Origin of the sequence: Emticicia sp. TH156 (assembly GCF_002855535.1) — a bacterium.
Taxonomy (GTDB): domain Bacteria; phylum Bacteroidota; class Bacteroidia; order Cytophagales; family Spirosomataceae; genus Emticicia; species Emticicia fluvialis.
On record NZ_PKRS01000002.1, the window covers coordinates 1 to 57671 of the forward strand.

Annotated in this window: 55 protein-coding genes (1 of these 55 running past the window's edge); 29 read left to right on the forward strand and 26 right to left on the reverse strand. The window is 41.6% G+C overall.

The window, feature by feature from the left end; translation table 11 throughout:
- Positions 1-131 precede the first annotated feature (131 nt).
- Complete coding sequence (locus tag C0V77_RS03965) at positions 132-1391, reverse strand: RNA polymerase sigma factor (protein WP_229236191.1); 1260 nt, start codon at positions 1389-1391, stop codon at positions 132-134.
- Positions 1392-1393: 2 nt separating this feature from the next.
- Positions 1394-1747 (reverse strand): YciI family protein, encoded by a 354-nt coding sequence (locus C0V77_RS03970; protein ID WP_101725049.1) that lies wholly within the window; start codon positions 1745-1747, stop codon positions 1394-1396.
- 196 nt (positions 1748-1943) lie between these two features.
- Between C0V77_RS03970 and C0V77_RS03975 the strand changes: the two genes are divergently transcribed.
- The gene (locus C0V77_RS03975) at positions 1944-3206 is read left to right on the forward strand and encodes an asparagine synthetase B (protein WP_101725476.1); all 1263 of its coding nucleotides are present in this window, start codon (positions 1944-1946) and stop codon (positions 3204-3206) included.
- A gap of 54 nt (positions 3207-3260) precedes the next feature.
- On the opposite strand, the gene C0V77_RS03980 is transcribed toward C0V77_RS03975, so the two are convergent.
- The 3 genes from C0V77_RS03980 to C0V77_RS03990 all read right to left on the reverse strand — a co-directional run bounded on the left by C0V77_RS03980 (position 3261) and on the right by C0V77_RS03990 (position 4804).
- Positions 3261-3455, reverse strand: coding sequence for a hypothetical protein (locus C0V77_RS03980; RefSeq protein ID WP_101725050.1), 195 nt, complete (start codon positions 3453-3455; stop codon positions 3261-3263).
- A gap of 17 nt (positions 3456-3472) precedes the next feature.
- Positions 3473-4066: a DUF4142 domain-containing protein gene (locus C0V77_RS03985; protein WP_101725051.1), complete on the reverse strand. Its 594-nt coding sequence runs from the start codon at positions 4064-4066 to the stop codon at positions 3473-3475.
- Between the two features lie 378 nt (positions 4067-4444).
- Positions 4445-4804, reverse strand: coding sequence for a LytTR family DNA-binding domain-containing protein (locus C0V77_RS03990; RefSeq protein ID WP_158237879.1), 360 nt, complete (start codon positions 4802-4804; stop codon positions 4445-4447).
- Between the two features lie 332 nt (positions 4805-5136).
- Between C0V77_RS03990 and C0V77_RS03995 the strand changes: the two genes are divergently transcribed.
- Together C0V77_RS03995 and C0V77_RS04000 are read left to right on the forward strand one after the other, a co-directional pair.
- Positions 5137-5436, forward strand: a complete 300-nt coding sequence (locus C0V77_RS03995; protein WP_101725053.1) for a GNAT family N-acetyltransferase — start codon at positions 5137-5139, stop codon at positions 5434-5436.
- A 5-nt stretch (positions 5437-5441) separates the two neighbouring features.
- Positions 5442-6005: a DinB family protein gene (locus tag C0V77_RS04000; RefSeq protein ID WP_101725054.1), complete on the forward strand. Its 564-nt coding sequence runs from the start codon at positions 5442-5444 to the stop codon at positions 6003-6005.
- 232 nt (positions 6006-6237) lie between these two features.
- Here C0V77_RS04000 and C0V77_RS04005 read toward each other — a convergent pair whose 3' ends face one another.
- On the reverse strand, positions 6238-7692 hold the full coding sequence (locus tag C0V77_RS04005) for a hypothetical protein (RefSeq protein WP_101725055.1): 1455 nt from the start codon (positions 7690-7692) through the stop codon (positions 6238-6240).
- 292 nt (positions 7693-7984) lie between these two features.
- The gene (locus tag C0V77_RS04010) at positions 7985-9064 is read right to left on the reverse strand and encodes an aldose epimerase family protein (protein WP_229236192.1); all 1080 of its coding nucleotides are present in this window, start codon (positions 9062-9064) and stop codon (positions 7985-7987) included.
- A gap of 301 nt (positions 9065-9365) precedes the next feature.
- Here C0V77_RS04010 and C0V77_RS04015 point away from each other — a divergent pair, with 301 nt between their 5' ends.
- Positions 9366-11357 carry a M1 family metallopeptidase gene (locus C0V77_RS04015; protein WP_101725057.1) on the forward strand — a complete coding sequence of 664 codons (1992 nt, stop codon included), beginning with the start codon at positions 9366-9368 and terminating at the stop codon, positions 11355-11357.
- A gap of 12 nt (positions 11358-11369) precedes the next feature.
- Here C0V77_RS04015 and folB read toward each other — a convergent pair whose 3' ends face one another.
- From folB to C0V77_RS04030, 3 genes are all read right to left on the reverse strand, one after another.
- Positions 11370-11750, reverse strand: a complete 381-nt coding sequence (gene folB / locus C0V77_RS04020) for a dihydroneopterin aldolase (RefSeq protein ID WP_101725058.1) — start codon at positions 11748-11750, stop codon at positions 11370-11372.
- Positions 11751-11816: 66 nt separating this feature from the next.
- Positions 11817-13175 (reverse strand): DivIVA domain-containing protein, encoded by a 1359-nt coding sequence (locus C0V77_RS04025; RefSeq protein ID WP_101725059.1) that lies wholly within the window; start codon positions 13173-13175, stop codon positions 11817-11819.
- Between the two features lie 177 nt (positions 13176-13352).
- Positions 13353-14264: a WD40 repeat domain-containing protein gene (locus tag C0V77_RS04030; RefSeq protein WP_101725060.1), complete on the reverse strand. Its 912-nt coding sequence runs from the start codon at positions 14262-14264 to the stop codon at positions 13353-13355.
- Positions 14265-14367: 103 nt separating this feature from the next.
- On the opposite strand from C0V77_RS04030, the gene C0V77_RS04035 reads away from it, so the two are divergent.
- Positions 14368-14877: a phosphoheptose isomerase gene (locus tag C0V77_RS04035; protein WP_101725061.1), complete on the forward strand. Its 510-nt coding sequence runs from the start codon at positions 14368-14370 to the stop codon at positions 14875-14877.
- A 46-nt stretch (positions 14878-14923) separates the two neighbouring features.
- Here the strand turns inward: C0V77_RS04035 and C0V77_RS04040 are convergent, their stop codons facing one another.
- Positions 14924-16111, reverse strand: a complete 1188-nt coding sequence (locus C0V77_RS04040; RefSeq protein WP_101725477.1) for a class I SAM-dependent rRNA methyltransferase — start codon at positions 16109-16111, stop codon at positions 14924-14926.
- A 147-nt stretch (positions 16112-16258) separates the two neighbouring features.
- On the opposite strand from C0V77_RS04040, the gene C0V77_RS04045 reads away from it, so the two are divergent.
- Complete coding sequence (locus tag C0V77_RS04045) at positions 16259-17242, forward strand: sugar phosphate isomerase/epimerase (RefSeq protein ID WP_101725062.1); 984 nt, start codon at positions 16259-16261, stop codon at positions 17240-17242.
- An 80-nt stretch (positions 17243-17322) separates the two neighbouring features.
- Here C0V77_RS04045 and C0V77_RS04050 read toward each other — a convergent pair whose 3' ends face one another.
- The 3 genes from C0V77_RS04050 to C0V77_RS23345 all read right to left on the reverse strand — a co-directional run bounded on the left by C0V77_RS04050 (position 17323) and on the right by C0V77_RS23345 (position 18688).
- Positions 17323-18138 (reverse strand): purine-nucleoside phosphorylase, encoded by an 816-nt coding sequence (locus C0V77_RS04050; protein ID WP_101725063.1) that lies wholly within the window; start codon positions 18136-18138, stop codon positions 17323-17325.
- A gap of 95 nt (positions 18139-18233) precedes the next feature.
- Positions 18234-18473 (reverse strand): 50S ribosomal protein L28, encoded by a 240-nt coding sequence (gene rpmB, locus C0V77_RS04055; RefSeq protein WP_101725064.1) that lies wholly within the window; start codon positions 18471-18473, stop codon positions 18234-18236.
- An 86-nt stretch (positions 18474-18559) separates the two neighbouring features.
- Positions 18560-18688 carry a DUF5522 domain-containing protein gene (locus C0V77_RS23345; RefSeq protein WP_255408940.1) on the reverse strand — a complete coding sequence of 43 codons (129 nt, stop codon included), beginning with the start codon at positions 18686-18688 and terminating at the stop codon, positions 18560-18562.
- A 100-nt stretch (positions 18689-18788) separates the two neighbouring features.
- On the opposite strand from C0V77_RS23345, the gene C0V77_RS04060 reads away from it, so the two are divergent.
- Positions 18789-19232, forward strand: coding sequence for a GNAT family N-acetyltransferase (locus C0V77_RS04060; RefSeq protein ID WP_101725065.1), 444 nt, complete (start codon positions 18789-18791; stop codon positions 19230-19232).
- Here the strand turns inward: C0V77_RS04060 and C0V77_RS04065 are convergent.
- Complete coding sequence (locus C0V77_RS04065; protein WP_101725066.1) at positions 19224-19727, reverse strand: hypothetical protein; 504 nt, start codon at positions 19725-19727, stop codon at positions 19224-19226. The genes C0V77_RS04060 and C0V77_RS04065 overlap by 9 nt on opposite strands.
- Positions 19728-19840: 113 nt before the next feature.
- Complete coding sequence (locus C0V77_RS04070; RefSeq protein ID WP_101725067.1) at positions 19841-20416, reverse strand: RNA polymerase sigma factor; 576 nt, start codon at positions 20414-20416, stop codon at positions 19841-19843.
- A 138-nt stretch (positions 20417-20554) separates the two neighbouring features.
- On the opposite strand from C0V77_RS04070, the gene C0V77_RS04075 reads away from it, so the two are divergent.
- Complete coding sequence (locus tag C0V77_RS04075; protein WP_101725068.1) at positions 20555-20908, forward strand: DUF6249 domain-containing protein; 354 nt, start codon at positions 20555-20557, stop codon at positions 20906-20908.
- Positions 20909-20924: 16 nt separating this feature from the next.
- Here C0V77_RS04075 and C0V77_RS04080 read toward each other — a convergent pair whose 3' ends face one another.
- The gene (locus tag C0V77_RS04080; RefSeq protein WP_101725069.1) at positions 20925-21956 is read right to left on the reverse strand and encodes an oxidoreductase; all 1032 of its coding nucleotides are present in this window, start codon (positions 21954-21956) and stop codon (positions 20925-20927) included.
- Positions 21957-21994: 38 nt separating this feature from the next.
- On the opposite strand from C0V77_RS04080, the gene C0V77_RS04085 reads away from it, so the two are divergent.
- Positions 21995-23344, forward strand: a complete 1350-nt coding sequence (locus tag C0V77_RS04085) for a BatD family protein (RefSeq protein WP_158237881.1) — start codon at positions 21995-21997, stop codon at positions 23342-23344.
- 1 nt (position 23345) lies between these two features.
- Here C0V77_RS04085 and C0V77_RS04090 read toward each other — a convergent pair whose 3' ends face one another.
- The 5 genes from C0V77_RS04090 to C0V77_RS04110 form a co-directional block, all read right to left on the reverse strand.
- Positions 23346-24995, reverse strand: a complete 1650-nt coding sequence (locus C0V77_RS04090; RefSeq protein ID WP_101725071.1) for an amidase — start codon at positions 24993-24995, stop codon at positions 23346-23348.
- Between the two features lie 138 nt (positions 24996-25133).
- The gene (locus C0V77_RS04095) at positions 25134-27467 is read right to left on the reverse strand and encodes a ChbG/HpnK family deacetylase (protein WP_158237882.1); all 2334 of its coding nucleotides are present in this window, start codon (positions 27465-27467) and stop codon (positions 25134-25136) included.
- A gap of 173 nt (positions 27468-27640) precedes the next feature.
- Positions 27641-28927: an NAD(P)/FAD-dependent oxidoreductase gene (locus C0V77_RS04100; RefSeq protein ID WP_101725073.1), complete on the reverse strand. Its 1287-nt coding sequence runs from the start codon at positions 28925-28927 to the stop codon at positions 27641-27643.
- 147 nt (positions 28928-29074) lie between these two features.
- Entirely contained in the window at positions 29075-29569 is a 495-nt protein-coding gene (locus C0V77_RS04105; protein ID WP_409012781.1) for a DinB family protein, read from the reverse strand.
- A gap of 135 nt (positions 29570-29704) precedes the next feature.
- Positions 29705-30268, reverse strand: coding sequence for a YceI family protein (locus tag C0V77_RS04110; protein ID WP_101725075.1), 564 nt, complete (start codon positions 30266-30268; stop codon positions 29705-29707).
- A gap of 503 nt (positions 30269-30771) precedes the next feature.
- Between C0V77_RS04110 and iolB the strand changes: the two genes are divergently transcribed.
- The 9 genes from iolB to C0V77_RS04155 all read left to right on the forward strand — a co-directional run bounded on the left by iolB (position 30772) and on the right by C0V77_RS04155 (position 41826).
- Positions 30772-31638 (forward strand): 5-deoxy-glucuronate isomerase, encoded by an 867-nt coding sequence (gene iolB / locus C0V77_RS04115; protein ID WP_229236193.1) that lies wholly within the window; start codon positions 30772-30774, stop codon positions 31636-31638.
- Positions 31639-31649: 11 nt separating this feature from the next.
- Positions 31650-32669 carry a 5-dehydro-2-deoxygluconokinase gene (iolC, locus tag C0V77_RS04120; protein WP_101725076.1) on the forward strand — a complete coding sequence of 340 codons (1020 nt, stop codon included), beginning with the start codon at positions 31650-31652 and terminating at the stop codon, positions 32667-32669.
- Between the two features lie 27 nt (positions 32670-32696).
- Entirely contained in the window at positions 32697-34163 is a 1467-nt protein-coding gene (locus C0V77_RS04125) for a CoA-acylating methylmalonate-semialdehyde dehydrogenase (RefSeq protein ID WP_101725077.1), read from the forward strand.
- A 49-nt stretch (positions 34164-34212) separates the two neighbouring features.
- Positions 34213-35241: an inositol 2-dehydrogenase gene (iolG, locus tag C0V77_RS04130; RefSeq protein ID WP_101725078.1), complete on the forward strand. Its 1029-nt coding sequence runs from the start codon at positions 34213-34215 to the stop codon at positions 35239-35241.
- Positions 35242-35294: 53 nt separating this feature from the next.
- On the forward strand, positions 35295-36905 hold the full coding sequence (locus C0V77_RS04135) for a sodium/sugar symporter (RefSeq protein ID WP_101725079.1): 1611 nt from the start codon (positions 35295-35297) through the stop codon (positions 36903-36905).
- A 59-nt stretch (positions 36906-36964) separates the two neighbouring features.
- The gene (locus tag C0V77_RS04140) at positions 36965-37909 is read left to right on the forward strand and encodes a class II fructose-bisphosphate aldolase (RefSeq protein ID WP_101725080.1); all 945 of its coding nucleotides are present in this window, start codon (positions 36965-36967) and stop codon (positions 37907-37909) included.
- A gap of 62 nt (positions 37910-37971) precedes the next feature.
- On the forward strand, positions 37972-39843 hold the full coding sequence (gene iolD / locus C0V77_RS04145; protein WP_101725081.1) for a 3D-(3,5/4)-trihydroxycyclohexane-1,2-dione acylhydrolase (decyclizing): 1872 nt from the start codon (positions 37972-37974) through the stop codon (positions 39841-39843).
- Between the two features lie 43 nt (positions 39844-39886).
- Positions 39887-40786, forward strand: coding sequence for a myo-inosose-2 dehydratase (gene iolE / locus C0V77_RS04150; RefSeq protein ID WP_101725082.1), 900 nt, complete (start codon positions 39887-39889; stop codon positions 40784-40786).
- Positions 40783-41826 (forward strand): LacI family DNA-binding transcriptional regulator, encoded by a 1044-nt coding sequence (locus C0V77_RS04155; protein WP_101725083.1) that lies wholly within the window; start codon positions 40783-40785, stop codon positions 41824-41826. The genes iolE and C0V77_RS04155 overlap by 4 nt, the downstream gene beginning before the upstream one ends.
- Before the next feature lie 9 nt (positions 41827-41835).
- Here the strand turns inward: C0V77_RS04155 and C0V77_RS04160 are convergent, their stop codons facing one another.
- Positions 41836-42693 carry a dienelactone hydrolase family protein gene (locus C0V77_RS04160; RefSeq protein WP_101725084.1) on the reverse strand — a complete coding sequence of 286 codons (858 nt, stop codon included), beginning with the start codon at positions 42691-42693 and terminating at the stop codon, positions 41836-41838.
- Positions 42694-43249: 556 nt separating this feature from the next.
- Between C0V77_RS04160 and C0V77_RS04165 the strand changes: the two genes are divergently transcribed.
- On the forward strand, positions 43250-44296 hold the full coding sequence (locus C0V77_RS04165; RefSeq protein ID WP_101725085.1) for a sensor histidine kinase: 1047 nt from the start codon (positions 43250-43252) through the stop codon (positions 44294-44296).
- Complete coding sequence (locus C0V77_RS04170) at positions 44296-45039, forward strand: LytTR family DNA-binding domain-containing protein (RefSeq protein ID WP_101725086.1); 744 nt, start codon at positions 44296-44298, stop codon at positions 45037-45039. The genes C0V77_RS04165 and C0V77_RS04170 overlap by 1 nt, the downstream gene beginning before the upstream one ends.
- On the opposite strand, the gene C0V77_RS04175 is transcribed toward C0V77_RS04170, so the two are convergent.
- Together C0V77_RS04175 and C0V77_RS04180 are read right to left on the reverse strand one after the other, a co-directional pair.
- Positions 45036-45980: a glycerophosphodiester phosphodiesterase family protein gene (locus C0V77_RS04175; RefSeq protein WP_101725087.1), complete on the reverse strand. Its 945-nt coding sequence runs from the start codon at positions 45978-45980 to the stop codon at positions 45036-45038. The two genes, C0V77_RS04170 and C0V77_RS04175, sit on opposite strands and share 4 nt — an antisense overlap.
- Positions 45981-45997: 17 nt before the next feature.
- Positions 45998-46510 (reverse strand): hypothetical protein, encoded by a 513-nt coding sequence (locus C0V77_RS04180; RefSeq protein WP_101725088.1) that lies wholly within the window; start codon positions 46508-46510, stop codon positions 45998-46000.
- A 165-nt stretch (positions 46511-46675) separates the two neighbouring features.
- Here C0V77_RS04180 and C0V77_RS04185 point away from each other — a divergent pair, with 165 nt between their 5' ends.
- The 5 genes from C0V77_RS04185 (at position 46676) to C0V77_RS04205 (ending at position 51869) form a co-directional block, all read left to right on the forward strand.
- On the forward strand, positions 46676-47188 hold the full coding sequence (locus C0V77_RS04185) for a hypothetical protein (protein ID WP_143706000.1): 513 nt from the start codon (positions 46676-46678) through the stop codon (positions 47186-47188).
- Positions 47189-47273: 85 nt separating this feature from the next.
- Positions 47274-47966 carry a hypothetical protein gene (locus C0V77_RS04190; protein ID WP_101725090.1) on the forward strand — a complete coding sequence of 231 codons (693 nt, stop codon included), beginning with the start codon at positions 47274-47276 and terminating at the stop codon, positions 47964-47966.
- Between the two features lie 980 nt (positions 47967-48946).
- A complete protein-coding gene (locus tag C0V77_RS04195; protein ID WP_173830519.1) occupies positions 48947-49624 on the forward strand; it encodes a response regulator transcription factor in 678 nt (225 codons plus the stop codon).
- Between the two features lie 9 nt (positions 49625-49633).
- The gene (locus C0V77_RS04200) at positions 49634-51001 is read left to right on the forward strand and encodes a cell wall metabolism sensor histidine kinase WalK (RefSeq protein WP_101725092.1); all 1368 of its coding nucleotides are present in this window, start codon (positions 49634-49636) and stop codon (positions 50999-51001) included.
- 13 nt (positions 51002-51014) lie between these two features.
- Positions 51015-51869 (forward strand): sugar phosphate nucleotidyltransferase, encoded by an 855-nt coding sequence (locus C0V77_RS04205; RefSeq protein WP_101725093.1) that lies wholly within the window; start codon positions 51015-51017, stop codon positions 51867-51869.
- Here C0V77_RS04205 and C0V77_RS04210 read toward each other — a convergent pair.
- Positions 51866-53116 (reverse strand): MFS transporter, encoded by a 1251-nt coding sequence (locus C0V77_RS04210; protein ID WP_101725094.1) that lies wholly within the window; start codon positions 53114-53116, stop codon positions 51866-51868. The two genes, C0V77_RS04205 and C0V77_RS04210, sit on opposite strands and share 4 nt — an antisense overlap.
- A gap of 163 nt (positions 53117-53279) precedes the next feature.
- On the opposite strand from C0V77_RS04210, the gene C0V77_RS04215 reads away from it, so the two are divergent.
- The 4 genes from C0V77_RS04215 to C0V77_RS04230 all read left to right on the forward strand — a co-directional run.
- The gene (locus C0V77_RS04215) at positions 53280-54323 is read left to right on the forward strand and encodes a plastocyanin/azurin family copper-binding protein (protein ID WP_101725479.1); all 1044 of its coding nucleotides are present in this window, start codon (positions 53280-53282) and stop codon (positions 54321-54323) included.
- A 1-nt stretch (position 54324) separates the two neighbouring features.
- Entirely contained in the window at positions 54325-55812 is a 1488-nt protein-coding gene (locus C0V77_RS04220; protein ID WP_229236194.1) for a hypothetical protein, read from the forward strand.
- 115 nt (positions 55813-55927) lie between these two features.
- A complete protein-coding gene (locus tag C0V77_RS04225; protein ID WP_101725095.1) occupies positions 55928-57229 on the forward strand; it encodes an acetyl-CoA hydrolase/transferase family protein in 1302 nt (433 codons plus the stop codon).
- 49 nt (positions 57230-57278) lie between these two features.
- A protein-coding gene (locus C0V77_RS04230; RefSeq protein WP_101725096.1) for a RidA family protein crosses the window boundary here: on the forward strand, positions 57279-57671 show its 5' portion. The gene runs 69 nt beyond the window's last position; 393 of the gene's 462 nt are visible here — the first part of the coding sequence; the start codon lies at positions 57279-57281; its stop codon lies off the right edge, out of view.

Below are 57671 nucleotides of genomic sequence, written 5' to 3' on the forward strand. Positions count from 1 at the left end.
TTTCTCTTTTTTGTTTGGTCACTTCAAAGAAAGTGTTTTTCGGCGAGCATTAGATGCTCTTATTATTTTTTATTAGCTATTTTTAAACAGGCTCTAATGTTTTTATATTTTTTTAGGGTCTTTGGTCTTCATCAGAGACCCTTCATTTTTGCCAGTTTTTTCTCAATTAATCGCTTTTCAGGGTCTGATTTCACCACTTGAAGAGCCTTTTCATAACAATGTATTGCATTTACGGAATCAGCCAGTTCAGCATATAAGTCTCCTTTAGCAGTTTGATAAGTATAATTCATGCTGAGGCTTTCCAGTTCAATCAAATCTTTCAGTGCCGCCTCCGGGCCACTTACATAACCTTTCACAATTGCTCTGTTCAATTGTATAAACGGCGATGGCTTTAAGTCGGCCAGCATATTGTATAATCTCAGAATAACCTCCCAGTTGGTTTTCTCAAAGCTTTGCGCAGAGGCGTGATAAGAGGCAATGGCGGCTTCCAGGTGATACTCGCTTATCTCGTTTCCAATGGCAGACTGCCTGAAAAACTCATAGGCTCTTGATATCATAAAACTATCCCATAGATTCCGGTTCTGGTCTTTTAGCAGTACAACAGTGCCGTTGGCATCTATCCTGGCCGGAAATCTTGCCGTCTGAAAACACATCAACGCCAACAGTGCATTAGTTTTGGGTAAATTGGTAAGCCGATTCTTTGTCAATAACAACCCCAGCCTGATGGCCTCTTCACATAAATCTTTTCTGATTAACTCGTTAGGATGCGACGAACTATAACCCTCACTGAAAATAAGATATATTATCTTAAGCACTGCATCGAGCCTTGTTGTTAGTTCTTCTGCTACAGGCACATCAAGACTAATATGCTCTATTCTTATTTTTTCCTTAGCCCGGTAAAGTCGTTTGTTAATGGTATCCTCAGACGTTAAAAACGCTCTGGCAATTTCAGCGGCATGCAAGCCACCCAGTGTTTTCAGGCTTAGTGTAATCTGAGACTCCAGCGCAAAAGCCGGATGACAACAGGCAAACAGCATCCGCAGCTGGCTGTCTTCTATTTCGTGGGGCATAAACAATTGCCCAAGTCTTTCTTCGGGTCCTGTAAGGTAGGCTAGTTCGGCGCTTAATTCAGCAAATAGTTTTTCTCTTCTTATTACATCCAGCGCCTGGTTTTTTGCCACTTTGTATAACCACGCAGCCGGGTTATCAGGCATTTTTATGCGCCATTCGCTTAGTGCCTTCATAAGCGTATCCTGAACAATGTCTTCGGCCAGCTCAATACGACCGAACCCAAACATACGCGCCAAAACAGCAGTCATCTTTCCAGCCTCGTGCCTGAAAAGATGACTGACCAATTGGTTTACCTGTTCGTATCCTGATTCTTCAGACAAGTCTATTGATAGTTTTGAATAGGTCTTATTTCTACTACACTATCATACTCATACATCGGGCATCCTTTCGATAACTCAATGGCTTCTTCCATCGACCCAGCATTTAAAAGTAAAAATCCGCTTACAATCTCCTTAGATTCGGTATAAGGGCCATCGGTTACCAAATGGGCAGAGCCTTTTACAATTTTACCTACCGGCTGAAGGGCGTCCGTAGCAACCAGTTTGCCTTGAGCAGCTATACCGCCAATCCAGGTATTCCATTTTTCAAGTTCTGCCTGCATCTCTTCAGGCGAAAAATTTTGGTACATATGTTCAACTTCTATTTCGTTGCGAAAAATAAGCATGAATTTTTCCATGATTTTTTGAGTTTTAAATGGTTCTAAAATTTATTTCAACCTGTTGACGAATCAGATTGAGAGAATTGGACAAACAATGAATATTTTTTTTTAAATTGCTATAATGGTGAGTGAAGCCCCTCTCAATATACTTTGGCTTTTTACGTTAACTGTATATTGGGCAAGGAAATATGAGAAATTAATTTGGTTTTTACCTATGAAGAAATTACTTATTTTAGTTGTACTGGCGTTTTCTTTGTGTTCAGAAGTATTGGCCAATAAAATATTGATACCAATGGACGAAAGCCAGAGGAACCATTTAAAAGCTTATGGTATTACATTCTGGCTGCTTAAAGAACACGAAACCGAGGTTGAATGGCTGTTGAATTTCAGGGGCGGTAGTTTTATGTTTAGTGCTTCTCAGAACTTTATAAATGAATGTGTGATACGTGGCGTAAGTTATGAGGTTATTTCAGACGCAGAGGCACAATCAATATTAGCACAAATTGCATCGCCCGAAGCAAATATGGATGCAGTAAAGCTAAATAAGGCGCCCAAAATAGCTGTTTATTCGCCTAAAACCACCCAGCCCTGGGACGACGCCGTTACATTGGTGCTTACTTATGCTGAGATTCCATACGATAAGGTTTTTGATGAAGAAGTACTGGAAAACAAATTACCGGAATACGACTGGCTACATTTGCACCATGAAGATTTTACAGGGCAGTTTGGTAAATTTTTACGTATGCGCGGGCAGGCCTGGTATCAGGAACAAAAACATGAGGCCGAAGCAATAGCCCGTAAGTTTAATTTTCAGAAAACCTCAGAGCTGAAACTGGCCGTTTCTAAAAAAATTAGGGACTTTGTAAATGGCGGGGGTTATATGTTTGCCATGTGTAATGCAACCGATACCTTTGATATTGCTCTGGCCGCAGATGGAATAGACATTGTAGAAACGCCTTATGACGGCGATGGCGCAGACGCCAATGCTGATAAAAAACTGAATTTTGATAATTGTTTTGCTTTTCAGAACTTCAGGCTGGTGCTGAACCCCTATGAACTGGAGTTTTCAACGATTGACAGCCAACAGGACGAAAGAGGAGTAAGCGAAACCAACGATTATTTTTCATTGTTTCAGTTCTCTGCCAAATGGGACCCCATCCCCACCATGCTAACGCAGAATCATCTAAATCTTATTAAAGGTTTTATGGGTCAAACCACAGCCTTTAAGAAACAATACATAAAACCGGATGTAATTATAATGGCCGAAAACCGTTCGCTGGGGGAAGCACGTTATATTCATGGCACGGCTGGTAAAGGATTCTGGACTTTTTACGGAGGGCATGACCCCGAAGATTACCAACATTATGTAGGTGAAGAGCCTACTGATCTTAACCTGCATCCAACATCGGCGGGCTACAGGCTTATTCTAAATAATTTATTGTTTCCGGCTGCCAAGAAAAAGAAACTTAAAACCTGATACAAAATAAGCGAAGAAGGCAAATTCATACTGCCTTCTTCGCTTTTGTAAAAATCAAGTGTTGTTTTTCTTCACTTTTTTCCCTCTGTTTTTTGCCCACTCCTCTGCTTTTGATGTGGCAATGGCAATGGCTGAGCCTTCGTCTCTACCGTCTTCAATCAAAGCATTTGCAATTTCAATAGCCTTGTTTCTGACCGGTGCCTGAAAGTTTTTCAGAGATTGCGGATAATCAGATTTTGTCCAGGGCATATAACTGAAGTTTTACTTTACATTTTATCGGTAATCTTTTCAAGTTTTTCTGCTTCTTCTCTATGATGCATTAAAGTTGGCAGTGTTTTGGCTGCAAAAGCCTTAATTTCTGCATCATTGGCATTATCAGCTATCTTTTTAAATTTGTCTACATCTTCCCGATGATCTTCAACCATGGTGTCCATATATTTCTTATCGAATTTTTTTCCGGTTTCTTCAGACACCTCGTTTACCACTTTCTGATGTTTGTCAATCAGTGTCGTGGGCAAAACGATGCTTTTACTCTCGGCCAGGCTTTTTAGCTCGTCATTGGCTTTGGTGTGGTCGTCAATCATCATTTGTGCAAATTTTCTCACTTGTGGCGATGTGGCTTTGTTTACAGCAATTTTTGCTAATTCCACTTCCATCATTCCTGCACTTGCAATTTCAATTACATCATCTACATCTTGTTTTTGAGCTCTGGCCATAGAATCAGTAGAGGCAGTGGCATCTATTGCCTCATTATTTATTGCCTCAGTTGAATCTTTGGAGTCGGTGCTGCCAGAATTACATGAAGCCATTCCCAACATTACGGCAACGGCCAAACTTAATAAAACGCCTTTGTTTTTCATGATATGATCAGGATTTAGTTATGGCTTTATAAGCAAAAAAGACATACCACAAAACTTGAAGCAATTCATGGGGTTAATATTCTACTATTTATAAATTTTAATTTCCTGCCTGATTTGAACAATATTGAAACAATTTCACAAAAGGGGAAATATTTCCACACAATGAACACTATATTCCCCAAATCAATGGTATTTAAGGCAAATTCCCCACATTTTCATAACTTCTTCAACACTAAATTAAAGAGGTAAAAATACCACAATAGAAGCCTGCTGAAGTTTACCAAATGAAACTTTAGAGAATAAGAAAAGCCTCTTTCAATACCATATATTTTTTGGTTTTGAAAGAGGCTTTGTGAGGTATTTTAAATGCCTATTTACTTAAATAGCATTATATCTAGCTTCAAATTCTTTTATTCTTCTTCTTGAAATACATAATTCCTCACCTGACTGCAGCAAAACAGACCCTGAAAGTTTATCAAGTTTAATTTTCTCTATTTGCAACATATTGATGATTATACCGCGATGTATCCTGAAAAAATAAGGCAATACCATAAGTTTATTCTCATAAACCTGTAAATTTCTGGCACTCAGGTAGGTTCTGCCATTGGTTAAATACAAAATGGTATAATTGATTTTACTCTCTAAGAAAATAACCTCTTCCGGGCGTACAAACTTAGACTTACCCCCTACCAGGAAGCGTAAAGTTAATGATGGATTCATGGGAAAGTTAGTTTTCATGGATGTATAATTTATGTCTTTCATATATTCTTCTTAAGCTATCATAGTGCCGAATACGCAGTGTATTCCTGACGTAAATAATAAAATAATTATGCCACCAACGGTAATATCGCCGCCATGTAAAAAAGCACAAAAAGAAACCCGCTATATGTAGAAAAAAAGTACCAATAAATTTAAAAAATGGGGCATACAAAATGGTTGAACAGGCAACAACCAGAAATTAATTTGGAGATGTACAATATCAAAAACCTTTAATTTGTATTCTTTACATTTTCATCAGAATAAAAATTGTATTTTTACTGATACTTTTTTACAATAAACAATTATATAAAATGGCTGATATACTAGAAGTAAAGCATATACCAGAGGATAAATTATTTGTAATAAAACTGGAAGAAGACATGGCTTTTCAGGAATATATTCAAACCGATACAGACCTGGTAATTACACATACAGAAGTGCCTAAAGCTATGGAGGGTAAAGGTATTGGCAGCATGCTGGCCAAAAATGCCCTTAAATATGCCGAAGAAAACAACCTTAAAATAATGCCTTTATGCCCATTTATGGCGGCTTATCTGCGTAAAAACTACGAAACCTACAAGCATCTGCTGGCTCCCGGCTTTAATGTCTGAAAACAATGAAAATAACAAGAAAAAGCGCGCTGAAATCTTTAATTGCCTCAATAATAGGCTTGCCTGCTCTGGCTAAAGGGGAGGGTCAAAAAAAAGACCTTGCAGGCTTTAAAGAAGAGTTTGCCATTGCCTGGAAAAGCTCTTTGGAGTATACACTCAAAATTTTTAATCAAATGCCGGATGACAAGCTGGAATATAAGTATACGCCTGAGTCTTTTACTTTCCGAACCCAGTTTGTACACTGTATTACGTTTACCACTGCCCAGTTATGCGGAAGACTAAATATACCTAACCCATACGAAGAAAAAGAAAAGCAAAACGGATATTGGGCCAAACTGTCTAAAATTGAGCTGGAAAACGAGATAAAAGGCTTTTACAACTGGGTTGAAAAAACAATTTTTGAAACTAAACCCGAAAAGCTAAACCAGTTAGAACCTTACGCCGGCGATAAAATACCTGTCTGGCGGCTATTTTATGCTTTAGAAAATCATATAATACATCATCGCGGACAAGCCATTTGTTATCTAAGGCTAAACGGTATTACACCGATAGGTTACATTGGCTGGTAAGTTATTTTTTCATTTGCTTTACATAGTCTTTTGCAAATATTTGTTTTTAAATCTAGCTGATTATTTATTTAGGGTTTCTGTTTAAGAAAAAATTTGTAAAATTTCTACTAGCCTTTAAATAGGGCGATAAGGATTATTCATTTCAAAATGAAAAACTTCCGGCAACGGAGATGTTACCGGAAGTTCTAATAGTATATACCATCAATAATTTAGGAATCTTAATTCAACAAAATTATTTTTTGATTATACAAGAGCCATCGCTGCAACAACGGCTATATTTTTTCAAGAGTTTTTTGTATTGCCCTTCATCCAAGGTTACATAAATTTTGTTGTAGTCTCCAACAGTTACATCCTGTTTGGTAAAGCTATAAGTCAATGACACCGGGATATTAACGTCTACGTCAGGCAATGTAGTTGCGCTGGCATTAGCCACTCTGAACGCTTTAGAAACACTGCTTGAGCCCGTTGTTACTACCTCATAACCAGACTTAACCGGAACCGGGAATGAACCCAGGCAAAGGTATTTTTCTGGAGTTTCGCCAACTGCAAGCTTACCTGTTTTCTTATAAACACCAATGATGGTTACATTTGGATTTGCGGTTTTGATACTTCCATCCTGAATTTCAGATTTGCCTGTAAAATTAACGCGTTGGTCAGCACACTGAGACGCGCCTGTGGTTCCGATCGTAGCATCATTTGCTGTGGTTGCTGATAAAACTTTCTTTTCAATAGACTGAGGCGTAGCTGATGTTGCAGGAGTAACATCCATAGTTTTATATGCTTTGCTCAGATTTTTGAATTGTTTCTCATCAACATTCAGGTAGATTTTATCACCTTCACCAACGGTAACATCAGATTTGGTAATTTTATAATCTAGTGCCAAAGGCAACATCAGGTTTACAGGGGCAACTGTTTCATTACCAGTAACACATACCGGAATAGTTTTTGAATAAGCCATTTCACCTTTTACGCTGTAATCATAAGTAGCACGGTATTTAACCGGATAAGTGCCAAGCGAAACACCTTTATTACCATTAACTGCTACAATTTCTAAGGTTTTGCTGGCATTCATTACGTCTCCGCTGGCAATTTCACCTTTCGCGCTGATACTTACCTGCTGGTCAACAACCCTGGTAGGTTCAACAACTGGCCCTGCTGGTATGTAAACAGGTATATAAAAAGCGTTACCGCATTTTTTCATAATATAAATGAAGCAATCGCCGGTTTTGGCTTTCAGCTTAAAGGTTTCAAAGTTATTGCCTAAAATAGACCAGCTGTATTTGTGGCCTTTGGCATAGGCGCCCATCCAACCGGTTGAACCTTTAGGTAAGATTTCAGGCGTTAAACTACCTACGGTAAACGCAGGGTCGTTAATACCAGTGTAACCCAAAGCAGCCAGCATGTCGTCCATCTCTTTTTTAATGCCTTTCTGATTCTTTTTGTACACTCTCTTCAGATGGTCGAAAGCAGATTTTGCAGTGTGTTTAGGTATTTCCCCAAATTGAGGACTAGTCCCTAATCTTTTTAGCACTACAGGGGTTCTGTCTGCATTGCCCTGAAAAACTTTATAAGGCAAAGAATTACATGGAGAAGGCTGCTGATTAGGTGCCGGGTTTTGTTGAGAAAACCCAACTGCTGGTAACATCATTACCGCAAGCGCGAGAATTCTAAATGAAGAAGTTTTCATTTTTTTTAATTTTTAAGTGTCTGAAAATTCTTTGTCCGCTAAGGACAAAAAAATAAATTATTTGAATAAAGTGATGCTTACAGATTTCCATTAAAAAAACTGTACCAACATTTCAGGTTCTGTGAGGTTAATCAAATAAGGGTGCATTATGTAAGAATAGCCGGAAAGACTACGAGCGCAAAAATGGTAATTAATAATTAAAAAACAAATGACATTAATCGCATAATGAATTAAATATTGCTTTCTCGTTTATATATTGCCGTTAATGGCCTGTATATCCGGCTTAAAAACTTTATTTGCCCGAAAATTTATAGATAGTAGTGGTTTTATAAGTTTCACCGGGCCTCAGAACAACCGTCGGGAAAGACTTCTGATTCGGCGAATCAGGGAAGTGTTCAGTTTCAAAGCAAAATCCGTGGCGCTTTTTATAAACTATACCATTTTTACCGGTTATGCTGCCATCAAGAAAATTTCCTGTATAGAATTGTACACCGGGCTCTGTTGTAAAAACCTCCATGAAGCGGCCTGAAACTGGCTCATACGCGGTTGCCGCCAATACAAGTGAGTCTTTAGCAGCTTGGTTAAGCACCCAGCAGTGGTCGTAGCCGCCACCCAGCTTTATTTGCTCATCTGTGGTATCATCTATTCCCTTGCCTATTGCCATAGGTTTGGTAAAATCAAAAACAGTGCCTTTAACAGGTTTAAGTTCACCAGTGGGTATCAGCGTTTTATCAACAGGTACAAAACGGTCGGCATTAATTGTAACCTCATGCCCCAGGTGGTCAGTTTTTCCACCTGTCAGATTAAAATAAGAATGTTGAGTTAGATTAATTACGGTAGGTTTATCGGTAGTAGCGGTATAGGTAATCTCCAGCGCGTTGTCATCTGTTAAAACATAAGTTACCTCTACATCAAGATTCCCGGGATACCCCTCTTCTCCGTCTTTGCTAACATAATTCAGTTTCAAGCCGTTTCTGCCGTCTTTTAGTTCTTCAGTTTTCCAGATAACCTTATCAAAACCAACTTTCCCGCCGTGCAGGTGGTTGGGGCCATTATTCTGCAAAAGATTATAAGTCTGGCCATCTAAAGTAAACTTGGCTCCGGCTATACGGTTGCCGTACCTACCCACTAAAGCGCCGAAGAAAGGGCTGGCCTTCAGATAACCCGATAACGAATCATAACCCAATACTACGTCTTCATAATTCCCGTTTTTATCAGGGGCTGTCCAATGCGTTATCAATCCGCCGTAATCACTTATTTTTATTTCCATGCCTCTGGCATTTCTTAATGTAAACAATTCTACTTTACGCCCGTCTGGCAGTTGCCCCCATGTTTGTTTTGTAATTGAAGCCTCCGATTTTGTTGTTTCCATCTTATTTTGGTTATTTTTTGATTGGCAGGCAAAGCCGGCATAAACCAGTAATGCCCCGACCAACCATAATCTGATTTGGGTTTTAAATTGAGTCATGTTAATAGTATAGGTTGATTTTGTTTGCCAATATTACACAAAAACTGTTAAAAAGACCGTTTGTGTGTTAAACATTTCTGTTTTATAAATTAATATGTATGAATATTTACCCATTGCAGCTTAGGTTGTTTTAAGTTGTATAAACCAATAGAATTGGTACAAGTAAAGGAGCAAAAGTTCTAAAAATCCAAATAATTGTAATACCATGAAATTTCAAAAACTGCTTTATGCAGCATTATTACTTACAGCTAATACGTTGTTGGCTCAGATACAGTCGGCTTCAAAATATGACCACCGCGAGGCCTTTAACCCATTGTTTAATTTTATGCCGGGTACAGCGTACAGAAGTGGGTCAGGCTCGCCAGGCCCTTTGTACTGGCAAAACAGAGCAGATTACAAAATTGCAGCCACACTTGATGAAGCAGCAAATAAACTGACCGGAGAAACTGAAATTACTTATAAAAATAACAGCCCGGAAAAACTGGCTTTTGTCTGGCTGCAGCTTGACCAGAACCAGTTTACTGATAACTCAAGAGGCACTAAAACAACCACAATTTCGGGTGGGCGTTTTGGTTCTACAGGCTTTGAGGGGGGGTACCAAATTCAATTGGTAAGTGCTGATAAAAAAAATGTATCTGGTAAAAAGGCCACCTATCGCCCGGTATATGCCGAACATCTGATTAATGACACACGGATGCAGATACGGTTGACTGAGCCATTGGCTACCGGAGAAGAGTTAAAAATAAAAATCAGCTACTCGTTTCATATTCCTCGATACGGGTCAGACCGAATGGGCAAACAGGAAACCGTAAACGGCATAATTTATGAAATGGCACAATGGTACCCCCGCATGGCAGTTTATGATGACATTGAAGGCTGGAACACCCTGCCATACCTGGGCGCAGGTGAGTTTTACCTTGAATACGGAGATTTTGAATATAACATAACCGTACCTTGGGACCACATCGTGGCTGGTTCGGGTGAGTTATTGAACCCGGGCGAAGTACTGACACCCGAGCAGATTAAAAGATTTAACGAAGCCAAAAACAGCGACAAGACTGTTCTAATAAGAGGCAAAGAAGAAGTAACAGATGCCCAAAGCAGACCCCGCCAGAGCGGTACTCTAACCTGGAAGTTCAGATGCAAACAGGCGCGTGATGTTGCCTGGGCCTCGTCTAAAGCATTTGTCTGGGATGCAGCCCGGATTAACCTGCCTAGTGGTAAAACTTCAGTGGCGCAATCGGTGTATCCGGTTGAAAGCGCAACTAATGATGGCTGGAACCGCTCAACTGAATATGTTAAAGCCTGCATTGAATTTTACTCTAAATACATTTTTGAATACACCTATCCGTCGGCAACCAATGTGGCAGGTATAGTGGCGGGTATGGAGTATCCGGGAATTGTATTTTGTAGTTACAGCGACAAAAACGAAAGCCTTTGGGGTGTAACAGACCATGAGTTCGGGCATAACTGGTTCCCGATGATTGTGGGTTCGAACGAAAGAAAATATGGATGGATGGACGAAGGCTTCAATACATTTATCAATACGCTTTCAACAAAGAACTTTAATAACGGCGAATATTATCAGCCGGAGAATATACGCCAGTATGCCCCCTATTTTTATGACAGAGACCCGATAATGAACATACCAGACGTTATACAGAATAACAATCTGGGGGTGGCTGCCTATCTTAAACCCGGCGTTGGCTTAACTATGCTAAGAGAACTGGTGCTTGGAGAAAAACGGTTTGACTACGCCTTTAAAGAATATGTTCATCGCTGGGCATTTAAACACCCTACTCCGCTGGATTTTTTCAGAACGATGGAAGATGCAGCCGGCGAAGACCTGAGTTGGTTCTGGAAAGGCTGGTATGTAAACGACTGGAAGATTGACCAGGGGGTAAAAGAGGTTAGCTATATACAGCAGGACGTAACCAAAGGAGCTGTAATTACCATTGAAAACCTTGAGAAGATGCCAATGCCGGTTACTGTTGAAATTAAAGAGTCGAACGGAACAACCAAACGCGTTGAGTTGCCAGTTGAAATCTGGCAAAGAGGAAGTACCTGGAGTTTTAAACACCCGTCTACGTCTGCCATTGAGTCGGTAACCATTGACCCTGACGGAAAATTACCGGAAATAAACACCAAAAACAACCTGTGGAAACCTGCCAAATATAGTAGCCAGACAGCCAATTAAATGGCTGTCTGCTCAGCCTTCCTCTGCGAGAGGAAGGCTGAACGGCGAAGTAATTGTTACTTTTGAGCGCTCGCAAACACCACCAATTGGTGGATTAAACTTAGAAACGCTCACTGTAATTTGCTGTATTTCAACAAATTGTTGCTTTACTGCCTCAATAATTTTATACGCTATATGCTCTAATAGCCGATGTTTCTCTTTCATAACATTGGCTATCAGGGTGTATACCACTTCATAATTGACGGTAAGTCTCAACTTATCTTCCTGCGCTGCCCGATTCAAATCTGCTGTGATAGCAATATCAATCGAGTACTTATTTCCAATTTTTTGCTCTTCATCGTAATATCCATGATAAGCAAAAAATTCTAAACCTTCAAGTGAGATTATTCCCATGGGTGTCAATCGTCTTAAAATATTTGTGGAGTATTATTTTAGCTTTTAGCAGCCTTTTGCCGGATATCAGATATTATCAAAAAACGACCCTCCGCCAATATCAGAGTTCTTTGCCAAAATCTCGTTTACTTTTGGTAACGGCGTGTTATCTTTTACATTTTTTTCTTCTTTTTCTACCATCGCTTTCCTGACAGCCTCTTTCACCTTATTCACTTTTTCAAGCATTTCTTCGGTTACTGAATCCAGGTTACTTGCAACCGGTGCCGCCTTTGGAGCCACGGGCTCTGAGATACTGGTTTTGTCCTGAGTTATTTCTGGCAATGCTGCCTCCGGAATAGACACACTGTTATCAATGCCTTTTTCTTCTACATCTTCTTCTGCTTTGCCACCAACAAGTAGGCTCTTCATTTCTTCAAGCTCATCAAATCGTCCCTCAGCGGCCAGAAGTGCCTGTTCTACCCAGGTGGTTGGGTCATGCATGGCATAGGCAGGCCCGGCATTATCTAGTATCTCCTTAATGCGCTCCACCGGGGTTGTGGCAAGGCCCCTGAACGTAAATATGCCTGAGTCATAAAGTAGCATGGCAATTTTAGGGCCTATACCCTCAATTATGCCCAGTTCATCAGACCTGCCTTCGTCGTCTTCAGACTGTGTAGCTGCCTCAGGTGCCGGCGTTTCTGAAATTGGCGCTGTGCTGGCAGGCTGTACGGCGGTAACCACCTCAGTGGTATTATCGCTTGTATCTTCAACTTTGCCGATATTATATACAAGCTTTTCTTCTGTTACTTGTGCGGTTTTAGATTCAAAGTAAGAGAGTTCTTCCTGAATATTGAAGGTAGGTATTGCACTCTTTTCATCTACAAAAGTATTGAAGGCTTCCTGAATTTTCTCATCAACATTTTCAGTCTTAAATTTCTCCTCCAATCTCTGCACATGCTCTAAGGTAGACATAGACAAACTGCGCATCTGAACCAGCAGGTCAGTCTTGTACTGATACATCATCTTGAAATCTTTTTCAAGTTCTTTTACTTCTCCCAGCACTTCTTCTTTTATGTATCTGGCACGGTTTTGTGCTTCCTGAATAACTTTGTCAGCTTCAAGTTGCGCATCACGTAATATCTCCTGACTTTTCTGTCTGGCATCTTGTATGTTCTTATCAGCCTGTTGATTAGCCTGCTCGGTAATCATGGTGCTGGTATCTTCTGCAGTTTTAAGCGTTTTAAAGAGGGTCATTTCAATCTCCCGAAGTTTACTAGCTTCTTTTTCAGCCATTTCAAGCTGCATTCTAAGCATTTTACTTTCATTCAATATGCGTTCCCATTCCTGCGAGAGATTTGCTAAAAAATTATCAACTTCTTCGATATTGTAGCCTCTGAAAGTTTTTTCAAATTCATGCTGGCGTATTTCGAGCGGTGTAATTTTCATTTCTTCAATGTTTTTATATAGATTTTATGGCAAAATTAACAAAAAAACTGTCGGTACTCCCTATTTCATTTATTTTCTTCAATAAGCACAGGAGCACAAACCAGTGGTAAACCTCAGGTTATCAGGTATTTTAACCTCTGTTTTTTATAACTCTAAAATCAATAATTTATTTGATTTTCAGTTGTCTGTATCCAGTTCCCATACCGAAATGGTTCGGTCATCACTACCAGAAACTATCTGGTTTTTGTAGTTTGTCCACAAAACCTTGTTTACCGATGTACCATGCCCGGCATGCCGGGCGCGGTCAATTACTTTCAATAACCTCAGCGACCCTGTGTCCCATACTTTTACAGACTTATCCATGCTGCCGGTAACAAACTGCAGGCCGTCAGGGCTAAATGCCAGATGATTAATGGCAAATGTATGCGCCACAACTTCTTCTTCAAGTTTATATCCGGTCTCGACATTCCAGACTTTCAGGCGGGCATCTCTGCTGCCCGATATGAGCTTTGTAAAGTCGGGCGTGTACCTGATAGTAAAAACCGAGTTGCTATGTGCCTCTATTACGTGTTTCAACTCATAGGTTTTCAGGTCGAAAATCTTAATAGAGTTATCGCTATAGCCGGCGGCCAATTCCCGCTCTACCGGGTTAACAGCCAGGCACCGGACACTTACGGCCGCAGCTTTTATGTGTTTACGAAAACTGATAGTTTCGGCATCAATAACAGAAATGACTCCGGCGCTGTCGGCTATAAACGCGTTTCCGTCGTAAAACTGAATATCAAAATAATATGCCGGTGATAATTTTAATGAGCGCAGTTCTTGTTTGGTTTCAAGGTCAATCACATGAATACCCTCCTGGTTCTGGGCTACCCAAAGTTGATTGGCCTGAGGTAAATAGGCAAGCGAATATACAGAATTTTTTACTTTCGCAATTAATTCTCCAACATCCGGTTTTTCAAGATTCCATCTTACAACGTATCCGTCACCTGCTGCCGAAAAAAACCGATGGTTCTCTCCAGACCTCTCCAATGCGTATATACAATCCCGATGTCCGGTAAATGTATCTATTTTTTTGACATGAATCATGACATTATATGATTTTTCCAATCATATTATTATTTGTTGTAGATATGTATTTATTTTTACCTGCAAAACTAATTGTAAAACATTTCTCAAAATCATTACTCCCATGAATTTTTCGGCTGAAACAGAAAAAAGCACAGTTTTTACAGAAGTAGAAAAAGTAATAACCGACCTAGGATTTACTATTGCTAATCAGGACCAGACACGCCCTTGGGGTGGTTTCTTTGTTCTTGATGAATCACAAGCGCCGAAATTTATAGAAACGTATTTTCCGCATTTAAGCATTGAAGATTTTGGTGTTGGCCGCAAGCTGAGCCCGAAAATTCTGGTAGTTGCACCAGAGAAACGTCTTTCTTGGCAGTATCATTTCCGTAGAGCTGAAATCTGGAAAGTAGTGGGAGGAATTGCAGGTGTTGTGACAAGCGATACGGATGAGGAAAATGAACTGCAAACACTAAACCTAGGAGACATAATTAATCTGAAACAAGGTGAAAGACACCGCCTGATTGGTTTGAGCCAATGGGGCATTATAGCTGAAATCTGGCAACATACTGACGCTGAGAATCCGTCTGATGAAGATGACATCGTTCGCGTTCAGGATGATTTTGGTCGTTGATATAACCGGAAAGCCTTTTGAGAAATTTCAAAAGGCTTTCTTTTTGTTATTCAACATACAAAACAAGTCCTTTCAGGTAGCTTCCCTCCGGATGAAACAGATTTACAGGGTGGTCTGCCCCTTGTGTAAGGTGATGCAGCACTCTTACCTGCCTGCCAACCTCTAACGCTGCCGACACAACTGTATTATAAAATAGTTCTCTGTCTACCACTTGCGAGCAGGAAAACGTAAACAAGATACCCCCACTGGCCAGGCGCTTTATACCCTCCATATTTAACCGTTTATAACCTTGTACTGCCTGATGCCTTTTGGCTATACTTTTGGCATAGGCGGGTGGGTCTAGCACTATCAGGTCGTAAATCTGGTCGTTTTGTTTCAAAAAACTCATTACATCTTCGGCTATTGCCTGGTGGTTGTCTACAACGCCAAAATTGGCAGCCACATTTTGGTTTACCAGTTCTATGGCTTTCTTTGAAACATCAACAGATTCTACACGTTGCGCCCCGGCTCTCAATGCATAAATAGAAAACCCACCCGAATAACAAAAGGCATTCAGTACTTTTTTGTCTTTGGCATAATGGGCTAACAAGGCGCGGTTGTCGCGCTGGTCGAGAAAGAAACCTGTTTTCTGACCTGTTTCCCAGTCAATCAGAAACTTGTTGCCGTTTTCTAAAACCTCATGAGGCAAAAGGTTTTCTGGAGAGCCTGATGAAAAAATATACCCGTTTTTAATGGTTTTGCCAAATTCGTCGGGCAATGTTTCGGCACTTTTATCGTAAATGGCCATCAGGTCATCGCCATAAATGCTTTTTAGCGCACTAGCTATTTTTTCTTTCTCTCGCCACATACCAATCGTATGAGCCTGAAAAACAATTACACGTTGATAATAATCAAGTATTAATCCCGGAAACCCGTCGCCCTCTCCATGCGTAAGCCTGTAACAGGTAGTACTTGCACTTTGCACAATCTGCCTGATGGCATAAGCTGTTCTGAGCTTTTTCAACCAGAAATCTTCATCAATTATACCCGGCTCGTACGAAAAAATCTTGATCGTAATACTGCCTTTATAAAAATGGCCTGTTGCCAGATAATTACCTTTTTTATCGCACACTTCAACAATGTCTCCGTCTTGTGGCTGCCCTTCTGTTCTGGCAATGGCACCAGAGAAAACCCAGGGGTGTAGCCGCTTCACTACCTGCTCTTTTCCGCCCTGTAAAAAAACTTTTGCGTACATATCTTCTTTTTCGTTCCGTTTCAGATACAAAATAAGAAAATATACAAGGCCAAAGAAAACGTTTTTGCATTTTTATATTTACTTTTACTTCGCTTTCAATAGATAGTTAATTTGATTCTTACCCTTTTAAAAATTCAAATACGCACTATGAAAATAGACCGTCGAAATTTCCTGAGAAACACCAGCCTGCTAGCCGCAGCACCTCTACTTGCCAACCAATTATGGTCATGCACTCCATCATCAAAAACTGAAGAAAAAACAACCGATTCAACTGCCACTTCTGCCATGACAGCAGAACCATCAGTTAAAGAATTTGGTATACAACTCTGGACCGTGAAGGAAGACTTAGCCAAAGACCCGAAAGGTGTATTGAAAGCACTGGCAAGTTATGGATATAAACAAATTGAAAGTTTTCAGGGTGACAAAGGCGTTTTCTGGGGGATGACTGCCAAAGAATTTAAAACACTCATGGACGATATCGGAAGTAACCTGGTGAGCACCCATTGCAATCCGGACTACACCATGAAAAAAGAGACTGAAAGTGAATTTAAAAAACTGGTTGACGATGCCGCAAGTATAGGCATGAAATACCTGATAAATCCATTTTTGGGAAGCCTTACCAAAGCTGACGAATGGAAAAAAGCAGCAGAGGGGTTGAACCGCCAGGGAGAAATTGCAGCCAAAGCAGGGCTACGTGTAGCTTATCATAACCATAATTTTGAATTCAAGAAATTTGCAGATGGCACCATGCCTGAAACCATTCTGCTTGAAGGCACAGACCCTGCTCTGGTAGATTTTGAAGCCGACTTATACTGGGTGGTTTCGGCCGGAGAAAATCCCGAAGAATGGCTTACCAAATATAAAAACCGTTTCCGCCTGGTGCATGTAAAAGACATTCTGAGCGAGGCTAAAGTAAAAGAAATAACAGAAAAAGAGAAAGTAAAAGACCCGTTGTTCTCGTTCTCAACAACCATTGGTAGTGGCAGAATTGATTTCCCTCATTTGTTAAATGTGGCTTCTCAGAACGGCGTAAATTATTTTATTGTTGAGCAGGAACGTTTTGATGGTACAACACCGTTGAAAGCCGCCGAAGCTAATGCAGCCTATATGAAGAATCTGGTATTTGCCTGAAAATAATAGTTTTAAACAGAAAGGGGCTGGTTGCCAAGCAACACAGCCCCTTTCTGTTTTTTGTTTCTTGCTGTGTTTGTCTATAAACTACCTATTAACTCTTTAATGATAAGTGTCATGGTTGGTTCTGCTTTGCAGGCGGCTTCCAGTATTCTCTGAAGTTCAGCCTTTTTCAAAAGCTCCGGCACGCACATATCAGTAATTACAGAAATACCAAAAACCGGTATATCCATCTGGCGTGCTACAATCACCTCCGGCACAGTACTCATCCCTACTGCATCTGCGCCCGACAGCCTCAGCATTCTGTATTCCGCTCTGGTTTCAAGGTTAGGTCCTGGCACACTTACATAAACGCCTTTATGCAAACCTTCTATCCCATTCTGAGTGGCTAATAATAAAGCTTTCTCAATCATTTCTATTTCATAAGGTTCGCTCATATCCGGAAACCTGTCGCCCATTATATTTTCTCCTCTCAGCGGGTTATCAGGTAAAAACAGACCTATGTGGTCCTCTATTATCATTAAGTCGCTTTCTTTAAATCCCGGATTCAACCCGCCTGCAGCATTAGATACTATCAGGCGCTCAATGCCCAGCCATTTCATTACACGCACCGGAAAAGTAACCTGCTGCATACTGTAACCTTCATAATAATGAAACCTGCCCTGCATACAAACCACCTTTTTGCCATTGAGTGTTCCGAACAACAATTTACCTTTATGAGACTCAACTGTGGATATCGGGAAATAAGGTATGTCAGAATAGTTAAGTGAAAACTCAATGACCATGTCATCGGTCAGTTTACCAAGGCCGGTTCCGAGAATGATACCAAACTGCGGTTTGAAGTGGTCTGTCTGTGACTGGATGTAATCTGAGGCCTCCTGAATATGGTTAAGCATGTGCCAATGAAAGTTTATTAGATAGCAAGGTATAAATAAAAACAAAAAGCACGGCTGTAACAGCCATGCTTTTTAACTACGAACAAGAATATATCTTACAACGCCAATGTACCTTTGCGGGCTGCATCAATCAAAGTAGCTTCCAAGCCTTTTTTGTTGATAGTACGAAGGGCTGAAGTCGAAACTTTCAATGATACCCATACACCTTCTGACTCCAGGAAAAATTTCTTGGTTTTCAGATTCGGGAAAAATTTACGCTTTGTTTTATTGTTAGCGTGCGATACGTTGTTACCGACTTGTGTTCTCTTACCAGTAATTTGACAAACCTTTGCCATTGTATTATAATATTTTCTATGAAAAAATGGAATTCCTTAAACGGGAGTGCAAAATTCGTAATTATTTCTCAAATAAAAAAACAAATTTACCTTTTTTTGAAACCAAACGGGCAATGCCTACAGCCATTTTTACAACAATAGCCTCTCTTTTTGTGGTACACTTCAGTAAAAACCATAAATCCACCTTCAAAATAGTAATCTTCTTCTGCAAACACAGATGAAACAGTTTTGCCTTTACTATTTTTCTGACCTCCCAATTTTGATATATTCTGTTAGTTGATTAACTTAAAAGGCCAAATAAACGTTCATTAAACCATGGAATTAGTCATCCGCCTAGCTACTATTGACGACGTACCCAGCCTATTAAATATTTATGCCCAGGCTTTAGATAACCATAAGGTGTTATCGGTAGAAGCTGCCAAAGAGATTTTCATAAAACAAAGCCAGTACCCTGACTACCACGTTTTTATAGCCGAAAACAACGGCACAGCCATTGGCACATTTGCCTTGCTAGTAATGGAAAACATGGCACACATGGGCAGCCCTTCGGCTGTGATAGAAGATGTAGGCGTTCTGCCTGAAGCTCAGGGGCAAGGCATTGGCAAAAAAATGATGGCATTTGCGCTGCAATATGCCAAAGAAAAAGGTTGCTACAAGATGTCGCTCTCAAGCAACCTTCGCAGAGAACAGGCGCACCGGTTTTACGAATCCTTAGGTTTCAATAAGCACGGATTCAGTTTTCTGATAAACTTACCCTAATGTTACTTTTCTCTCATTAAAGTAGGGTTTCAGCACCTTTTTGTCAAATACTGCCAGCAATACAATCAGATTCAGCAGGGCAACAATCCGTATGAAATCTCCCGTCAAAAAATCGCGTAACTCCTGCATGCGCGGAACAGCCACAATATTGTTAACACTATTGCCTGGTGCATAAATCATCGCCAGAGCAATAATAGTTATTATTACCAGGGCAAGCACACCCAGAATAACTTGCGGTAACCTGGCTGCCCACGATTTTCTTCTTACAACCACAACAACCGGCTGAGAAACAGGAACGGCAGCCATAACACTTTCAGTAAAGCTGGCAGATGGTTTCTCCAGCGGCATATTCAGCATATCCAGGTGCAAGGCTTTCATTTCCATAAAATACGCCCGGTAATTTTCAGAACGCTTCATCTCGCAGGCATGTAACTGCAAAATAGCTTCTGTTGCAGTGCCATCCAGAATATCAAATATTTGTTCGTCTTTCAGCATCACTATTTTTAATATTTATTGTTGAACCAATCTATCTATATCAGCACTGGCATACATTGTTTTTCTTGTAAACGTAAAAATAAGCGTTTTATAACTGCTTTTTATTTATTCTATTACAAAAGGCTTCGCACCTCATCTTTTAGTTTTTTCTTCATTTCATCGGCCAGCCGCTTTCTGGCCCTGAATAACTTTACCTTGGCGGTTTCGGCACTTATTGTTAAAATTTCTGCAATTTCTTCAAGGGTTTGTTCTTTCAGATAAAACAAAGTTATAAGTAAGGCATCATCTGATGAAAGATTCTGCAAGGCCTGTTGAATAGCCTTGCTCCGCTCCCGGCTTCTGATTTGTTCAGTGGTATCGGCCTGCGCGCTTACCATCATAGCCTGGGTTGACGTCTCAATGTCTTCGGTAAAGACACGGTTTTTCCGTTTCTGCATCAAAGCGGCATTAAATACTATTCTATAAAACCAGGTAGTAAACTTAGATTCATAGTTAAAGTCAGTGATATGTTTATAAACCTGCAGAAAGGCATCCTGGGCAACCTCTTCGGCGTCTTCCCTGTTGTTCAGAATCCGGAATGCTACTGTAAATGCATAGTCCTTGTGGCGATTGATTAACTCTTTATAAGCTAACCTATCACCTGCCTGCATGAGCTTCAGTAGGGTAATATCTTTATGTTCGTTGTTCACTAGCACATTTGATGCACCATTTTGCTAAACGTTACACTTGTTCTGAAATATTTTATTTTCATACCAGCCTGTAACCTCATTTAAATTGCCTGCATCCTATTGCCAAATTATTATTTAACTTTTAAAACATACATTATTATGGATTCCGCTAAAGCATTAGTTGCCATTGCAATTCCAGTAACAGCCATTCTTGGACTCGTTGGACTGCTGATTGTATTAAGAAAATTTGACAACGACGAGAAAATGGCTATGATTGAAAAAGGCCTTACACCACCCCAAAAGCAAGGCACCAAAGTTAACCCTGCCTCTGCTTTACGTTGGGGCTGTTTGTTTATGGGTGTAGGTTTAGGTATTTTTATAGCTAATATGATAGACAGTGTTAAAGAAGACTCCGAAGCACTTTACCCGGCTCTGATTCTAATCTTTGGTGGCTTGGGTCTGCTTGTATCTTACTATATACAATTGCAGCTAGACCGCAAAGCCAAAGAATAGTTTAAAGAGACGGGCCTTAACGGCCTGTCCACTTAGCTAAATTACCTTTGCCACCAATGGCCCAACAGTTATTTTTATAACAAGAAACAGCGTGGAAAGACTCAGTATCGATGGCTTTCCACGTTTTTCCATTATCGGCTGATACCCCAGTGCCTGATGTACCCACCACTATCAGGCTTTTGTCTGGCAGCATCCATGCCGACTCCTTGAGTCCATCTGGTTTCGCCTGCGTAAGCAGTGCCCAGGTTTTTCCGCCATCATGGGTAATGCCTACATTATCTGTGGCTTTCTTGTCATCTTTGTAATCTCCTCCGGTAGCAATACCATCTTTATCGGTATAAAAATGCAAGCCAAAAATACCTGATGTTTCACCTTGTTTAAAAGGGGTTTCAGCCACCAGCCAGGTTTCACCTTTATCGGTGGTGTAAAAAACTCTGCTTTGGGTGTTTATCCAGGCCAGTTTTTTATTTCTTGTGTTTACACAAGTGCCACTGGCTGCAAAAGAGGCTTCTTTGGGCTTAATAGCAGGCAGTTTTTCAGGCGATATCCGCTCCCATTTTTCGCCATCCAGCGTTCGCAAAATATAAGGCTTATCATCTACGGGGTCGCCAATCAGTATTCCCTCTTGCTCATTCCAGAAATCAAAAGAATCAAAAAAGGCTCCCTTTTCGGTAGTCTGAAAAACAACGCGCCAGTTTGCACCGCCATCGGTGGTCTTAAATATTTTTGCTGCACCTTTATCTGCCTCACCGGCGCTCATGGCAAAGGCCGTTTTTTCATTCACGCCGTGTATATCTCTGAAATCAAGGGTTTCGGCACCTGCAACTTTTATTACCTGCCATTCTGCCCCGGCGTTAATTGTTTTCAGTATGGTGCCTTTGGTGCCACCGGCCCAAACAACTTTGCTGCTTGCAGCAGAAATAGAACGGAACGACGCATCTGTACCGGCGTTCTGCTTAACCCATTGTGCCTGTGCAGTGGTTACCGATAGAATTATTAAAAGGCAAAAACGTTTTTTCTTAAAAATAAAGTTAATCATATCAATCATTCAGAATAGAGGTATATTTTTGTAAGATGAAGCAACGAATGTACATATTTCTTTCAACTCTTTTCTTTTTTTCCATCAGCTTTTTCGCTTCAGCGCAAGACGATGTAAAGATAGAATTCGGGAAGAAGAATCTGATGATCGACGAGCCACTGGTTGTGAATGTAATCATTAAAGGAAGCGAAAAATCTGTGGTTAGTAATTTTCCGGATATACCGGGTTTTACCAAAACTGACAGAAAAATAACCCATGCCAAAGGACAGCAACATACCATTACGCAAAATTATACACCCGTTAAAGAGGGTTCTTACCGCATATCTTCTTTTGAATTGACTATTAATGGCAAAATTTATGAGTCTGAACCTGTGATGATTACTGTGGCGGCGCCGGATGAAGATGAGGAAGAAAATAAAGAGGTTATCAGTTTTGAAAGCTTAAAAGACAATGCCTTTCTGGCCTTGACTATCGATAAAAGCACTGTTTATGTAAGTGAGGGTTTCAGGGTATCGCTGGCGTTTTATATTGCCGAAACCAATACCATGCAGATAAGTTTCCCTGATAATCTGAATGCGCAGGTAGATGCCATTGCCAAGAAAATAAAATCGGCCTACTGCCTGGAAGAGAGAATCAATATTACCAATATTGTTGAAGAACACAGAACAATTGACGACAAGAAATTTCTGGTTTATAAATTTTTTGAGGCCATTTATTTCCCGCTTAATTCACAGCCGGTGGTAATTCCATCGGTGGAATTAAAAATGGATCAGCAAAAAAGAAAAAGTGAAGACAAAGAAAGCATAGACTTTATAAGTAAACCGTTTACTGTAAAAGTAATTGCTCTGCCCGACCACCCCTTGAAAGATAAAGTAGTAGCAGGTAATTTTGATTTGGTTGAAGAAATTGAAACCCGAAAGATAAACACAGGCAAAAGCTTCAATTATAGCTTTAAGATTGTTGGCAGAGGCAATTTTTCTACTATTAATGTTGCGTCTCCTGCTAATGATAGTTTCTTTGATTTCTACCCGCCCGATATTAAGGAAGAGCATAACCGCGACTTTACCTTGCAGGAAAAAGAATTCAGGTACCGCATAGTACCTAAAGATTCGGGCCAGCAGGCACTGGATAAATATTTTTACTGGATATATTTCAACACCAAAAACAAGGCTTATGACACCCTTAAGTCTACAATAAAAATTAAGGTATTGGGGAAAGCCATTCATGACAAGGAATCGGGCGAATCGGAAGATATATTTGCTGGCATTGACAGGCTCGATACCTCTTTGATGCAAACTAATTATCAGGAAGTTTTCAAGAACATTTCAAACTTCCTGATAATCTGTATGATAATGGGTTGCCTATACCTGTTCAGTTGGAAACGCTCAGGAAAATAGGCTATAAGTTCGGGTGCTTCTTGTGGAAACCGGTGGCATCCTGATAAGCCTTTGCTACCTGAAGTAATTTGGCCTCACCAAACAATTTGCCCATAAATGTAATACTGGTTGGCCTGCCCTCAGCTCTGAAACCGTTAGGTAATACTACACAAGGGTGGCCGGTCAGGTTGGTTAATGTCAGGTTTCTGCCAAAAGACGGAGAAAGATATACATCAATATCTTTAAGTTTGTTTTCCATTTCCTGAATAAGCAATGTTCTGTGTCTGTTGGCCTGTAAGTACTCAACAGCCGGTATAAAACGAGCAGAGCGAAAAGCATTGGGCCAGGCATTTTTATTCTGCCTTACCATCAAATCGTCTCTGCCTGATAGGGTGAGCTCATCAAAGGCAGCGGCGGCTTCAACACTCAATAAAAAACTAATTTCGTTAGATGGCAGGTTGGGTAGCTCCATCGGTATCAGCTCTGCACCTAATTTTTTCAGAGTTATTAATGTGAGCGAATCCATTGTCCGGGTTGGATATTTTCGCTCAAAGTCAGTTTTCAGGTAGGCTATCCTTATTCCTTTAAAGCCTTTGGTGCCATCATAATTAAATGGTGCCGGCATACAGGTAAAGTCTTGCCCATCAGGCCCCTGAATGGCATTAAACACAATGGCACAGTCTTCCACAGTTCTGCAAATGGGCCCAAGTTTATCCATGCTCCAGCTTAAAGCCATGGCACCAGTACGTGGTACTCTTCCGAATGTGGGTCTTAGCCCGGTTGTTCCGCATTCGGTAGAAGGCGACACAATTGAGCCAAGCGTTTCACTACCAATGGCAAATGGCAATAATCCGGCTGCCACTGAAGATGCCGACCCCGCAGAGGAGCCGCTTGAACCCCGGTTCAAATCCCACGGATTAAGGGTTTTACCACCAAACCATACATCACCCATGGCCAGTTCTCCCAAAGTAAGTTTAGCACAAAGAATGGCTCCTGCCTTTTCTAATCTCTTAATAACCTCAGCATCCTGGTCGATTACCTGTTCTTTATATGGCACAGAACCCCAGGTTGTTTTATAACCTTTTACAGCCAATAAATCTTTGGCGCCATAGGGAATGCCGTGCAGCAAGCCGCGGTATTTACCAGCTTTTATTTCTGTATCGGCTTGTAGGGCCTGCTTCAAGGCCAGCGCCTCGGTTATGGTTATGGCACAATGCAGTCGGGCATCATATTTTTTGAGCCTGTCAAGAAAGAACTTTGTCAGATCAACAGAAGAGATTTTCTTTGTTCTGATTAGCTCTGCCAATGCTCTTACCGAATAATAAGCCAGTTCTTCTCTATTGACAGGTAAGCTGACGTTGCCAATTTGTGAGACCCTGAACGGTTCATAGTTCTTCTCAAATTCAAAACCCACCGGAAGAGGATTAAAGTATAAAGCCGGAGCCACATTATTATTTAACGGAATTTTTCTGATGCTTTCAAAATCCTTTCGGTTATCATTCAAATCACTAATCATGGAGTCCGCCTCTGCTTCAGTAAAATCAATGCCCAGAATTTTCTCTGCTTCGTTAATTGCCGCAACCGTAATGGGGCGGTTATCGGTCAGTTTTGTTATAAAAGCACCAAGCATAAGCGACGCCAGACAGGCCGCTGGTAGTAGAAGTTTTTTCATTGGCACAAAATAGTATTGTTGATTGAATTGAATTCCAATTTAATTGAATTTCAGGAAAAACGAATGTAAGAGCGCTAATAAATCAAAAACAAAAGCCAACACTGAAAACAGCATTGGCCTTTGTTGCAACCTTTATGATTATTTCTTTGGTTGAATAACCTCTTTGTAGCTTACCAGTTTAATTCCTTTGCGTTCAATGGCTTCTTTAACTTTGTCGCTCGTAAAAATATGGGTTACATCTTGCCGGCCCTGTGCTACATCTTCATAACCAATGTGGTAAATGGCTTTCAGCTCATCATTATCAAGGCCAGGATGCTCTACATACACATAGGTTTTGCCTTCTTCCAATTTGTCAAGCATGCTTATAAATGCATCTATTCGTTCGGCAGTAGTTTTATTTCTGAAATCAAAACCGGTGTAGCTGATACCAAAATCTTTCTGACTATCGGCATCTACCAAAGCAAGATTATATTCTTTTGCCACTCTTTTGGCCATTTCTTTTACCTCAGGCGTAAACGCCACACTACCCATGTGGCCAGATATATGGCTTAACCTGGGAATATATTTCAGTGCTAACTGAATCTGCGCGCGAAGCTCTTTCTCAATATCAGCAAGTTTCCAGGCATTGTCCATCACTGCCTGTTGCGGGTAATTATTATTATGGAATAACATCGGATAAAAATAGCCGTCTTTATCTCTTAAGCTCGGAGCATCCGTCAATGGTCTCCACTTTACATTGTCCCATTCGCTGGTAATGGCAAAATGCAGACCTGCGTCAATACCTTTATTTTGCTCTAATAATTTTACCGCCTCAGGAAACCAGGGCGATGGCGCGATAACCTCTATTGATGTCTCTATTCCTTCTCTAAAGCATTTGATTAAAGCCTCATTGCCAGAATGCGAATAGCCCATGTCGTCACCTCGCACAATCAGTTTTGGTGCATTGCTTCTTGTGTTTCTCAAAACACCTTTTTTATTGATCTTAGAGAAAATACTGGCTATTTCAATACCCACATTGTCACCATCAAAAGCAAATTTAAAGGTTTCGGTATGCGGGCTCTCAATGTATCTCAGCGTTAGTTCCAGATTATTATCGCCATTCCATGTATAGCTGCCTGCTACTTTAAAGCTTGGTATATTAGAACGGTTGGCTTTGGCCCTTGCCACCAGATAGGGCCCAAATTTGGTGGTTTCGCTATACTCCCACTGGCCTGCACCAAACGGAATCAGGTGCGTTACTGAGTCAGTTTCTAAACTCAGATAACAAATATTGTTCTTAAACTCAAACCCGACACTGGCAAGTGATTTGTCTTTGGCAATTACGCCAAAGGTTCTGCCCGTTATCTTAGACTCTAATGCCGAACTCGCATTCTTTTGCGGAATAGATAATGCCAGTTGTTTCGATTTTTCTTTCAGGACTGCTAATGCTTTTGCATTAGAGGGCAACTTTTTAGGTTTAAAAGCAGGAAGAATGTATTTCCAGACCAGATTAATTTCTGACTGCATATCAGGCGCTTCGGCTGTTAATAAAACCACAGCATCCTGATCAGGCATTACAATAATAAACTGACCATTGGCACCGTCTCCACGATACGCATTATTACGACAACGCCACATCTGGTAGCAATAGCCCTGCAGCCAGTCGCTTGAATCTTTTTTGGCCTGAGGGGCATCGGGGTCTTGCAATATTTTCATGGTTGAGGCTTCCTCTACCCAGGCAGCGGGTAAAATCTGTTTGCCTTTCCATTTGCCTTTTTGCAAAAACAACTGGCCGAATTTGGCCATGTCTTCAGTTTTTAATCTTAATCCCCAACCACCGGTATTAATTCCGTGCGGGTCAAGCTCCCAGTCTATGCTCTCAATACCAAGTGGGTCAAACAATCTCGGTTTTAGGTAATCTACTATTTTATCCCCTGTCACTTTCTGTACAATGGCTGAGAGCATGTAAGTAGCTGCGGAATTGTATAGAAACTTAGTACCAGGCTTATTAACAATAGGAGTACTGAGAAAAGTTTTTACCCAATTGTCGCTGATTGCAACAGGGCCGGTAGGGTCTGGAGCTTGTCCGGCACTCATGCTTAGCAGGTCTTTTACGCGTAGCTCAGCCAGATTAGGGCTTATGGTTTTTGGCAAGTCATTCGGGAAGAATGATATTACTTTATCATCCACAGTCAGTCTTTTTTCTGCCACTGCAAAACCCACAGCAGTAGCTGTAAAGCTCTTACTGCACGAATACATGGTATGTTTTAAATCTGCTCTGTACGGATTCCACCAGCCCTCTGCCACCACTTTCCCATGACGTAGAATCATATAACTGTGAAACTCAAGTTTGCTTTTTCCGGCGGCTTCCAGAAACTGAATAATGCCCTCGGTTGAAACCCCTTCAGCTTCAGGGGTGCTTCTGGGCAATGAAGTATTTTTCTGAGCGAATACATATACGCTCAACAAAAGCAGTATAAACGTTTTTCTCATAGGTAATAGTAGATCAGGTATTTTGTTGAATATCAGTTTGAAAGTTATAGAATATCTGTTGATTTTCATAATGCCTTACACCTTAACATCCTCGCGTCTTTCGTTTAAAGCAAATTTATAATAAACAAAAAAAGAGAGAATTCTCATTCTCCCTTATGATATCTAATGATTGGCTAATTACTGACTTTGGTTTTGGGCCTGATGATTAATCGCAGCGACTGATCATAAGTAATATAGCTCCAAACCCAATTAATGAATACCATCACTTTGTTCTTAACGCCGAGAATAGACATCAGATGCACAAACATCCAAACATACCAGGCAAATGCTCCCTGGAACTTCCAGAAAGGTAAATCTACCACAGCCAGGTTTCTGCCCACTGTTGCCATTGAACCCAGGTCTTTATAACTGAATGGTTTCAAATCTTCGCCTTTCATCAGGTTCATGATATTCTTTGCCAGTAGTTTACCTTGCTGAATAGCCGGTTGCGCTACCTGTGGGTGCCCGTTCGGAAATTTCTCATCTCCGCTCATTAAAGCAATATCACCCACCGCAAAAATATTCTGATAGCCCTCTACCTGGTTAAACTGATTAACTTTCATTCTCCCGCCTCTTCCATACACTTCCGGGGCAAAACCTTCAATAGTATTGCCCTTTACACCCGCAGCCCAAACCACATTATGGGTTCTGATTTTCTCATTGTTACTAGTGTAAGCAAATTGACCGTCAAAATCTACAATTCTTTCACCAGCCCTTACAATTACACCTAACCGCTCAAGATATTCTTTTCCTTTAACCGACGCCTCGTCAGACATCACCTCTAATACATGAGGCGAAGACTCAAACAGATAAATTTTCATCATGTTGAAATCAAGCTCGGGATAGTCTTTTGGCAAAATCATTTTTTTCATTTCTGCCAATGTCCCGGACACCTCCACACCCGTCGGGCCGCCACCTACCACCACCATGTTCATCAGGCCTTCACGGGTTTCGGCGTCTTCGGCGGTTAAGGCATCTTCAAAATTCTGCAATACCCGGTTTCTTAAGTAGATTGCCTCCGACACCGATTTCATGGGTATGGCATTGTTTATCATGTTTTGCATTCCAAAAAAATTGGTACCTGCACCCATTGCCAAAACCAGGTAGTCGTAATGTACATCGCCCAGTTCTGTTTCTATCTTCTGCTCTGACGGCACTACTCTTGTTACGCTTGTAATACGGATATGAATGTTTTTTTTCTTCTGGAATATTTTCCGGAGCGGAAAAGATATGGAGCTGGGCTCTAGCCCTGCCATAGCCACCTGGTAAAAGAGTGGTTGAAACTGGTGGTAATTATTTTTGTCAATTAATACAATCTGAACATCATTTTTTTCGAGTTTCTGTGCCAATGCCAGGCCTCCAAAACCAGCGCCTACAATTACGATGCGTTTCTGAGAAGTATCCGGAATATTAGGTTCCATAGTATATCAATAGCCGAAGCCGTTTTGTATTTTTCTAATAACAGAACGCCCGGAAAGCCGTTTTTGTTCAGCAATATTTAGAATTATTCGGGCATCTTAAAAAAACAAAACCCGTTCAGGCTTGATTCTGAACGGGTTCGCTAATCTTTAAAACAACATTTCATTGGGTGGTTTTATACCTTTCAGACGGATGTAAATGGTGGTTTGTCCGCGATGATGCGTCTGGTGCTCAAACGCCTTGGCAAATACCAGTTCTTTGCTCATTTCACCTCTGTTGCCAAAGGTTACCATTTCTTTCAGCTGTGCGTCCGTCATACCTTTAAGGGCATTGATAACGAAGTCGTAGCTTTCTAAAACCATTTTGGTAGTGGCCGCTTTCGATTTATCTTCCGCTTTTTCGCAGGCGCCTCTTTCTACCGGGCTTTTTACGCCACTGGCCAAAGAGCCAAAACTATAGTTGGCGTCGGCCAGATGCAACAATTGCTGTGCAAAAGAACGGATATCCGGAGAGGCCTTAAAGTCGTATCCGTCTTCCGGCATGGTTTCCAGATATACTTTGGTATAGGCTTTGGCCCGCTCCCATTCTTTTAGCATCTGGTCTTTATCAAGTGCAAAGGCACTACTGAAACTAAAGACAAGCATGGTCAGCAGTGATACTAGTAAAGATGTTTTTTTCATTGTCATAGATGTTTGTAATAGATTTATAATTCTAAAAGTAAATGTAATAAAAAAGAGACTTTCCGGTATTCAGAAAGTCTCTTTTAAAATTTATCGGTTTCAGTTAGCTACAAATTCGCCACTGGCTCTTAGTTCAACTTCTTCGCTCACCACGGCTGACGGCATAGCACCCACACCAAAGTCAGTACGGTTAATGGTACCTGCGGCTTTGAAACCTACTACTTTTTTACCCTGACGGTTAGTGGTTGTTCCAATTAAAGTCAGGTCAATAGTAACCGGCTTGGTTACACCTTTCATAGTAAGGTTACCACCCAATTGGTATTTTTTAGCTCCTACACTTTTAATAGATGTGCTTTTAAAGGTTATGGTCGGGTACTTTTCAGTATCAAACATATCAGCTTTTTGCAAGTGTGCATCTCTGTTATCCTGATTAGTATTTACGCTTTTGGCGTCAATTGTCAATTCAAATACTGCGTCAGAAAAATCTTCTTTAGAAGAAGTAATGCTGGCATCAAAATTTCTGAAAGTGCCATCTACTTCAGACAACATTAAGTGTGTTACAGTAAAGTTCACTTTTGCGTGAGCTTTGTCTGCTGCCCACTTTTGTGCAAATGAACCTATTGAAACAAGTAGGCCTAGTACCAAAACAACTGCTTTTTTCATTAGTCTTAAATGATTAAATTAATAATAGTGAATTGATTATAACAAATGTATATACATTTATTTTATCTGCAAGGGATTTTTACTGAATTAACATAACAATAAACAGGCCCTCTGCCCGACAAATATGTAATGTAATCAGTGACAGAAAAAAATGAGTAGACATAAACCAAAATTTTCTCGGCATTTTTCAATAATACGAAGATTATGGCTTCAAAGACTTGGTAAAAAGCCTGCCACCAGAAATCTGACGCATACCCACTACAGAGGAGCTTTTGTTTTTAACAATTTAAAACGTTTGCATGACAATTTGAAACGTTTGCAAAAATAAATATTTTTATATTAAGTCTTTATATAATACTATTGCATCAGGCATTTGTAATGGCAACAATTATTTTGGTGCGGGCGCTTGTCTATACAAGACAGATACATTAACTTTAGCACCACTTGTCTATACAAGTTCTTATAATATAATCTTATTAATTTTCTTAGCTGTAGTGTGGAGTATGAAAATCAGCAACCTTTTAGTTAAACCGCAACCAAACCCGGTATATCAGAATTTTACTGCAGAAGAAGCCGGCTGGAAACACCTCAACTTTGGTGCCCGCCTGATGCAGAAAGGTGAAACCTGGCAATTTGATACCACAGAACATGAAATGGCCATAGTAGTGCTTGGCGGTAATTTCAGGGTTGAATCTGACAAAGGCAACTGGGAAATAACCAACGGGCGCAAAGATGTTTTCAGTGGTATTGCTCATACGCTTTACTTATCCCGTCATACTAAATTCACACTTACAGCTACCAGCGAAACATTAGATATTGCTTACTCATGGGTAGCAAGTGAAAGAGATTTTCCGCCTTACCTGAAACAACCGCATGAAGCAGCCATTGAGCTTCGCGGAGGCGATAACGCCAATCGGCAGATAAACAGCCTTATCCAGCCCGGTTTTGCCTGCGATAAAATTGTTTGTGTTGAGGTGTACACCCCTTCAGGCAACTGGAGTTCTTTCCCTGCTCACAAGCATGACGAAAGGATTATTGATGCAGACGGCAAATTAATAGAGGCTGAACTGGAAGAAATTTATTTTTACAAGTTTCAGTCGCCACAGGCGTACGCTATTCAGCAGGTTTATACCTATGACCGCAGCCTTGATGAAATTGTAAGAGCAAAAAATAACGAGGCTATTCTGGTTCCGAAGGGTTACCATCCGGTGGCTGCGTGTCATGGCTACCACGCGTATTACCTGAATTTTCTGGCAGGAAGCGACCAGGTTCTGACTGCTACCAACGACCCTGACCACGAGTGGATTTACGGTACCTGGAAAACACAGGATACCAGGCTACCACTTGTAACCGCCGACATGAACGTTTAACCAAGCTCTACATGCAAGATACTATTAAAAAATATGATATTCTGACAATCGGGCGTTCGTCAATTGATTTATATTCTAACGATATTGGTTCTCCTTTTGTTGATATCACTTCGTTTGGTGCATTTGTTGGCGGCTCGCCTTTAAATATTGCGGTAGGTTGCCAGAGGCTCGGCCTGAAAACCCGTTTTCTGACAGCCGTTGGTAATGACCAGGTTGGTAAATTTATTCTCCATTTTCTGGAAAAAGAAGGTATAGATACATCTGTCATACCAACTTTAACAGGCCCGCGTAGTTCGGCGGTTATTCTGGGCATTGAACCTCCGGACAGATTCCCGCTGGTTTATTACCGCGATAATTGTGCCGATATCAACATTAATCTGGAGCATATCCGTCAGGCCGGTATTTCACAATATCGCTCAGTAATGTTTTCAGGTACAGCCTTTAGCAAAGACCCCAGCCGCACAGCCATGTTTTATGCCATTGAAGAGGCAAAAAAGCACAATGCCGTAACGGCACTGGATATTGACTTCAGAGCCGACCAGTGGTTTGACCCACTCGCCTTTGGTGTAACCATCAGAGCCGCTCTGCCTTACATGGACTTTGTATTGGGCACAGAAGAGGAGATACTGGCTGCGTTTATGACCGACCCGAAACAATTAGAAATTAAACATCAGCAGATTTCTGCACCTGAAATCAGAGGTAATATAGATAACGCCATTCAGGAGATTCTGAACAAAGGGGTAAAAACCCTGATAGTAAAACGCGGAGCCGATGGCGCGTCTATTTTTGAACAGGGTAAAGAAGAAGTGAAAGTACCGGGTTTTCCGGTTGAGGTAATTAATGTGCTGGGGGCAGGAGATTCTTTTGCAGCCGGATTTATGTACGGCTACCTGCAAGGCTGGAGTTTGTTTAAAGCCGTTCGTATGGCCAATGCCACCGGGGCCATAATGGTTACCAAACATGGGTGCGCCAACTTTATGGCAACGCTTGAAGAAGCATTGGCTTTCGCTGACAGCAAAGGAGGTTTATAATAATCAGAAAAATTCTATTAAAACATAATGACAAAATTAAGGAACTATATAAACGGACAGTGGGTAAACAGCAGCTCAGATGCCACACTGAATGTAGTTAACCCTGCCAGCCAGGAAGTTATAGCGCTAGTACCGCAAGGTTCGGTGCAGGATGTCCAACAAGCTGCTGAAGCCGCAGCGAAGGCTTTTCCTGAATGGAGAAACGTTCCGGCGCATCGTCGCGTTCAATATTTGTTCAAGCTGAAAACCCTGCTTGAAGATAACATTGACGAAATCTCAAGAACTATAGTATTAGAAAGTGGCAAGACTTTCGGCGAAGCCAAAGCAGAAATGCAGCGTGCTATTGAAAACGTTGAAAACGCCTGCGGCATACCAACCATGATGCAGGGCAGTTTCTCGGAAGACATAGCCAGGGGGGTAGACGAATTCATGATTCGCCAGCCGGTAGGGGTTTGTGCCTGTATTGCACCATTTAATTTTCCGGGGATGATTCCCTTCTGGTTTCTGCCTTATGCCATTGCCTGCGGTAATACCTATATCATTAAACCTTCTGAGAAAGTACCACTTACCATGACCAAAGTTGTAGAACTGATGGAAAAACTGGACTTGCCGAACGGGGTGGTTAACCTGGTAAATGGTACAAAAGAAGTAGTAGATGGCCTGTTGCAGCATCCGGTTATTAGAGCCATCAGCTTTGTAGGTTCAAGTAATGTAGCGCGCTACGTGTATTCGCAAGGGGCCTTGTATGGCAAAAGAGTACAGGCACAGGGCGGGGCAAAAAACCCGGTACTGGTACTGCCTGATGCCGATATTGAAATGACCACTCAGATTATTACCGACAGTGTATATGGTTGTGCCGGCCAACGCTGCCTGGCGGCGTCGACCATCATTACCGTCGGCGACCACAAAGATATTACAGAAAGCCTGGTTGAAGCCGCCAAAGCACGCACCACCGGATTTGGACTGGATGATAAAAGCCTGATGGGACCAGTTATAACCCCTGAAAGCAAAAACCGTATTGAACAGCTGATTCAGCAAAGTGTGCAGGATGGCGGCCGCCTGTTGGTAGACGGCAGCCATGCAACAGTGGCCGGTTATGAAAACGGTAACTTTATTTTGCCTACCATTATTGAGGATGTACCGCTGACCAGCCATGTGGCACAAACCGAAATTTTTGGCCCTGTTATGTCATTAATGCACATGAATGATGTAGACGAGGCTATCCGGTTTATTAATAGCGGCAACTACGGCAATGCGGCCTGTATTTTTACCAGCAGTGGCGCCAGTGCCAGAAAATTCAGACATGATGCAGATGCCGGAAACATCGGTATCAATATTGGTGTGGCGGCTCCTATGGCGCAGTTTCCGTTCTCAGGCTGGAAAGACAGTTTCTTTGGCGACCTGCACGGACAAGGCATGCATTCCGTTGAGTTCTTTACCCAAACCAAAGTTGTTATTGAACGCTGGCTGAAAGAATGGACACGTAAATTCTGATTTTATATTATAAAACTTTACTATTCATATACTTACCTATTAAAACTGAATGAAGAATACCATAAAAATCGGCATCGTAGGTCTGGGTCGTATCGGGCAAATCCATTTAGCCAATATTGCCACCCGGGTAAAAAACGCAGAAGTAGTTGCTGCTGCCGATATAACAGAGAGTCTGTTAGATTTTGCCAGAAGACATGGCGTTGAGAATGTATCTACCAACCCTGAGTATGTATTGACGCATCCGGATGTAGAGGCAGTGGTTATCTGCACCCCTACCCCTACCCATGTGCCTTACACCATACTGGCAGCACAACACGGCAAGCATATTTTTTGTGAAAAACCGCTTGACCTGAGTATTGAACAGATTCTGGTAGCAAAAGAAGCCGTTGAGATGGCTAACGTTCAGTTAATGCTGGGCTTCAACAGACGTTTTGATGCTAATTTCCTGAAAGTAAAAGAAATGGTACACGAAGGTTTGGTGGGCGACCCTCATATTCTTAAAATAACCAGCCGCGACCCTAACCCGCCGCAAATAGAATATGTAAAGTCTTCGGGCGGACTTTTTCTTGACATGGCCATTCATGATTTTGACATGGCCCGCTATGTGATGAATAGCGAAGTAACCGAGGTTTACGCCAAAGCAAAGGTGCTGGTAGACCCACGCATTGGCGCAGAGGGTGATATCGACACGGCCATTACCACCCTGACCTTTGCCAATGGGGCAATAGGTGTTATTGATAACAGCAGAAAAGCCGTTTATGGATACGACCAGCGCATTGAAGTTTTCGGCTCAGGCGGTATGACACAAACCAAAAATAACACACCAGATACCCATGAATACTACAATGACAAAGGTGGTCATTTATCGTTGCCATTGAATTTCTTTCTTGAAAGATATGCCGAAGCGTATGTAAATGAAATAAATGTGTTTGTTTCAAGCATATTGGCAGGCGAAAACGTGCCGGTTAATGCACATGATGGCCTGATGGCCACCGCAATTGCCATGGCTGCCAAGCAATCTTATATGGAAGACAGACCCGTAAAAATAGAAGAGATACTAAGCGCCATTACGGCTTAATTCTGAAGAACACCAATCACCTGATTCACCCCTAAACCTTTACTATTATTCGAATGGAATCTCCCGGCTTGCATACGCTCGATTACGTGGTTTTCTTTTTTTACTTTGTGCTGATAAGTGGCTATGGCTACTGGGTGTATCGTAAAAAAAGTGCTGATAATAACACCGCAAACGGATACTTCCTGGCTGAAGGGTCGCTCACGTTCTGGGCCATTGGGGCATCGCTGATTGCATCAAACATTTCTGCAGAACACTTTATCGGTATGTCGGGGTCTGGCTTTGCCATTGGCCTCGCCATTTCCTCTTATGAATGGATGTCGGCTGCTACCCTGCTGGTAGTGGCTGTTTTTTTTCTGCCCGTTTATCTTAAAAACAAAATTTTTACAATGCCGCAGTTTCTGCGCCAGAGATATAATCCACTGGTAGCCACTACCATGGCCATTTTCTGGTTGTTGCTGTATGTTTTTGTAAATCTAACCTCAATTCTTTATCTGGGTGCTTTGGCGTTGGAAGTAACCGCAGGGGTTAACTTTAATATGTCAATCATTGCACTGGCCGTGTTCGCCATTGTTATTACTATTGGCGGCATGAAAGTAATTGGGTACACTGATGTTATTCAGGTAGTGGTGCTGGTATTAGGTGGTTTAATTACTACTTATCTGGCTATGGATATGGTGGCCAGGCATTTCAACACACCTAATCTATTAAGTGCGTTTGGTACTTTAAAAACTCAGGCAGACTCGCACTTTCACATGATTCTGCCCAAATCAAGCCCTTATTATAAAGATCTTCCGGGTTTAACTGTAATTATAGGTGCCATGTGGATTAACAACCTCAATTACTGGGGCTGTAACCAATACATTGTGCAGCGTACCTTAGGAGCCGACCTAAAAACGGCCCGTCAGGGTATTGTTTTTGCCGCCTTTCTGAAATTACTGATTCCGTTAATTGTAGTAATACCGGGTATCGCCGCATTTGTGCTGTACCAGAATGGCGTTTTTCAGAAAGAAATGCTCGATGCAGCAGGCGTAGTAAAACCAGACCACGCTTACCCTGTATTGTTGAACCTGCTACCATCTGGCTTAAAAGGCATTGCCTTTGCAGCTCTTACCGCTGCCATAGTGGCTTCGCTGGCCGGTAAAGCCAATAGTATTTCAACCATTTTCTCTTTAGATATTTATAAGATTTATATCAAGCCCGATGCCTCAGATAAACACCTGGTTCGGGTTGGCCGCATAGCCGTTTGGGTAGCCATGGGCATAGCCGTGCTGATTGCGCCCCAACTCAGAGTGCTTGACCAGGCCTACCAGTTTGTGCAGGAATATTCCAGCTTTATAACTCCGGGCGTTTTTGCCATTTTCTTTTTAGGTTTATTCTGGAAACGCACCACCGGCACCGCTGCATTGGTTGCTGCTTTGCTGACTATTCCTTTATCGCTGGCTTCTAAAATCTGGTTTGAAGAAATCCCGTTCCTTGACCGCATGGGAATCATATTTCTGATACTCGTAGCCATCATGGTTATTCTTAGCCTGATGTCTAAAAATAAAGACAACTCAAAAGGCATGGATGTAGGTATTCCTAAACCAGACTTTACAGTTGGCTTTATCATTTACAGTGTTATTATTTGTGGTGTTTTAACAGCTTTATACACCGCTTTCTGGTAAGATTGATTTATTTACGATAGGCGAACTTTCAGTTCGCCCCACAATTAAATATTATTACAATGCTTCTGACAACCAAAGAAATATTCAGGAAGAGCTATGGCAAATACGGGATTCCGGCCGTAAATGTATTTTTTATGGAAGAAGTCCACGGCCTCTTTGCAGCTGCCGAAAAAGCCAATGCCCCTTTTATTGTGCAAACCACCCCTTTTGCCCGCGACTACGCGCACCCCAAAATGTTGCTGGCCATGATAGAGGCCGCAGCTAGAATATACCCTAAAGTAGTGTATGCCGTGCACGTAGACCACGGCGTGGAAGACCATATTTACGACGCCATTGACAGCGGAGGCTACACTTCTGTAATGATTGATGCCTCGCACGATGATTTTGATACCAACGTAGCCCGTACAAAGGCAGTAGTGGAAAGAGCCCACGCCAAAGGCATTAGCGTAGAAGCAGAGTTGGGTGTATTGGCAGGTATCGAAGATGACCTTATTGTTGAAGCCGGTAAATCTTCGTACACCAACCCTTACGATGTAGAAAGGTTTGTAAATGCTACCGACTGCGACTGCCTGGCCATTGCGGTTGGCACCAGCCACGGCGCCTATAAGTTTAAAGGCAAACAAGGCATTCAATTTCATATTCTGGAAGAAATACAAAGACGCCTGCCGGAGTTTCCGCTGGTATTGCACGGTGGTTCTTCTGTTAACCCTGATGAAATCCGTCGTATTAATAACGCTGGTGGTGCCCTGAAAGATGATGCGCAGGGTGTATCAATGGCCGAAATTCAGAAAGCCATAACGTTGGGTGTTTGTAAAATTAACATTGCAACTGATACCCGTTTGTTATGGACAAGGGTAGTAAGAGAATTTTTCAGAGACACCCCCGACCAGTTTGCCCCAACAACTCCGGGCAAGGTGGTAATGGAAGAATACATAAAATTCATGCTGAATAAATTTGACGATTTTGGCACCACAGGCAAAGGTGTAGATTTTGGAATTAGATAATTGTGCGATAAAAAAATAATCACTCAATCACTAATTTACTCAATCACTAATTAATTACAGACATGGCAAATACTATTAGACTAACCGTTGCCCAGGCAACTATAAAATTCTTAAAGAATCAATATATAGAAAGAGACGGCGTTGAGCAACCCTACTTTGGCGGCTGTTTCGGTATTTTCGGACATGGAAACGTAGCCGGATTAGGACAGGCTTTGCAACAAAATCCTGATTTCAGGTATTATCAGTGCCGAAACGAGCAGTCGATGGTGCATACCGCTGTGGCGTATGCCAAAGTCAAAAACCGCCTGGGCGCTATGGTTTGCACCAGTTCAATCGGGCCGGGCGCTACCAATATGCTTACGGGCGCAGCTTTAGCAACCATCAATCGTCTGCCGGTGCTTTTATTACCCGGCGATATCTTTGCCACCCGCGAACCAAATCCGGTTTTACAGCAATTAGAAAGCACCAGCACGCAGGATATTTCGGTTAATGATTGTTTTAAACCGGTTTCTAAATACTGGGACAGAATCAGCAGACCAGAGCAATTGATTTATTCATTACCTGAAGTAATGCGTGTGCTTACCTCTCAGGCAGAAATGGGCACGGTTACTCTTTCTATGCCGCAGGATATTCAGACGCACGCCTACGATTATCCGGAAGAATTGTTCAAAAAGCGAATATGGCACATTGCTCGCCCAAGACCAGATAAAACAGCCCTGCAAAAAGCGGCAGAGCTGATTAAAAATGCCAAAGCCCCAGTGATAGTGGCTGGTGGTGGTGCTACTTACAGCGATGCCAATGCAGTTTTGCACCAGTTTGCTACCAAAACAGGCATACCCGTAGGCGAAACCTTTGCAGGCAAAGGGGCAGTGCGTTACGATGCCCCTTACGCATTAGGCGGGTTAGGCGCAACCGGCACCAAATATGCCATTGAGATAGCCAATGAAGCCGATGTTGTAATTGGTATAGGTACCCGTTACAGCGACTTCACCACGGCCTCTAAATCTATTTTCCAGAACCCTGATGTACATTTCATCAACATAAATATTTCTGATTTTGATGCTTTCAAGCACGCTGCCTTGCCTTTGGTAGGCGATGCCAAAGTAACATTGGAAGAACTGGCAGATTTACTCGGTGATTACGAAGTTGAAGCCACATTCAGGGAGCGCATTGCCCAAATGAACAAGGCGTGGGATGAAGAAGTAACTCAGATTTATGCCGAAGGTAACGGTACCGTGCCGCCAATTGATCAGGCAGTGGTAATAGGTACTCTGAATAGTTTTATGGAAGACCGCGACATCATGATTAATGCCTCTGGCTCTGCTCCCGGCGACTTACATAAACTATGGCGTGCTACAGACCCTAAAAACTTCCACCTGGAATACGGTTACTCAACTATGGGCTATGAAATTGCCGCCGGTTTGGGTGCCAAGATGGCCGATACCTCGCGTGAGATTTACGTACTGTGCGGCGATGGCGGTTATCTGATGAATAACCACGAGATTATCACTGCCATTCAGGAGGGGTATCGTTTCACAATTTTATTATTAAACAATAATGGCTTTGCCAGCATTGGTGGCTTGTCTGAAAGTATTGGTGGCGAGCGCTTCGGTACAAGATATGTTTATCGAGATGAAACTTCCGGCCAATTATCAGGTGATTTCTTGCCTGTTGACCTAGCTAAAAATGCAGAAAGTCTCGGCGCGGTAGTGATAAAAGCTACCGACAAAGCATCTTTAGAACAAGCACTGGCCGATTCAAAAACGCAAGACAGGGTAACAGTTATATATATTGAAACCAGCCTTTACAGAACCGTGAAAGGTTATAACGCCTGGTGGGAAGTACCGATTGCGGAGGTGTCGGAGTCTGAAAGCGTTCAAAAGGCCTATAAGACCTACCAAACCAATAAAAAGACCCAGAAAATTTATCTATAAAACCATTAAACGTTGCAGCTAAACGTAATAATCTGTAAAGGCAATGAGTAACAGTAACATAAAATTAGGAGTAGCCCCCATTAACTGGACCAACGACGATTTGCCTGAGTTGGGCGCAGAAAATACATTTGAACAGTGTATCAGTGAAATGGCCCTTGCAGGCTTTGAAGGCTGTGAGGTCGGCAATAAATATCCACGCGATACAGAAGTACTTAAAAAAGCGCTGAATCTGCGCAATTTACAGATTGCCAACCAATGGTTCAGTTATGAACTCACCACCAGATCTTTACAGGAAAACGTGGTTGAGTTCAATAAACTGCTCGATTTTCTGGGAGCAATGGGTTGCACCATTGTAGGCGGTGGAGAAACGGGCAATAGCTGCCAGGGTAAAAATGTACCCGTCTTTGAAGGCAAAGGCATGCTCCATTCGGCAGCCGACTGGAAAAAATATGGCGAAAACATGAACGAGCTGGGCAAGATAGCATCAGACAGAGGCTTTAAGCTATCTTTTCATCATCACATGGGTACTATCATCCAGTCTATTGATGAAACAGATAAATTTCTTGAAAATACCAATCCTGACTACGTATTTCTGAATTATGATTGCGGCCACTTTTACTTTGCAGGTGAAGACCCAGTTACAGCCCTGAAGAAATATATTGGCCGTGTAGGCCACGTACACCTGAAAGACATCCGCCCAAAAGTATTACAGCAGGTGCATGATGAAAAGTGGAGTTTTCTGACGGCTGTTAAGAACGGTGTGTTCACTGTGCCGGGAGATATTGAAGGTTGTATTAATTTTCCGGCAATATTCTCTATCTTGCAAGAGAATAACTATAAAGGCTGGGCAATAGTAGAGGCTGAACAAGACCCTGCCAAAGCCAATCCTTTAGCGTATGCCCTGATTGCAAGAAATTACATAAAACAAAACCTCGGTATATGAGTGGACAGTCTCAAATTACCATTAAAGATATTGCCAGAAAATTCAAATGTTCGCCCTCGACAGTGTCGAGGGCGCTGAATGACCACGACGCCATCAATATTGAAACGCGTAAAACCATTCAGGAATACGCAAAAAAAATGAATTATCAGCGGAATCAGGTTTCGCTGAGCCTTCTCAACAAAAAGACCTACTCCTTAGGTGTTATTATCCCCTCGCTTAAATACAGTAACCTTGAAGCCTCAGTTATTGAGGGGCTACAGTCTGTATTACAACCGCTGGGGTATAGCATCAGTATTTTTATATCGCAGGAAAGCCATGAAATTGAAGCCCAGAATGTTGAGCAGTTGCTGGCAAGCCGGGTAGATGCAATATTTCTGTCTGTAAGCCAGGAGACCTATAACCTGGGCTTTTACGGGCATTTCGACAAAATCATAAATGCCAATAAAAGCCTGATTTTTATTGACCGCGACTACGAGGGTTTTAAGTCGAGCCGTGTTGTGATTGACGATTACAAAGGCGCTTACATTGCAGTTGAGCACCTGATAAAAATGGGATGTAAAAGAATTGCCCATCTGAAAGGGCCAAGTGGCACTTCGGTTTCAGAGAAAAGACTGGAAGGCTATCTTGACGCCTTAAAAAACCATAACATACCTATTGATGAAGACCTCATACAAACGGCAGGTTTTCTGTCAGACCGGGCCATTTTTCCTACAAAAACGCTATTAGACAACCCCAATCGGCCTGACGGCATCTTTGCCGTAAACGACCGTGCGGCTATTGGCGCCATTTCGGTTATCCGCTCCGTAGGGTTACAAATTCCCGGCGATATCGCAGTGGTTGGTTTTGATAACGACCCTTCATCTGCCTATATTACGCCTTCGCTCACCACTATTTCGCAGCCAAGCTTCGAAATTGGCAGAGAAGCCGCCCAACTTTTTCTGAATACACAAAACGTAGAAAAAGATGGGGAAGCAAGATTTGAAAAAATCATACTTCCCCCTGAATTACTTATCCGCGAATCTTCGCTCAAAACCTTGTAAGACATTTCATTACAAGGTCTCTTTAAATAATCTAAGGGTTCGTTCCCAGGCAAGTTTTGCAGCTTCAGGGCTATACCGAGTAGGTGCGGTGTCATTATTAAAGGCATGATTCGCCCCTTCATATACGTACAATTCATATTGGGTACCAGCTGCTTTCAAAGCTGCTTCGTAGGCAGGTATTCCGGCATTCACTCTTTCATCCAATCCACCATAATGCAACTGTAGTCTGGCTTTAATTTTAGGTACATCGGCGGCATCAGCCTGCCTGCCGTAATAGGCAACGGCGGCATTCAGCTTTGGGTCATGCACAGCCAGTTGATTGGCTAATCCCCCACCCCAGCAAAAACCTACACAAGCAACTTTTCCGTTGCTTTCGGGTCTTGCACGCAGGTACGCCAGCCCTTTCAAAAAACTACTAATATTTGTCTGATTATCTAATTTTGCAAACAACGCCCGCGCCTCATCTTCGTTGGGCGGAGTACCCCCAAAAGGCGACAAAGCATCAATGGCCATTGCCAGGTAACCGGCTTTGGCTACACGCCGGGCCACATCTTTTATGTGCGGATTCAACCCTCTGTTTTCATGAATAACCACTACGGCACCTCGCTTACTGTTGGTTGCCTTAGGTTTTGCCAGATAACCCTTCATAGTGGCATCCTCGCCCGTGTAGGTAATATTTTCAATTACCAGGCCTTCATCATCTTCAATCACGGTGGCAGCATGTGCATAGTTTACCTCAAGCAATGGCAATACGGCAAAAGCGGCGGCCGTGCTGCCAGTCAGTTTTACCAGGCGCTTCATAAAAACCTCACGGCTGAGGGGCTTGTGGGTGTATTCATCAAACAAATTAATAATCTCCTGATTCATAAAAGTTCTGTTTAATTTTTGAATTGAATAAAGTCAACCTGAAGTAAAAAATGAATCACAATCGGATTCTGTAAGTGTGGAAGAAAGTCAATAGCACTGTAATCAAAATTACAAAAAAGAAGCTTGTCGCAAAGCAACAAGCCTTTTTATTAACCTAATTTTATATTAAAAATCTTTATCCTGTTTTTAAGAAAAAGACACGGAAAATCTCATTAAAAAGTATCAGACTCAATTGCGCTACGTCATCTGATTTCTTATAAAGACGCAAAATTACTTAAACAGGTTTCAACTGAATTAAGTTTTAATAACTATTTAATTTTTTTGAAAGTTGATTTACCCTTAACTCTGGGACAAAAAAAATAACATTAAGTGTATGTTCAAACATTTATTATACCATTGGGCAGATTTGGTCGACAAGTGAGCAATTTTATCGAGTTTTTTTTACAGTAGGTCGTTTATTGTGGCTCAACTATATAAAAGGATGCGCTAAAGCAGCCAATTACGTTTGATAATTAATGAATAAGCATTTATTTCGTTTAAATTTTAGCTCAATAACATGCCCTTTCAGTCTTTTGTACAACGTCATCGAATCCTGATAGTCCATCTGGCTTTTTGGTGTGCTTATTTCTCATTTTTCTTTTACCAAATTAGTTTTCAGGACGACGAACAAGGGAGTTATCTGCGCCTGCTGGCCGATGCCATAGCGCATGTGTCGGTTATTGCCGCAGCCAGCTATATGAATTACTTTTACTTTTTGCCGCGGTTTCTGAAACATAAAAACTTCTGGCGTTATATCATTGAGTTTATTATACCGTTTGTATTTCTACATATTTTTTTGATTTACATTAAACGAGAAATTTATGCCGATAGCGGCGACATCCGCAGAATTGAGGTTGTCAACAGCTCGAAATTTTTTGTAAAGAGTTTTATCAGTGCCATATTCATAGTTATTTTTGTTGGTATGCTTAAGTTTCTGGAAGACTGGTTTAAACTGGAAGGCCAGAAAAAAGAAGTAGAAAATGAAAAACTGGTTACCGAACTAAGGTTTTTAAAAGCACAGATTAACCCTCACTTCTTGTTCAACACGCTTAATAATCTTTACTCACTGGCTTTTTCAAATTCGCCTAATACAACTGAAGTTATAGCTAAATTATCAAAAATGATGCGGTATATGCTGTATGACTCCAACCATGCACAAGTGCCGCTTACCAAAGAAATAGAATATATAGAAAACTATATCAGCCTTGAAAAACTCAGGCTTAACCAGCAAATACCTATTGATTTTATTGTTGAAGGCAACACAAGCCAGGTTATGATTGTACCTTTAGTATTGATTACTTTTCTTGAAAATGCTTTTAAACATGGTGTAAACGGCAACGACCCGAACTCTTGGGTAAAAGTACTATTACAAATTGAAGGGAATACCTGTATTTATACCGTTGAAAACAGCAGGCTGCATTCCATTCATACAATAAGGGAGAGTTCTGGCATTGGCCTGCAGAATCTGAGAAGGCGCCTTGAGTTAAGTTACCCGGGCAAGCATAAGCTAAGTGTTGAAAATAAAAACAAAATGCATAGTATTCAGCTAAAGATTGATTTGTGATGACAATTAGGTGCATAATAGTAGAAGACGAACCCCTTGCCCGGAACTTGCTGGAGCAATATGTACAAAAAATTTCTTACCTGGAGCTAGTGCAGTCTTTTGCCAGCCCTTTGGAGGCGCTTGCTTTTTTGAGAGCTAATACCATTGATTTACTGATTTCTGATATTCAGATGCCAGAGCTGACTGGCATAAGCCTTTTGAAAGTACTACCAGTAAAACCTCTGATAATACTCACAACGGCGTATCCGGAGTATGCGCTGGAAGGTTATGAACTTGATGTAATGGATTACCTGCTGAAACCCGTAACCTTTGAAAGATTTTTGCAGGCAATTGAAAAAGCAGAAAACCGCCTCCAAAACCCCGTACTTACCATACCAGGCAATACATCCACTGCCCGGCAGTTTATTTTTGTTAAAGACCGAACCAAACTGGTAAAAATAAAACTAAGCGAAATTGTGTATATAGAAGGGCTTAAAGACTATATAATTATTTACACGAAAGACAAACGGATTGTACCGCTTCAAACGCTGAAATCGTTTGAGAGCCAATTACCTGCCGACCAGTTTATTCGTATTCATAATTCATATATTGTGTCTTTTGATGCCATAGAGGCAATAGAAAAAGAAAAAGTACAGATAATACCCATTTTGTACCCGACAGGCAGCCCTGCCCGTAGTTTTCTGCCCATTAGTGATACTTACCGAAAAGCCTTTAAAGAGTTTATTGAAAAAAAAGCCGGCTAAAGAATGGGCTGTATGCTGATAATCTGGCTTGAAGTATCTGCCGGTGTCAGTTTTTTTCTGTTAAGTAATGAGTCTTGTCTGGCAGCTTTTCTTTCCAGTGCCAGGTCAATTGTCGGGCCAAGCAAATTCACCAGATACTTTACGTTGTCGGTCTGTATAAAATCCGGGTTCTTCTGTACTGCATCCCTGTTTTCCTGTTCGCTCCGGGCATCCCACACTGCTACTCTTACACCTGCCTCATGCGCTGCTTTCACATCTTCAGCCGAAATCTGATTGGTAGAAACCGTAATACCATACAACCCCATAGATTTGGCAATAGCCAGCCCTTCGGTAAAATCGTCAGGATAAATAAACAGCTTATAGCGAACTGCCTTCTGCTGTATAATCCCAAGAAAGTTTTTATCGTTCGATTCAATACAAATTCTGCGCTGCAACCCATACTTTTCGGCAATGGCAATGATGGCATCGGCAAATCTGGCAAAATAGGCATCATCGGCTGTTGTTTCTCGGTACAACTTGCAGTCAAACGTAAATTTATAATTTTCAACGTTTTCAAGGTTACTAAAAATCTGGTCGAGCGACACCAGCGCATATCTCATATACGGCGTTTCATTATAGTATCCATTCCTGAGTTCTTGCCAGGTATGGGCGTTAACAACCCCTTGCAGATTGGTCTTTACCGACAGGTCAAAATCATGAAAAGCCACCAATACTCCGTCGCTTGTCATTTGCACATCTATTTCAGAACCGTCACTACCCAGATTTATACAGTTTATTATTGACTCAAAGGTATTCATTGGATAAGTAGAGCCAATCCCCATTCCTCCGTGGCCTAAAACTGTAATCATGTCACGGTTCAGGTTGTCAATTTCAAAAATAACGTGGTCGTCCTTACATGAAACAAGGTTCAGCATGAACAGCATTGTGCAGATTTTCTTCATAACCTTAAGTTTGGGTATTAGAAAGCATAACCAAGAGATACCCCATACCAGTTTTTGAAAAGCCCGTCTCTTGAAATTATTGGGTTATAGTTAACCCTGAAAACCAGGCCTCCGGTGTTTTTCTGGTAGCGATATCCCAAATTAAAATTAGAACTGACAGAATTCTCTCTCATCACTTTAAAATTCACAGGGCTGGCCTTAACAATACTTGTAATTGTCTGGCCTAAACCTATCTCCAGGTGATGCACGTTACCATAATAGGCATTGAAAGCCAAGGGAATAGTGATGTCAGGATTCAGATTCGTTTCAAAATCTCTGAGGCGGTAAGTACCGGCTCCAAGCCTTACACCCACATGCCATTGCTTTTTATTGAGAAGTAACCGCTCATAATTAATTGATCCATAGCCGCCCATGCCGAGGGCCTCTATATAAAAAGCATTCGATGCGCTTTTTCTGGTTGAGAACTGTGCTGTGGCAGATTTATAAAAAAAAATCAAAAGACATAGCGTTGTAAATTGTGGATGTTTCATGCCTTATGCTTCTTTGGTTGTACGGATTCTGAAAAACACAATAAGCCTAGCTGCATGATAGACGTACCAATTGCCTGCTGAGGTTGCACTTACTGCCAGCTTATAAAGGCCAATTGTTATAAAATACGGTGGCTAAACATTGCGTTTAACTAAAAACTCTTAATTTTGTATTCTTTAAAACCTTATTTTATGATGTCTGGCGCTTCAAAACTCTTAAATATCGCTCTCTTTCTGGTTGGTTCTTTATTGTTCTCTGCTTCTTATGCAGAAGCGCAGTATTATCCGGGGTACGGACGAAACTCGGGGTATGGCGGCGGATTTAGCAGATTCGGCAATGATTTTGATAATCCCAAACCTAAGGCTCCGCTTGACCCTGACGAAGTGGCCAAAGAAGAAACTAAATGGATGGTAAAAAAGCTGAAATTAACAGAAGAGCAGGAAGTTCTGGTATCGTCACTGAATGAAGACTATGCTTATCAGAGAAAGGATATGTACGAGCGGATAAAAAAAGATTTTGGGCAGACCAAACCCACTCCGCAGCAAATTATAGATGCCAAAGCCAAAATGGCGGCACTTGACGAAAAACAGAACAAAGAATTAGAAAAAATACTTACGCCTGATCAATATAAGGCTTACATCGACAAAAAAGAAGATGTAAAGAAAAAATCGAGACAGTAAAGACCGCCATATATAACTTATGTAATGTGAGTAGATGTGCATAAGCCTTGCCATAAAAAATAGCCGAATTATAAGGAATTGCATCATGATGATTGTTATTCCTGCGTGGTTTCCAATGGCTGAATCTGTTGCTCAAAGTACACTTGAAATACCTGATTCGGTACTTGTTAAGCCTCCGGAAGCACAAAAAAAAGGCGTCGGATTTGCACTTAACTGGGACGCACGCAACTCAATTATTAAACAGCAGCGGGTAAATATATGGGGTGTAAATTCCGGAATTATATTCGGAAAAAAAAGAAATCAGGTTACCGTCGGTTATTACTGGCTCAATTTCAACTCTTATCTACGCCTGCTTGATTTTCGCCGAACAGCTTCCAGAAGAGTTAATCTCGACTACTACACCAAAACAGACCTGTACTTTTTCAGCCTGATGTACTGGAAAAACTTCATCGAAAATAAGCGATGGAGAGTAAGTATGCCGGTTGAAGTTGGTATAGGCGCTACCAAAAATCAGGGTACCAATTTACTTACCGAGATTCAGATATGGAACCGGAAGGATTTTTTCATGCCGGTTCAGACAGGTTTATATGCCAAATGGAAAGCCACACGCTGGGTGGGTATATCTGTTCAGGCCGGGTACCGCTATGCGCTTGTTTCAAGAAACATTCAAAACAACTACAATGGGCTGTATTATAGCCTGGGGTTAGGCTTTCAGCCCGATTTATTCTCCGATATTTATCAGTGGATTCTTGTTAAGAAAACAGTAAAAGCAAAATAGACACTGCGGTTTTTTCAACCAATAGTAAATGTAATTAATCATAAAAAAGAAAATTTTGTTATTGATGGCATATTAGTATATTTGTCTATACAAGTTACACTATTTGTATAGACAAGTAACTAAAAATGGATAAAATTGCTTAAAACAGGCCTACTTGCAGCTAAAAAATGATTATTTAAAAGGCCTTTTAAATTTTTCGTAGACAAAATACCGTGATTTGTCTTATTATTCGACAAAATATTATTTTTGTACAGTAATTATTTTTGAATAAATTTGAAAAATTAATCGGACTTAACACCCCGGCAAACGAAGCAAGTACAAGAAAATTATAAAAATTCTTGTTTTTTTACCAGACTTTTTTTTACATTTGTGCTATTAAAAATAAATTATTAAAAAAATACTTGGCTAGTTATTATTTTCGTTTTTATATTTGAATCTGAAATATGTGGTAGAAAACTGATTAAGTGGTAGCGTTTCAGAATCTTTTCATTGATACCAAAACCCGAAAGGGTAGTAATAAAAATATTAAAGATAAAAGTTGTGTGGATTTAGTAGCGGGAAAGGCTGGAGTCATTTACTCCAGTCCTTTTTTTTTGCCCATACCCCCATTTTAATCGCTTTTTAACCCCCTCTTAATATCAATTTTAATGACTAGGTATAATTTTGTATCAGAAATTAAATACGTAATATAGTTTTTTCATAAAAGTTGTGTGGATTCAATAGGACAAAGGCTGGGCGATTTGACCCAGCTTTTTTTTTGCCTGAAACAAGATTACCAACTGCTTCACCAAGCCTTTTAATGGCTTTTTAATCTTGTATTAAAACTATATTCATGTGTTTCATTCAATTTTGCCAACGTAAATCAAAAAAAACTTTTTTTGTTGCCCGGCATCAAAGAAGGTACAAATAAAATTTTAAGAGGTTTTATTTTATCTAATTAATTAACTAACTTAAAATTTAATACGATTATGCCAAACGATATGAGAGTTTTAGTAGTTGAAGACGAGCCCAAATTGGCCGAATTTGTAAAAAAAGGCCTTGAAGAAAATGCCTGCAATGTAGATATTGCCTATGATGGCCAGATAGGAAGAAATATGGCGCTTAGTAACCCGTATGATGTACTGGTTCTTGACGTAAATCTGCCCAAAATAAACGGCTTTGACCTGGCCCAGCAATTGCGTCAGGAGCAGCTATCGACCCCTATTCTGATGCTTACTGCCATGGGCAGCATTAATGATAAGCTGGTTGGTTTCGGAGCAGGCGCCGACGATTACCTGGTAAAACCATTTGAGTTCAGAGAGTTACTGGTCAGGCTCAGGGCTTTGCAGCGGAGGTCCAGCGATATGATGCCTCAACAGAATATCCTTAAAGTGGCCGACCTAGAGCTGGACCTGAACGAAAAAGTGGCTCGCAGAAATAACCATACCATTGACCTGACAGCCCGCGAATTTGCCCTGCTTGAGTATCTCATCCGAAACAGAGGAAGGGTGGTGTCAAGAGTAGACATAGCTGAAAAAGTATGGGATATTCATTTTGATACAGGCACCAATACAATTGATGTGTATATCAATTTCCTCAGAAAAAAAATAGATAAAGATTATCCGGTAAAATTAATCCACACCGTAGTTGGTATGGGGTACATCCTGAAAGAAGATTAACAGCCAGTAATGAAAATTGTAGACAGACAGCCCCTTCGTGCTTCATTAATTGTGTCAATATTGTTTGGTGCGTTCTCTATCGTCATCTATAATTTTTATGCTGATTTCCGCCAGAAAGAGTTTTTGAAAATTCTGAAACAAAATGCTATTTCCCGCGAGCGATTACTTGCTGACAGTTCTTCACTTACCCCGCAGATTCTGGAAAGAATTGAAATAAACTCTGAGTTCAGGATGACCGAAGAGGCCAATGGCATCTATACACTCAGTGGAAAAACCATTTATGCCTCCCCTACCGAGCAACCCATAAGCCCCGACCTCTTACGAAAGGTACTGAAGAAAAAAGAAGTCTCTATCGATAGCCTCGATAAAGACCGGATTCTTTTCATTTATGAAATTCCGGAAACAAGCCAGAAGGTCATACTTTCTGCATCTGCAATTGACGACTTCGGCTATGCCAAACAGGAAAGACTCAGAGACCTGCTGATTGTAGGTACCATAGTTGCCATTATTGTAATTGTGCTGATGATGCGTTTTTTTGTGAAGCGAGACGTAAAACCAATTGGCCGGATTGCCGACCGCATGGAACTGATTACAGCACACGACTCTAACCAAAGGCTACCAGAGGCCAATCTGAATGATGAGGTAGGCCAGATGGCGCGTACTTTCAATGATTTGCTCGACAGGCTCGAATTTGCCTACACCCAGCAACGAAACTTTGTGTCTTATGTAACGCATGAGCTTCGCACACCGCTTACCATTATGCAGGGCCAGGCCGAGGTGGCATTAATGAAAGAACGAACCAACAATGAGTACCGCCAGGTGCTTGACTCTGCAAAAGCAGAGGTACAGGATATGATAAAACTTGTGAATGAATTGCTGGAACTGGTAAGGGTCAATGCAGATGCGCATCTGGTTGATTTGCGCGAAGTACGGGTTGATGACCTGCTATGGCAGGCAAGAGGCCAGTTGATTCAGAAAAAACCACATTACGATATTAATATAGATTTTGAAGAAGTGCCGGAGTCGGAAGATATAACCGTAATGGGTAATGCTGCACTATTGAAAATGGCATTTATGAATATTATGGAAAATGCCTGTAAATATAGCCTTGACCCATCGTGCCAGACCCTCATACATACCCGACGGAAAGAAGTGGAGGTACGTTTTATTGACCAGGGCACTGGCATTTCAGAAGAAGATCTGGAGCATATCTTTAAGCCATTTTATCGCTCTGTTAATACACATGATGTTTCCGGGCACGGCATTGGCCTGCCACTTACGAAGAGAATTATCGAAATTCATCGCGGAAAGATATCTATTGAATCAGAAGTTGGGCATGGTTCAACAATTATCATTATCTTGCCAACAATTGAATAGCAATACACAATAAATGAAACTTCTGATACTGGCAGGGGGCATGTCGTCCCGAATGAAAAAGGCATTAGCTGAAGACACTTCTCTGGATAGCAAGCTCATTGAACAAGCCAATACCTTACCCAAATGCATGATCGGCCTGGGTAAAAATGGCCGTCCTTTTCTTGACTACGTTCTATATAATGCTGCCAGAGCGGGTATAAAAGATGTAATTCTTCTACTTAACCCAAAGGATACCGTAACACAACCGCATTACGAAACATTAGTTGGGTCAGGCAATAACTGGGGGCTTAATATCAGATTTGCACGTCAGCACATACCTGAAGGCAGAGAAAAACCCCTGGGTACAACTGATGCAATTGAGCAGGCACTGGCACAGCACCCCGACTGGGCAGATAGCCGTTTCATTGCCTGTAACGGAGATAACCTGTATCCAGTTTCGGCCTTTCAGATGCTGGCAGAAAGCGATTTCCCTAATGCCATGCTTGACTGGGACTCCACAGGGAACACAGTTGAAAGAACCCGCAATTGTGCCATTATCAAAAAAGATGCAGATGGCTTTCTGACTGATTTATTAGAGAAACCTAATGATGAAGAATGGCAAGAAATAGTAAGCACTATGCCGCGCATAGGCATCAGCTGGAATATCTTTGCATTTACAGCCAGAGATTTGCTGCCATTTATGCAAAAAACACCACTACATCCGGTTCGTAACGAAAAGGAAATTCCGGTTACGGTAAGGCTGTGGGCGAATGAAGCGCCCAAAAGTATTTATACCATTCCGATTTCTGAAGTACTGCCCGACCTTACCAGTAAGAGCGACATTGCTGCTATTCAGGCAATTCTTGAGCGAGATTACAGCAATATTTAGTTTTCTTTTTCAACAACCAGATTTTTGGTTGGGTCAATCAAAAACCAGAGCATAGACGCCACAATCAGACAACCCGCTATTAAAAATAGCGGGTAATTAAAGTCAGATGTGTGTTGAACAATAATGCCAAATATTATGGTAATGAAAAAGCCACCTAGCTGGCCGGCAAAATTCATGGCCCCGGCAACCGTGCCTGCGTATTGTTTACCAATGTCTACACAAACAGCAAATGCCACGGGCAGAGTAAAATCTTTTAACAATACACAAAGGGCTAATAAGTACCCGGCTGTTTCATTATCTGCCGTAAGGCCTGAGGCTAAAAAGCAAATACCTGAGCTGCCTAAACCCAGCACCCCTACTACTCTACGCCCTATTTTTAAACCGTATTTTCTGCTTATTATATCACTGGCAAAACCACCGGCCAGACACCCGATAGCCCCAAGGAAATAGGATAAAGAAACAAAGTTTTTAGCCTGCTCTTCGCTCATGTGCCTGCCTTCCTGAAAATAGGTTGACGACCAGTTGGTAAAAAAATAAGACGCATAAAAAAACAAGTGGCACATCAGCATCAGCCCCCAAACATTGGGATTTTTGATTACTATCTTCCAGTCAACTTTATGATGAGTGATAGTCTTTTTTCTGTCTGATTCAATTTCTTCAATTTCATCAGCACTAATTCCAGGCATTTCAGACGGAGTATCACGAAACCAGAAATACCAGACTATTGCCCATAACCCGCCAACAGCCCCTAATATAAAAAATGCCATACGCCACCCGGCTGCATGTACCAGCGGTATTACTAATAATGGTGTTAAGGCACCACCCAGCCTTCCGGCTGCCCATATTACAGATTGGGCCCTGCCGACTTCTACAGATGGAAACCACCTGGATATAACAATAGAAGCATTCGGGAATGCCCCTGCCTCACCCACGCCGAATAAAAATCTAACCAAGAGCAGATACACAAAATGAAAGGCTGTGCCCGTTAACGCTGTAAAGCCAGACCACCACAAAACAACCCGGGTTAACACCTTTCGTGGCCCTATCCTGTCGCCTAATATACCTGTCGGTAGTTCAAACAAGGCATAAGAAAGCGAGAAAGCGCCCAGCACATATCCGAAAGATTCGTTATCCAGCCCCAGGTCTGATTTTACATACTTACTCACCACATTCATACAAACCCTGTCAAGATAGGTAATGATAGAAAGTAAAAATAATGCCAGCAGAACCTTGTATCTGATTTTCATATAAACAGGGTGGTACAATTAAATTTAAGTATAGTAAATATAGAAAAAATAATGTTTACTGTCTATTTTTGAGTACTTATTCACCCCCTACTGAATTTATATGATAAAAACCGCTTTAGCAGATAAGCTTGGGTTTCCAGGCTTATTTATTTGGCTATGTTTCATGGCCGGCACCGTTTCTGCCCAGCAAGATACCACCATTGTTATCAAAGTTTTAGGTGGCCTGCAGTTTGACCTGCCTCGTTTTTCTGTTCGCCCCAACACAAGGGTAACCATTACGCTTGATAATCATGACGACATGGCCCATAACCTTGTGGTTACCCAGCCAGACTCACGCCTGAAAGTGGTAGACCTGGCTCTGAAACTGGCCGATAAGGGAGCCAAAATGGATTATGTACCCACTACGCCACTGGTTATTGCCAATACCAGAATACTTGAACCCGGCAAAATGGAAAGCATCACTTTTATGGTTGGTAAAGAAGGCGTGTACCCCTATGTTTGTACATACCCCGGGCATGGATATATAATGTACGGGGCCATGTATGTTACAACAAAACCACTGCCACCACTTGAAAAAGATTTGAATGTACCAGAGGCGCAAAGATTAAAAACAGCCATGCCGGCAGGCCACGCAGGCCACCAGATGGCGGCAGTACCGTCGCCGCACCCCTACCCGCTCAGGTATCCTATGTATTATCGTACTTTTATGCCAGACTGCAGCCCCGCTGCCATAGCTGTTGCCCTGAGTGAAACCGAATCTTATTGTTTTGATGCCGGAAAATGCTATCTGCGATACGCATGGTCTGGAGGATTTGTTGACAATACCGACCATTGGAAAGGTAATGGCAGTAAGCTGACCAAAATAGTAGGAGAAGTTTACTGGCGAGACAAAACCGGTTTTCCCTTACGTATTAATACCCCTGATACTCTGCCACAGGTAGATTTTAAAGGGTATTCGTTCTCTAATAGAATACCTACTTTCAGATACCTCATTAATGATATTGAAGTAAAAGAAACGCTGAAATTGCTGCCGGATAATGAAGGTTTAAGCAGAACCCTTGCTTTCAGAAATAACACCAAGCCCGTTTTCTTTGTAGTTAAAACAGATGACGGTATTACCTACCGTAGTTCGGCTGGTGAATTTAAAGATGGAATTTTGAAAATTCCGGCAGGTACACAACGCGTAACCATAACCATGAAGAAGTAGAATGAAAATTGTAAAACATATAGCAGCCCTGCTTGCCTTGTTGCTCTATTCGGGCGCTTCTGAGGGGCAAACCAATGCTCCTAAAGACTCGGCAGCCAATTATTATACCATTGAAAATATACCACTTCCGGAAGGGCTCATTGCCGAAACCGGAGCTATCGGCTTTATGCCAGATGGCCGTTTTATTGCTGGTTTCCACCGCGGAGAAATCATGACCTACAACCCCAAGACCCAAAAATGGAAATTGTTTGCTGAAGGCCTGCACGACCCATTGGGGATTCTGGTTGTAAACAACCATGAGATTCTGATTATGCAACGCCCGGAGTTAACCAGAATAAAAGACACAAATGGCGATGGTGTAGCCGATGAATACCAAACGGTGACAGACGACTTCGGGATGTCTGGTAATTACCATGAATTTGCCTTTGGCCCCGTTGCAGACAAACAGGGCAATTTATACATTGCGCTTAATCTTGCCTCAAATGGTGCGGGTATTCGCCCTGAAATAAGAGGAAAATACGACTCGCTGTCAAGGCCAGGCCGTATGTATTCCTGCGTACCTTACCGGGGCTGGATAATGAAGCTTACCAAAGACGGCAAGCTGCACCCGTATGCCGTGGGTTTCCGCTCGCCCAATACATTGGGGTTTGATGCTCAGGGAAGGCTGTTTGTAACCGACAACCAGGGAGACTGGCTAGGCACCAGTAAGTTGTTTCATGTAGAAGAAGGTAAATTCTATGGGCACCCGGCAGGATTAATCTGGAAAGAAGATTTCCCCAGAATAGTGCCTATTAAACTGCCGGTGGCTCAGCTTGACAGCATGCGTACCAAAGAATCAATCCAGTTTCCGCATGGCTATTTTGCCAACTCTCCTACTCAGCCTGTTTGGGACAATACCAATGGGAAATTCGGACCTTTTGCCGGGCAAATGATGGTAGGTGATATGGACCACAAGTATGTAATGCGTACTTTGCTGGAAGAAGTAGGCGGAGATTTACAAGGCGCCTGCATACCGATGAACTTCGGCTCAAAAATGCGCATTGGCAACAACCGGTTAGTGTTTGCGCCTGACGGTAGCCTTTGGGTAGGCCAGAACGACCACGGCTGGGCTGGTTCAAGAGGCATTCAGCGTATCAGTTGGAAAGGCAAAACTCATTTGGATGTAATGTCTATGCACCTTACCAAAGCCGGATTTGATTTAACATTCACACTTCCTTTGAATGAAGAGGCTGCACGCAACATAGCTAACTACAAATTCAGACGCTTCTATTACGAATACCACCAGGCTTATGGCTCTAAGCAGTTTGATGTGCAGGAAGTACCTGTGAAATCAATTACACTTTCGCCAGACCGCAAAAAGGTATCAATTGTGCTGACAGAATTAAAACCCGGATATGTATATGAATTGAGAACCGGAGATATAAAAACTGATGATAACCGGTACTTGTTCAATAATCTGATTTGTTATACCTTAAACAAACTGCTGTAAAACCAGTTGTAGGGTTATGAATTAGGAGATAAAGCAGGCCGCTTACTGACGATTGTCATATTCACTGAAAGCTTTATGCCTGAATTTTGCACCCGTAAAAGTTCATAATCCTACAATGGCAACCATTATATCAGCAGACGAGGCCCTGAAAGTTATCCAATCGGGCGACAAAATATATGTTCATAGTGTAGCAGCGGCGCCGCAGCATTTGCTGCAGCAACTAGTTCGGCGTTCGGGCGATTTACAAAATGTTGAGCTGTATCATTTGCATACAGAAGGCGATGCCCCTTACACCCGGCCAGAATACGAAGGTATTTTTCATACCAATGCTTTTTTTATAGGTAAAAATATAAGAAAAGCCATAGCCGAAGGGCGTGGCAGCTACATTCCTGTATTTTTGTCAGAAATCCCCCGCCTTTTCCGGCAGAATATCATCAAGCTCAATGTAGCCCTTATATCGGTATCATTGCCTGACAAAAACGGGTTTTGTTCGCTTGGCACCTCATTAGATGCCACACTGGCCGCATTGGAATCGGCAGATGTAGTAATTGCGCAGGCCAATAAATTTGTACCCCGAACCTGGGGAAACGGGCAGATTCATCTGAGTAAAATTAAATACCTTGTGCCTTTTGATGAGCCGCTGCCAACAGTAACCTGGAGCGAACCTACAGAAATTGAAAAACAAATAGGCAATAATGTTGCTTCACTAGTAGAAGACGGCGCCACGCTGCAAATGGGCATTGGCAATATTCCGAATGCAGTACTGGCTGCCTTGGGTAACCATAAAGATTTAGGTATTCACACCGAAATGTTTTCAGATGGCCTGATTCCCCTTATTGAAAAAGGCGTGGTTACGGGCAGGTTTAAGAAAAAACACCCGGGCAAAGTTGTTACTACTTTTCTTTATGGGTCAGAACACCTCTATAAATTTGTTGACGATAATCCATTGATAAGTATGCTACCCGTTGATTATGTTAATGATACTTCTATTATTTGTCAGAATCCGAAAGTAACAGCCATCAACAGCGCTATAGAAATTGACATTACGGGTCAGATTTGCGCCGATAGTATCGGTTACCAGATGTATTCTGGCGTTGGCGGGCAAATGGATTTTATCAGAGGAGCCGCCTTGTCTGAAGGCGGAAAACCAATTATTGCGTTGCAGTCGGCAACCAAAAACGGCGAAACAAAAATTGTAACACACCTGAAAGAAGGAGCAGGCGTGGTAACTACACGCGGGCATGTGCATTATGTTGTAACAGAATATGGCATAGCCTATATTTATGGTAAAAATCTGGTTGAACGCGCCAAAGAACTGATAAAAGTGGCACACCCCGACCACCGTGAACAACTGGAAAGAGAAGCCTTCGAGCGATTCAGACACCAGGCTACGCAAGGCACTTACACGTATATGTAATTGATTTTGGTTTCATTTATGTTAATTTTAGGTTTTAAATTTTGCATAAATGAAACCATTCTTCTTTCTACCCATTCTGGTTATCAGTTATTCCTCATTCTCGCAGGAAACATTCAAATTAGTTAATCCCTCTTCTGTTGCTACACCCCGGGGTTATTCACAAGTTGCCAAAGTAGACCTGGGCAATGCTACCATGCTGCTTATCAGTGGGCAGGTTCCTTTAGATAAGCAGGGGAATCTTGTTGGCAAAGACGATTTTGCCAGACAAACGGAGCAGACCTTCCAAAACATAAAGAATATAATTGAAGAATCGGGCGGAAACATGAGCCATCTGGCCAAGCTGTCTTATTTTATAAGAGACGTAAGCAAAATTCAGATTGTCAGAAATATCCGTGATAAATTTATTAACGTTCAGAATCCTCCGGCCAGCACACTGGTGGAG

Coding starts and splice junctions, on each gene's coding strand:
- C0V77_RS04010 (WP_229236192.1), bottom strand. CDS start 9,064: ATGGAAACAACAAAATCGGAGGCTTCAATTACAAAACAAACATGGGGG.
- iolE (WP_101725082.1), top strand. CDS start 39,887: ATGAGTAACAGTAACATAAAATTAGGAGTAGCCCCCATTAACTGGACC.
- C0V77_RS04135 (WP_101725079.1), top strand. CDS start 35,295: ATGGAATCTCCCGGCTTGCATACGCTCGATTACGTGGTTTTCTTTTTT.
- C0V77_RS04080 (WP_101725069.1), bottom strand. CDS start 21,956: ATGATTGATATGATTAACTTTATTTTTAAGAAAAAACGTTTTTGCCTT.
- C0V77_RS04100 (WP_101725073.1), bottom strand. CDS start 28,927: ATGGAACCTAATATTCCGGATACTTCTCAGAAACGCATCGTAATTGTA.
- C0V77_RS04200 (WP_101725092.1), top strand. CDS start 49,634: ATGAAAATTGTAGACAGACAGCCCCTTCGTGCTTCATTAATTGTGTCA.
- C0V77_RS04110 (WP_101725075.1), bottom strand. CDS start 30,268: ATGAAAAAAGCAGTTGTTTTGGTACTAGGCCTACTTGTTTCAATAGGT.
- C0V77_RS04155 (WP_101725083.1), top strand. CDS start 40,783: ATGAGTGGACAGTCTCAAATTACCATTAAAGATATTGCCAGAAAATTC.
- C0V77_RS04210 (WP_101725094.1), bottom strand. CDS start 53,116: ATGAAAATCAGATACAAGGTTCTGCTGGCATTATTTTTACTTTCTATC.
- C0V77_RS03980 (WP_101725050.1), bottom strand. CDS start 3,455: ATGCCCTGGACAAAATCTGATTATCCGCAATCTCTGAAAAACTTTCAG.
- folB (WP_101725058.1), bottom strand. CDS start 11,750: ATGGGAATAATCTCACTTGAAGGTTTAGAATTTTTTGCTTATCATGGA.
- C0V77_RS04085 (WP_158237881.1), top strand. CDS start 21,995: ATGTACATATTTCTTTCAACTCTTTTCTTTTTTTCCATCAGCTTTTTC.
- C0V77_RS04065 (WP_101725066.1), bottom strand. CDS start 19,727: ATGCTGAAAGACGAACAAATATTTGATATTCTGGATGGCACTGCAACA.
- C0V77_RS04140 (WP_101725080.1), top strand. CDS start 36,965: ATGCTTCTGACAACCAAAGAAATATTCAGGAAGAGCTATGGCAAATAC.
- C0V77_RS04165 (WP_101725085.1), top strand. CDS start 43,250: ATGCCCTTTCAGTCTTTTGTACAACGTCATCGAATCCTGATAGTCCAT.
- C0V77_RS04095 (WP_158237882.1), bottom strand. CDS start 27,467: ATGAGAAAAACGTTTATACTGCTTTTGTTGAGCGTATATGTATTCGCT.
- C0V77_RS04025 (WP_101725059.1), bottom strand. CDS start 13,175: ATGAAAATTACACCGCTCGAAATACGCCAGCATGAATTTGAAAAAACT.
- C0V77_RS03995 (WP_101725053.1), top strand. CDS start 5,137: ATGGCTGATATACTAGAAGTAAAGCATATACCAGAGGATAAATTATTT.
- iolG (WP_101725078.1), top strand. CDS start 34,213: ATGAAGAATACCATAAAAATCGGCATCGTAGGTCTGGGTCGTATCGGG.
- C0V77_RS04180 (WP_101725088.1), bottom strand. CDS start 46,510: ATGAAACATCCACAATTTACAACGCTATGTCTTTTGATTTTTTTTTAT.
- C0V77_RS04045 (WP_101725062.1), top strand. CDS start 16,259: ATGAAAATAGACCGTCGAAATTTCCTGAGAAACACCAGCCTGCTAGCC.
- iolB (WP_229236193.1), top strand. CDS start 30,772: ATGAAAATCAGCAACCTTTTAGTTAAACCGCAACCAAACCCGGTATAT.
- C0V77_RS04125 (WP_101725077.1), top strand. CDS start 32,697: ATGACAAAATTAAGGAACTATATAAACGGACAGTGGGTAAACAGCAGC.
- C0V77_RS03990 (WP_158237879.1), bottom strand. CDS start 4,804: ATGAAAACTAACTTTCCCATGAATCCATCATTAACTTTACGCTTCCTG.
- C0V77_RS04220 (WP_229236194.1), top strand. CDS start 54,325: ATGAAAATTGTAAAACATATAGCAGCCCTGCTTGCCTTGTTGCTCTAT.
- C0V77_RS04035 (WP_101725061.1), top strand. CDS start 14,368: ATGAATTTTTCGGCTGAAACAGAAAAAAGCACAGTTTTTACAGAAGTA.
- C0V77_RS04205 (WP_101725093.1), top strand. CDS start 51,015: ATGAAACTTCTGATACTGGCAGGGGGCATGTCGTCCCGAATGAAAAAG.
- iolC (WP_101725076.1), top strand. CDS start 31,650: ATGCAAGATACTATTAAAAAATATGATATTCTGACAATCGGGCGTTCG.
- C0V77_RS04040 (WP_101725477.1), bottom strand. CDS start 16,111: ATGTACGCAAAAGTTTTTTTACAGGGCGGAAAAGAGCAGGTAGTGAAG.
- C0V77_RS03985 (WP_101725051.1), bottom strand. CDS start 4,066: ATGAAAAACAAAGGCGTTTTATTAAGTTTGGCCGTTGCCGTAATGTTG.
- C0V77_RS04170 (WP_101725086.1), top strand. CDS start 44,296: ATGACAATTAGGTGCATAATAGTAGAAGACGAACCCCTTGCCCGGAAC.
- C0V77_RS04190 (WP_101725090.1), top strand. CDS start 47,274: ATGATGATTGTTATTCCTGCGTGGTTTCCAATGGCTGAATCTGTTGCT.
- C0V77_RS04075 (WP_101725068.1), top strand. CDS start 20,555: ATGGATTCCGCTAAAGCATTAGTTGCCATTGCAATTCCAGTAACAGCC.
- C0V77_RS04050 (WP_101725063.1), bottom strand. CDS start 18,138: ATGCTTAACCATATTCAGGAGGCCTCAGATTACATCCAGTCACAGACA.
- C0V77_RS04160 (WP_101725084.1), bottom strand. CDS start 42,693: ATGAATCAGGAGATTATTAATTTGTTTGATGAATACACCCACAAGCCC.
- C0V77_RS04215 (WP_101725479.1), top strand. CDS start 53,280: ATGGCCGGCACCGTTTCTGCCCAGCAAGATACCACCATTGTTATCAAA.
- rpmB (WP_101725064.1), bottom strand. CDS start 18,473: ATGGCAAAGGTTTGTCAAATTACTGGTAAGAGAACACAAGTCGGTAAC.
- C0V77_RS04000 (WP_101725054.1), top strand. CDS start 5,442: ATGAAAATAACAAGAAAAAGCGCGCTGAAATCTTTAATTGCCTCAATA.
- C0V77_RS04175 (WP_101725087.1), bottom strand. CDS start 45,980: ATGAAGAAAATCTGCACAATGCTGTTCATGCTGAACCTTGTTTCATGT.
- iolD (WP_101725081.1), top strand. CDS start 37,972: ATGGCAAATACTATTAGACTAACCGTTGCCCAGGCAACTATAAAATTC.
- C0V77_RS04030 (WP_101725060.1), bottom strand. CDS start 14,264: ATGATTCATGTCAAAAAAATAGATACATTTACCGGACATCGGGATTGT.
- C0V77_RS03970 (WP_101725049.1), bottom strand. CDS start 1,747: ATGGAAAAATTCATGCTTATTTTTCGCAACGAAATAGAAGTTGAACAT.
- C0V77_RS04090 (WP_101725071.1), bottom strand. CDS start 24,995: ATGAAAAAACTTCTACTACCAGCGGCCTGTCTGGCGTCGCTTATGCTT.
- C0V77_RS04060 (WP_101725065.1), top strand. CDS start 18,789: ATGGAATTAGTCATCCGCCTAGCTACTATTGACGACGTACCCAGCCTA.
- C0V77_RS04005 (WP_101725055.1), bottom strand. CDS start 7,692: ATGAAAACTTCTTCATTTAGAATTCTCGCGCTTGCGGTAATGATGTTA.
- C0V77_RS03975 (WP_101725476.1), top strand. CDS start 1,944: ATGAAGAAATTACTTATTTTAGTTGTACTGGCGTTTTCTTTGTGTTCA.
- C0V77_RS04195 (WP_173830519.1), top strand. CDS start 48,947: ATGAGAGTTTTAGTAGTTGAAGACGAGCCCAAATTGGCCGAATTTGTA.
- C0V77_RS04225 (WP_101725095.1), top strand. CDS start 55,928: ATGGCAACCATTATATCAGCAGACGAGGCCCTGAAAGTTATCCAATCG.
- C0V77_RS04105 (WP_409012781.1), bottom strand. CDS start 29,569: ATGCTTGTCTTTAGTTTCAGTAGTGCCTTTGCACTTGATAAAGACCAG.
- C0V77_RS04015 (WP_101725057.1), top strand. CDS start 9,366: ATGAAATTTCAAAAACTGCTTTATGCAGCATTATTACTTACAGCTAAT.